Genomic DNA, 57,671 nt, shown 5'->3' with positions numbered 1-57,671 from the left:
GCCGACATCGCCGAGCAGCTCGCCGTGCTGCCCGTGGTGGGCGCGGGCGCGCTGCTCTACCCCGAGCACTTCCCGGACGCGCGCGGCCCCGAGCACCAGTCGGCCGGCGCCCTGGCCGCCCTGGCCGCGGAGCGGCTCGCGGCGGGGGCGGAGTTCCTCCCGCCGACCCCGCTGTACCTGCGCCGCCCCGACGCCCAGGTGCCCAAGAACTACAAGGTGGTCACGCCCCAGTGACGGCCCCGACCGCGCCGCCCGCCCCGGCCGTCCTGCTGCGCGAGATGCGCTGGTGGGACATCGGGTCCGTGCTGGAGCTGGAGCACGAGCTCTTCCCCGACGACGCCTGGTCCGCGGGGATGTTCTGGTCCGAGCTGGCGCACGCCCGCGGGCCGCTGGCCACCCGCCGCTACGTGGTCGCCGAGGAGGCGGACGGCGGCCGCCTGGTCGGCTACGCCGGGCTCGCCGCCGTCGGCGACCTGGGCGACGTACAGACCATCGCGGCGGCCCGCGATCAGTGGGGGACCGGGCTCGGCGCCCGGCTGCTCACCGATCTGCTCGCCGCCGCCACCGCCTTCGAATGCGCCGAAGTGCTGCTGGAGGTGCGGGTGGACAACACCCGCGCCCAGCGGCTCTACGAGCGCTTCGGCTTCGAGCCGATCGGCTTCCGGCGCGGCTACTACCAGCCCGGCAACATCGACGCGCTCGTGATGCGACTCTCCGATCCCGCACGCTCCGTCCCCGCGGACGGACCAGTTCAAGGTGAATCCCATGGCTGACGAACCGCTCGTCCTCGGCATCGAGACGTCCTGCGACGAAACCGGCGTCGGCGTGGTGCGCGGCACCACGCTCCTCGCCGACGCGATCGCCTCCAGCGTGGACGAGCACGCGCGCTTCGGCGGGGTCGTGCCCGAGGTGGCCTCGCGCGCACACCTGGAAGCGATGGTCCCGACCATCGAGCGCGCCCTCAAGGAGGCCGGGGTCAGCGCCCGCGACCTCGACGGCATCGCCGTGACCGCGGGCCCCGGTCTGGCCGGGGCGCTGCTGGTCGGCGTATCGGCGGCGAAGGCCTACGCCTACGCGCTCGGCAAGCCGCTCTACGGCGTGAACCACCTGGCCTCCCACATCTGCGTGGACCAGCTGGAGCACGGGCCGCTGCCGGAGCCCACGATGGCCCTGCTGGTCTCCGGCGGGCACTCCTCGCTGCTGCTGGCCCCGGACATCACCAGCGACGTACGGCCGCTGGGCCAGACCATCGACGACGCGGCGGGCGAGGCCTTCGACAAGATCGCGCGGGTGCTCCAGCTGGGCTTCCCGGGCGGCCCGGTCATCGACCGGCTCGCGCGCGAGGGCGACCCGAAGGCGATCAACTTCCCGCGCGGGCTGACGGGGCCGCGCGACGCGGCGTACGACTTCTCCTTCTCCGGGCTCAAGACCGCCGTGGCGCGCTGGATCGAGGCGAAGCGCAAGGCGGGGGAGGACGTGCCGGTGCGCGACGTGGCCGCGTCCTTCCAGGAGGCCGTGGTGGACGTGCTGACGCGCAAGGCGATCCGCGCCTGCAAGGACGAGGGCGTCGACCACCTGATGATCGGCGGCGGCGTGGCGGCCAACTCGCGGCTGCGCTCGCTGGCGCAGGAGCGCTGCGACGACGCCGGGATCGTGCTGCGGGTGCCGCGGCCGAAGCTGTGCACGGACAACGGCGCGATGGTGGCGGCGCTGGGCGCGGAAATGGTCAAGCGGAACCGGCCGGCCTCGGACTGGGACCTCTCGGCGGACTCCTCGCTGCCGGTGACCGACCCGCACGTGCCCGGTACGTCGCACGAGCACGGTGACGGGGACGGGCACGGCCACGCACACGCGCACGGGCACACCCACGACCACGATCACGTGCACGAGCTGAGCAAGGACAACCTGTACTCATGAGCACCACCGTGGCCGTGATGTGGGAGGCCCGGGCCGCCGACGGCCGGGGCAACGAGCTGCTGGAATGGGCCCGTTCGCAGGTGCTGGCCCGCGAACCGGTGCGCCGCGAGGTGTTCCGGGCGCCGCAGGACCGGGTCCTGGTCATCACCTGGTGGGAGGCGGGCACCGGTGCGGGCGACGGCGCGGACGCGCTGCCCGAACTGCCCGAACCGGCCGCCGACCTGATCGCGCGGCCGGTCCACCGGTGGCGCTTCGAGTCCGTGGAGCGGACCGGCGGCTGACCGGTGGCCGGACCGCACCCGGCCCCGGCCCGGACCGCTCCGCGGTGCCGCTATCGTCATGCGCATGCCCCGCAGTGACCTGCCGCCACCACCACCGCCCGCGCACCTGCGCGCGTGGCTGGACCCCCACGCCGTCCGGGCCGACCGGGCCCGCTACCTGGGGGAGTTGGAGCGGCTGAGCCTGGGCACGGGGCGGCTGCTGCTGCTCTGGGCGGTCAGCGCCGTCTTCGCCCTCGGCTGGTCCTTCGTGGGCATGGCGCTGATGGCCTTCGAAGAGGGCGGTCTGACCGAGCAGTTCGTCGGCGTCGTCTTCCTGGTCCTGGGCGCGGGGGTCCTCGTACCGGCCGGCTTCTGGTTCGTGTGGGGCGCCAAGCGGGACCGCCGGGTGCGCCAACTGCTCTGCGCGTGGGCCGCGTCGGATCGCGATCCGGTCCATGACGCCCGCCTGCGGATGCCCGGGCGGAGCCTGGCGTGGCTGCTGTCCTCGCTGGCCCTGTGCGCGCTCGGGCTGTGGGTGACCTTCGGGAGCGCGAGCGCCGCCCGGCCCGGCTCGGACACCTACGGCGAGGTGGCCTCCCTGATGGGCCTCGGGATGATCCTGTGGATCACCGGGCTGTTGGGTGCGGGCAAGGCGGCCGCGCACTACCGGTGGGCCCTGCGGGCCTTCCCGCTCGCGCACCCGCCGACCGCGCCGCCCGCGCAGGGCCCGCCCGGGAGCGCCGCCGACGTCACCCCTGCCGCGTCGGTACCGGGGCAGGAGCGCCGATCAGCATCGAAGGAGCGCCCGCCACTCGGGTCAGGATGACCGTCGCGGAGTTCGGCCCCTGCGGCTTGACCTTGCGGCGCAGCTCTTCCGGTTCGATCGCGGAGCCGCGCTTCTTGACGGTCAGGACGCCCACCCCGCGCTCGCGCAGCAGGGCCTTGAGCTTCTTGAGGCCGAAGGGCAGCACGTCGGTGATCTCGTAGGCGGTGGCGTACGGCGTCGCGCGCAGCTCGTCGGCGGTGATGTAGGCGATGGTCGGGTCGATCAACCGCCCGCCGAGCTGCTCGGCGACCTCGGCGACCAGGTGGGCCCGGATGACCGCGCCGTCCGGTTCGTAGAGGTAGCGGCCCACCGGTCCGGCCTCCGGGTCGGGCAGCGGGTCCTCGGTGCGCAGCGTGCGCGGTCCCGGGAGCAGGGTCGCGCGGATGGCGCCGGGCGAGGTCCCGAACCAGAGCACGGCCTCCTTCACGTCCCCCGCGTCGGAGATCCACTCGGCCTCGGCCTCGGCCGGGACGGCCTCGTGCGGGATCCCGGGGGCGATCTTGATGGCGGCGAACTTCGCCGCGCGGGCGGTCTCGACGGCCCAGGACAGCGGCGGCGAGTACCCCTCGGGGTCGAAGATCCGCCCGCGTCCGCCGCGCCGGGCCGGGTCGAGGAAGACGGCGTCGTAGCCGGCGGTGTCGACCTCGGTGACATCGGCCTCCACGACCTCGATCAGGTCGGCCAGCCCCAGCGCCCGCGCGTTCGCGCGGGCGACGGCGACGGTCAGCGGGTCCCGGTCCACGGCGAGCACCCGGATCCCGGCGCGGGCCAGCGCCAGCGCGTCCCCGCCGATGCCGCAGCACAGGTCGGCGACCGACCGTACGCCGAGCGCGGCGATCCGCTCGGCGCGGTACGTCGCCACGGCCGCCCGGGTGGCCATCTCGCCGCCGCCGGGCGTGAAGTACATCCGGTACGCGTCCTCGGCCCCGAACTTCACCACCGCGCGCTGGCGCAGCCGGGCCTGTCCGAGGGCGGCGGAGACCAGCTCGGCGGGGTGTTCGCGGCGCAGCCGGGTGGCCACGGCCAGCTCCTGGGCCGGGTCGTAGTCGCGCAGCGAGTCGAGCAGGGCGCGGCCCTCGGGGGCGAGCAGGGCGGCGAAGTCTTCGGGGTTCACCGCTTCATTGTCGGACAGTTTGGGCCACTCGATGGATCGTCCGCCGCCGGTCGCGGTGTCGTCGCGGGAGCGCGGGGGTCGGGTGTCAGGATGCGCAGCTATGCAGCTAGTAGGAAAAAACGGAAATAACGCGCGTATGGGTCACCGAGTCGCGGGCACGCGCGGCCGGTACGGGGTGGCGCTGGCCGCGCTGCTGGTCGCCGCCCTCGGGACGGCCTGCGGCTCGACCGGGTCCGCCCCCGCGGTGAAGGACAAGAAGGCGGAGACCGGCCGCAGCGGCGCCCAGGGCGGCCCCGCGGTCAGCGCCCAGCAGCTCCAGCAGGCACGGGTGCTCGCCGCCAAGAAGTGGGGGCTGGCCCAGGCGCCGCTCGCCGCGCCCGCGGCGCCGAAGACCAAGCCGGAGATCACCTTCCGCAAGGGCTTCGAGGTGGAGGACGGCGACGAGCTCCCGCCGGTCTTCACGACCGTGCCCACCGAGGACAAGGTCGTCTTCCTGACGATCGACGACGGGGCCGAGAAGGACCCCGAGTTCCTCAAGATGATGCAGGAACTGAAGCTCCCGTACACGGCGTTCCTCAGCGACTACCTGGTGCGCGACAACTACGCGTACTTCAAGCAGATGCAGTCCGAGGGCGTCTCCCTCAACAACCACACGCTCAACCACCGCTACCTGCCCGGCCTCTCCTACGAGAAGCAGCGCCAGGAGATCTGCGGCATGCAGGACACCATCCAGAAGGAGTTCGGCAAGCGCCCGACGCTCTTCCGCCCGCCGTACGGCAACTACAACCAGGACACGCTGCGCGCGGCCAAGTCGTGCGGAGTGAAGGCCGTTCCGATCTGGAACGCGGAGGCGTTCACGGACAGAATGGACTACCGGGAAGAGGACAAGGACCTGCACCCCGGCGACATCATCCTCACGCACTTCCGGGGGCGGGAGGACTGGAAGGGCACGATGCCTGACATGATCCGCCAGGTGATGAAGACCGTCACGGCGAAGGGATACGCCGTGGCCCGCTTGGAGGATTACTTGTGAGCATCGCGCGCCGGTTGACGGCCGGAACGCTGGCGGCCGGCGCGCTCGCGCTGTCCCTGTCGGGGTGCGGGAACAGCGTGGACCCCATCGAGCGGCTCGGCCGCAAGACGGCGCAGGCGTCGCAGGGAACCGCGACGGACGGCACGGGCCCGGGAGGCGGCAGCGGCAAGCCGTCTCCCGCGCCCTCCGCGAGCGCCTCCGCGAACGACGCCCACAAGCGCTGGGGCCTCGCCAAGCCGCTGGAATTCGCGGCGAAGCCCGCGCAGAAGCCGCAGATCCCGAAGGCCGCGCCGGGCAAGATACCCGTGGTGAACCGCATACCCGTGCCCGCCGGGGAGAAGACCGTCTTCCTGACCTTCGACGACGGCGCGGAGAAGAACCCCGAGTTCCTGAAGATGGCGGCCGACCTCAAGCTGCCGATCAGCATGTTCCTGACGGACAACATCGCCTCGTCGGACTACGGGCACTTCCAGTCGCTCCGCGACAACGGCTCGCGCAGCACGATAAACAACCACACGCTGACCCACCCGAACCTGCGCACGCTGTCCTTCGCGGCGCAGAAGAAGGAGATATGCGGCCAGCAGGAACGCCTGGAGAAGCGCTTCGGCGCCAAGCCGCCCCTCTTCCGCCCGCCGTACGGCAACTACAACGACGACACCCTGCGCGCCGCCTCCGAGTGCGGGATCTCGTACGTGGTCCTGTGGCAGGCGTCGATGCAGATCAACAACTTCCAGTACGCCGAGGGCGACGCCCTCAAGCCCGGTGACATCGTCCTGGCCCACTTCCGCGGCCCGGCCGAGCTGAAGGGCGCGACGGAGATCGAGATGACGACCCGGATGCTCCAGCGCATACAGGAGCAGGGCTACAAGATCGGGCGCCTGGAGGACTACCTCTGATCCCCGCCCCCGCGCCGCGGCCGGCGGCCGAAAAGGGCGGGCGGGCGCGGGCGGGCGCTGGTTAGGGTGCGTTCATGAGCGGACCCGTACCCGAAACGCAGCAGATCACGGCCTTCATGTCCGGCTTCGCCCGCAGGCAGGCGGAGCGCACGGTCGACCTGGTCGGCGGCTTCGCGGCGCTCGACGACACCTTCCACCACTCCCGGGCCGACAACCAGGTCGTCATCGACGACCCCGCCGCCCTGGACCCCGAGACGCTCCCCGCCCTCGCCGACGGGGCGCTCGGGCACCTGCCCTTCCGGCTGGTCAGCGTCCTGGACGAGACGTTCGGAGCCGCCGCGGCCCCGTCCATGGTCCGGGCCGGCTACACGCACCTGAGTCTGGTCGTCCTGCGGCACACCGGACCGGTACCGGCCCCCGGCGCCGGGATCCCCGCCGCCGGTGAGGTGGACCTGGCCGCCTTCCGCGAGCCGCTCGCCCGCCGCTGGCGCGGATTCCTCCCCGAGGCCGACGCGGCGGAGCTGGACCAGCTCGTGGCCCGCCGCCGCGCCAGGCTGCGGGGCGCCGCCGACGTGCGCTTCCTGGGCGCCCGTACCGCCGAGGGGGACGTCGCCGCCTGGTGCGACCTCTACCTCGACCCGGCCTCGGGCACCGCGCAGATCGAGGACCTGATGACCGACGGGGCGCTGCTGGGCCGCGGCCACGGCGACGCCGTCCTCGGCGCGGCCCTGCGCGCGGCCGCCGACGCCGGCTGCGGCACGCGCTTCCTCACCGCCGACGAGGCCGACTGGCCCCGGCACTGGTACGCGCGCCGGGGCTTCGTCCCGGTGGGCCGGGTGCACGTCTTCGACCGCGGCTGAACCGCGGCCTGGGCCGACGGAGCAGCGCTACGCCGCCAGCGTGGCCGGGGGCTCCGACATCGGTCGGGAGTCCGCCTCCCGCTGCCGCTCCGCGCTGTCGCTGATCCGGATCAGCAACCCGATCATGATCCAGTTGGCCAGGAGCGACGAGCCGCCGCTCGCCAGGAACGGCAGCGCCTTTCCACTGAGCGGGATCAGCCCGGTCACCCCGCCCGCGACCACGAAGACCTGGAGCGCCAGCGCCGACGCCAGGCCGACCGACAGCAGCTTGCCGAAGGGGTCGCGGGCGCCGAGCGCCATCCGCAGTCCCCGCTGGACCAGCAGCGCGTAGATGATCAGCACCGCCATCACCCCGGCCAGGCCCAGCTCCTCGCCGACCGTGGTCAGGATGAAGTCGCTGCGTCCCGCGAAGCCGAGCAGCTCGGGGTGGCCCATGCCGAGGCCGGTGCCCGAGACCCCGCCGGTGCCGAAGCTGAACAGCGCCTGCGCCGACTGGTCGGAGGTGATGCCCGCCGGGCGCGGGGTCTGGTAGTACGACAGCGGGTCCAGCCAGGCGGCGACGCGGCCCTTCACGTGCGGCTGGGTCGAGCCCACGACGAAGGCGCCGAGGGCGGCCATGAGACCGCCGCAGATGATCCAGCTGGTCCGCTCGGTGGCGACGTAGAGCATCACCACGAAGACGCCGAAGAAGATCAGCGAGGTGCCGAGGTCGCGCTCGAAGACGAGCACCAGCAGCGAGACGAGCCACACGGTGATGATCGGGCCGAGCTGGCGCATCGGCGGCAGCCGCATGCCCAGGAACTTGCGCCCGGCCAGGGCCAGCGCGTCGCGGTGCAGCACCAGGTAGCCCGCGAAGAACACCGCGATCATGATCTTCACGAACTCGCCGGGCTGGAGCGACATCCCGAAGAGGATGATCCAGCGCTTCGCGCCGTACTTGTCCGCGCCGAAGAAGGCGGGCGCGATCAGGAGCACCAGCGAGACGACCATCGTGATGTAGATGAAGCGCTGGAGCAGCCGGTGGTCGCGCAGCAGCGCCACCACGCCCAGGCAGGCCGCCACGCCGATCACCGCCCAGATCAGCTGCCCCTGCGCGACCGCCGGGGCGTTGTACCGCTCGATGTACGACTGGTCCAGCCGGTGCAGCAGCACCAGCCCCAGCCCGGTGAGCAGCATCGCCAGCGGCAGGATCAGCGGATCGGCGTAGGCGGCGAACCGGCGCACGCCGAGGTGCCCCACCAGCGCGAGCAGCGTCATGCTGACCGCGAAGCCGGTGAGGTTGGCGGGCAGCTGGTCGTTCATGGCCAGGCTCGCGCTCACGTGTCCGAAGACGGTGATGGCGACGACCAGGACCAGCAGCAGGGCTTCCGTACGACGGCGGGCGCCCGCCGTCGTGCTCCGGTTCAGTCCACGCACGGGATGCCGCCGCCGTCGATGGCGGGCTTCCTCTCGTCCGCGGTCGGCGGGGGCGCGACCGGCGGGGTCGAACCGGCGGCTCCGGCACCCGGTGACGGGGCAGCGCCACCCGGTGCACTCGGGCTCGCGGTCGCCCTGGGCCCTATCTGCTCGGCAATGAGGCGCTTTATCTTCATATCGTCTACGACGTTGATGTCGGTCCCATGGTTGCTTCCGAACCGCTCGATGGGCAGTGTCGTGAATTCCACATTGCCACCGGAGAGGTTCTTCGCCTGCTTGACGAAGGACATCAGGTCCCATCCCTCGTCCGTCACCACGTCCTGCTTGGCCGTGTTGATCAGCTTGAGCAGTTTCACCGGATCCGTAAAGGTCCCCGCGTCGTTCAGTTTCTTCGTCGCCCCGGCGAGGAAGGCCTGCTGGCGCCGCGTCCGGTCCAGGTCGCCCCCGTCCAGACCCATCCGCTGGCGCACGAAGGCCAGGGACTGCTGCCCGTTCAGGGTCTGCCGCCCGGCCGGGAAGTCCGCGCCGGAGTTCTTGTCCTTGACCGCCTTGTTCAGGCACACCGGTACGCCGCCCAGCGCGTCCGCCACGTGGTAGAAACCGGCCAGGTTCAGCTCGGCGAAGTGGTCGATCGGCACGCCCAGGAAGGCCCGCACCGTGTCGAGCGAGGCCTTGCGCCCCGCCTCGCGCCCCTCGCGCTCCAGCTCCCGGCCGTCCTTGACCCCCTGGCCGGACAGCTGCTCCTCGCGCTTCGCCTTCGCCCGCCCGTAGGCCTCCTTGATCTTCTGCTTGCCCGTGTCCCCGGGCACCCCGTGCATCGTCACGAAGTCGTCGCGCGGGATGGAGAAGGCCTTCGCCCTGCCGCCGTCGGCGGGCACGTGCAGCAGGATCAGGGTGTTGGTGTTGTAGCCGCCGATGTCGGAACTCCCGGCGTGCAGCTTGTCGAGGACCGAGTCCGGCAGCGGCTCGCCGTTCTGGTCCCGACGGCTGTCCAACCCCATCAACAGGATGTTCAGGTCCCCGGCCTGCGACTTCTCGGCGCCCTCCAAGGCCTTGGAGCTGCCGATGCTGCCCGCCAGGTCGTCGTAGAGGTACCAGCCCGTGGCCCCCGCCAGCACGGCCAGCGCGCAGCCGGTGACCAGCAGCGCGCGCCCGATCCGCCGGTGCGGCCCGCGTGCCCCCCGGGTGCCCTGACCCGTCTTCCTGCGATGCGCACTCATGCCATCCGATGCTGGGGGCCGGTCGCTGAAGGAAACCTGAGGTTCCTGAAGACCCTTTCAGGACCCGGCCGGCAGCCGCAGCACCAGGCGCGCCCCGCCGCCGTCCGCCGGGGCCACCGCGCTCACCTCGCCGCCGTGCGAGCGGGCGATCTCCCGGGCGATGGCCAGGCCCAGCCCGGTGCCGCCGCTGGCCCGGCCCCGGTCCGGATCCAGCCGCACGAACCGCTCGAAGACCCGGTCCCGGTCCGCCTCCGGGATCCCCGGACCGTCGTCGGTGACCTCCAGCACCTTCCAGCCACCGCGCGCGTACGCCCGTACGACCACCTCGCCACGGGCGTGCCGCAGCGCGTTGTCCACCAGGTTGGCCAGCGCCCGCTCCAGCCGCGCCGGATCCCCGACCGCCGGTACGGGCGCCCCCGCCACCACCCGCAGCCGCACCCGCGGCGCGCGCCGCCGGGCCGCGTCCTCCGCGGCCAGCAGCGCCAGGTCCACCGGCTCGGTGCGCGGCGCCGGCCGCCCGTCGAGCCGGGCCAGCAGCAGCAGGTCGGCCGCGATCCGCTGGAGCCGCTCGGTGTCGGCCAGGGCGGCCGCGACCGACTCCCGGTCGGGCTCCTCCAGCGCCACCTCCAGCCGGGACCGCACGGCGGCCAGCGGATTGCGCAGCTCGTGCGAGGCGTCGGCGGTGAACTGGCGCTGGCGCGCGTCCGAGCGCTCCAGCCGGTCCAGGGTGTCGTTCACGGTCCGGGCGAGGCGCGCGATCTCGTCCGCCCCGCCCGGGTCGGGCACCCGCCGGTCCAGCTCGCTCGCGGTCACCGAGGCCAGCGCGTCGCCGATCGCGGTGACCGGGCGCAGCGCCAGCCCCGCGACCCACCAGGCGAGCGCGGCCGCGAAGGCGATCAGCGGGGGCGCGCCGCCCAGCATCCCGTAGGCGACGGAACGGGTGGCGCCGTCCACGTCCCCGAGGACGGTCATCGCGTAGACGTAGTGCGGCGCCCCGGCGGCTCCGGGCGGCCCGGGGGAGCGGACCACGACCACCGCGCGCCGCTCCCCGCTCCCGGGGGCGGGCGGCGGCAGGACGGCCGCGCGCGAATCCGCCCCGGCGGCCGGCCGCAGCCCCGCCAGCTCGGCGGGCAGCCGCCCCGGATCCCCGCTGGCGGCGGTCACCGCGCCCGCGGAGTCCAGGACGAGCACCAGGTCCACTCCGCTCTCGGGGGCCGGCAGCCGCCCCGCGGGCAGGGTCCGGGTGTCGAGCTGGGCCGCCACCTTGCGGGCGGCCAGTTCGGTGCGGCCGTTGGTGTTGTCCAGCAGGTTGGCCCGCAGCAGGGCGTAGAGCCAGATCCCGCCGACGGCCAGGACGGCCGCCATCGCGAGCGCGGCGGCGAGGGCCGCGCGGGCCCGGACGCTGCTAACCACCGTCGGGGGCCATCCGGTAGCCGGTGCCGTGGACGGTGCGGATGGAGCGGCGCCCGAAGGGGGCGTCGATCTTCTTGCGCAGCGAGGAGACGTACACCTCGACGATGTTCGGGTCGATGCCCGCGGAGCCGCCGGGGGAGCGCCAGACCTCGTCGAGGATCTCCTGCTTGGCCACGGCCCGTCCCGGGTTCTCCATCAGGCAGGCCAGCACGCCCAGCTCGCGGGCGGTCAGCTCGATGTCCCGGGTGCCCCGGCGGCAGCGGCGGGCCTCGGGGTCGAGGAAGAGGTCGCCGGCCTGGAGGGTGGGGGAGCGCCCGGGCGCCCCGGCCCGCCGGGCCAGCGCCCGGACGCGGGCGCCCAGGACGACGAAGGAGAACGGCTTGGTCAGGTAGTCGTCGGCGCCGGAGTCCAGGCCCTCGGCCTCGTCGTACTCGCCGTCCTTGGCGGTGAGCATCAGCACCGGGGTCGCGTCGCCGTGGGCGCGCATCCGCGTGCAGATCTCGTACCCGCTGAGCCCGGGCAGCATCAGGTCCAGCAGGACCACGTCGTAGGGGCCGCCGCTGAGCGCCAGCTCCAGGCCGCGGTGGCCGTCGTGCGCGACCTCGACCCAGTGGCCCTCGGCGGACAGGCCGCGCCGCAGGGACTCGGCCAGTCCCTCTTCGTCTTCGACCACGAGAATGCGCACGTCCCAAGCGTCACACACCGGGCGGGGACAACACCGGACGCGAGAAATTGGCACTCCGCTTGACCGAGTGCTAATCGCCGGAATAGTCTCGGGCCTGGCACTCGCCACTGGTGAGTGCCAACACAGCGACAGGCAGGTCCGGCACCCGCGACGACGGAACCACCTGGTCGCCACCCCAAAAACAGTTAACCCCGTGAGATCTCCGAAGGGGGAGACCGGATCGTGACGACCACCAGCTCCAAGGTTGCCATCAAGCCGCTTGAGGACCGCATCGTGGTCCAGCCGCTCGACGCCGAGCAGACCACGGCTTCCGGCCTGGTCATCCCGGACACCGCGAAGGAGAAGCCCCAGGAGGGCGTCGTCCTCGCCGTGGGTCCGGGTCGCTTCGAGGACGGCCAGCGTCTTCCGCTGGACGTCACCGTCGGCGACGTCGTCCTGTACAGCAAGTACGGCGGCACCGAAGTGAAGTACAACGGCGAGGAGTACCTCGTCCTCTCGGCCCGCGACGTGCTCGCGATCGTCGAGAAGTAAGTCACTTCTCCAGTTTTGCTTTGAGCTACGCCCCTGGTCACCCCTGCTGATGCCGGGCGGCGAGGGGCGTAGTTCGTTCAAGGCGGTCGCGGTGAGCGGCCGGGGATCGCAACGAGAGGGCTGAACCGCTCCCATGCCGAAGATTCTTAAGTTTGACGAGGACGCCCGTCGCGCTCTGGAGCGCGGCGTCAACAAGCTTGCCGACACGGTCAAGGTGACGATCGGCCCCAAGGGCCGCAACGTCGTCATCGACAAGAAGTTCGGCGCTCCCACCATCACCAACGACGGTGTCACCATCGCGCGCGAGGTCGAGCTCGACGACCCGTACGAGAACCTCGGTGCCCAGCTCGTGAAGGAGGTGGCGACCAAGACCAACGACATCGCGGGTGACGGCACCACCACCGCCACCGTGCTGGCCCAGGCGCTGGTCCGCGAGGGTCTGCGCAACGTCGCCGCCGGCGCCTCCCCGGCCGCCCTGAAGAAGGGCATCGACGCGGCGGTCAAGGCCGTCTCCGCGGACCTGCTGGAGACCGCCCGCCCGATCGAGGACAAGTCCGACATCGCCGCCGTGGCCGCGCTCTCCGCGCAGGACACCCAGGTCGGCGAGCTCATCGCCGAGGCGATGGACAAGGTCGGCAAGGACGGTGTCATCACCGTCGAGGAGTCCAACACCTTCGGCCTGGAGCTGGAGTTCACCGAGGGCATGGCCTTCGACAAGGGCTACCTCTCCCCGTACATGGTGTCCGACCAGGAGCGTATGGAGGCCGTCCTCGAGGACCCCTACATCCTGATCAACCAGGGCAAGATCTCGTCCATCCAGGACCTGCTGCCGCTGCTGGAGAAGGTCATCCAGGCGGGCGCCTCCAAGCCGCTGCTGATCATCGCCGAGGACGTCGAGGGCGAGGCGCTCTCCACCCTCGTCGTCAACAAGATCCGTGGCACCTTCAACGCCGTGGCCGTCAAGGCCCCCGGCTTCGGTGACCGCCGCAAGGCGATGCTCCAGGACATGGCCGCCCTCACCGGCGCCACCGTCATCGCCGAAGAGGTCGGCCTCAAGCTCGACCAGGCCGGTCTGGACGTCCTCGGTACCGCGCGCCGCGTGACCATCTCCAAGGACGACACGGTCATCGTCGACGGTGGCGGCAGCAGCGACGACGTGCTCGGTCGCGTCAACCAGATCAAGGCCGAGATCGAGTCCACGGACTCGGACTGGGACCGCGAGAAGCTGCAGGAGCGCCTGGCGAAGCTCGCCGGTGGCGTCTGCGTCATCAAGGTCGGCGCCGCCACCGAGGTGGAGCTCAAGGAGAAGAAGCACCGTCTCGAGGACGCCATCTCGGCGACCCGCGCCGCGGTCGAGGAGGGCATCGTCTCCGGCGGTGGCTCCGCGCTCGTCCACGCCGTCAAGGTCCTGGAGGGCAACCTCGGCCTGACCGGCGACGAGGCCACCGGTGTCTCGGTCGTCCGTCGCGCCGCCGTCGAGCCGCTGCGCTGGATCGCGGAGAACGCGGGCCTCGAGGGCTACGTCATCACCTCGAAGGTCGCCGAGCTCGACAAGGGCCAGGGCTTCAACGCCGCCACCGGCGAGTACGGCGACCTGGTCAAGGCCGGCGTCATCGACCCGGTCAAGGTCACGCGCTCCGCCCTGGAGAACGCCGCCTCCATCGCCTCCCTGCTGCTCACGACCGAGACCCTGGTCGTCGAGAAGCCGGCTGACGAAGAGGCCGACGCCGGTCACGGCGGCCACGGCCACAGCCACTGACCCGGTCGTAGCGCGCCGGCCCGCCGGCGCGCCCGCCCACGGGCACATGGGAAAGCCCCGTTCCTCCGGAACGGGGCTTTCTCCGTCTCACATGCCCAGCTGGCGCATCAGTCCCGGTGCGTCGTAGTACCACCAGTCCTCCGCGATCTGGCCGTTCTCCATCCGGATCGTCGTACAACCCGACATCGTGACTTCCTTGCCGGTCGGTGCGACCCCCATGAACTCGCCGCGGTGGGTGCCGCGCCAGTCCCACAGGGTGGTGACGCAGTCGCCCTCGGCGATCTGGCGCGTCCTGTCGAAGGTGAAGTCGAAGGCGTCGCGCCACATGCCGATCGTGCGCCGCATGCCGTCCCGGCCGTTGCCCAGTCCCTCGGTGTCCATCATGTCGTGGCTGATGTAACCGACCGCCACGCACTCGTCGATGACGTCGAAGTCGCCCTTGACGGCGACGTCCTCGAAGATCCGGTTCGCGACGAGCTTGTTGAGGTACTCGTCGCGCACCACGTCGAGGTTCATGAACTTGGGCATGCCGTCGCAGAGGGCCACCATCTCCTGGAACATCCGGTCCGTCTCCGGGAGTTGAGAGTTCCTCATGGCCTCCTCGTAGGAGGGGAATTCGACCAGGTCCACGTAGTGGGTGCCCGAGTCGCGGTCCCTGCCGATCAGGGTGTGGGTGACCGTGCGCCTGCCGGCGGTCTGTTCCGCGTAGCGGTCGATGAGGGCGTTCATCTCGTCGAACCGCTTGGTCTCGTAATCGATTACCTGTACGAATGTCATCGCGTCGCCTCCCAGCGGGAACGGGACACGTCCAGTTTAAGGAGAATCGCGCCAATTGGGTGGTTTACCCGCAAGTCACTGGGGGCCGTACTTGCGGCCCGTGCGCGAGGACACCCCGCCCAGCAGCCCGCGCGGGGCCAGCTTCACCACGCTCATCAGCGCCTTGTAGCGGGGGTCCGGGATCGACACCGTCCGCCCGCGCGCCAGGTCGGCCAGCGCCTCGGCGACCAGCTTGTCCGCGTCCAGCCACATCCAGTTGGGGATGTTGTCGGTGCCCATCCCGGCCCGCTCGTGGAACTCCGTACGGACGAAGCCGGGGCACAGGGCCATCAGCCGGACCCCGGAGTCCGCCAGGTCCTTCGCCGCGCCCTGGGTGAACTGCACGACCCAGGCCTTGCTCGCCCCATAGGTCCCGCGCGGCAGGAAGGCGGCCACCGAGGCCACGTTCACCACGCCGCCGCGGCCGCGCGTGCGCATCGACCCGGTCGCCGCCGAGGTCAGCCGCAGGACGGCCTCGATGTGCACCTTGATCATGGTCAGCTCGTCGGCCATCGGCACCTCCAGGTACCGGCCCTTGTTGCCGAAGCCCGCGTTGTTGACCAGCAGGTCCACCGGGTGCTTGAGGTCGGCCAGGCGCTGCTCGACCGCCGTGATGCCCTCCTCCGTGGAGAGGTCGGCGCTCAGCACCTCGGCCTCGATGCCGTGCCGGTCGTGCAGCTCGGTCGCCTGCTCGCCGAGCCGCTTGGTGTCGCGCGCGACCAGCACCAGGTTGTGCCCCTGGGCGGCGAGCTTGCGTGCGAAGGCGGCGCCGATGCCCGCCGTGGATCCTGTGATCAACGCAGTCGTCATAGGCGCAACCTAGTGCGCCGACCGCGAATGTCCACCGGGTGGCGGCGCCGCTGCCCGTCGCGGGCCGTCAGTCCCGCGCGCCACCGCCCCCGGCGCCGTGCTTCGCCACGTACGCGCGGATCGTGTCGCGTGCCTGGGGCTCCAGCGCGTCGCCCGCCGCCAGTGCCCGCGGGAGCAGTGCGCGCTCGGTGGTGAAGGCGCGGAACCAGAAGCCGACGCTCACCTCGTGCTCCGGCCGGTGGACGACCTCGATCGGGTCGCCCGGGGAGACGGAGCCCTCCTCGATCACCCGCAGGTACGCGCCCGGGCGGACCTCCCGGGTGAAGCGCTTGACCCAGCTCTCCTCCTCCAGGAACCCCTGGAAGGTCCGGCACGGGATCCGGGCGGAGGCCACTTCGAGGACCAGGTCCGCGCCGACCCGCCACCGCTCGCCCACCCGCGCACCGGTGACGTCGAGCCCCGCGGTGGTGAAGTTCTCGCCGAAGATCCCGCCGGGCAGCGTCCGGCCCAGCTCGCCCTCCCACCAGTCCAGGTCCTCGCGCGCGTACGCGTAGACCGCCTGGTGGTCGCCGCCGTGGTGGCGCAGGTCGCAGACGGCGTCGCCCTCGACGCCGCTGGCGCCGGAGCCCTTGGGGCCGGGCGCGAAGACGCGCAGCGGTCCGGCCACCGGTCGCTTGTCGCTGCCGGTCAGGCCGCCCTCGGCGTCGGTGTAGTCGACGACCGCCGCGCGGCCCACGTTGAGGGATATCAGCTCCATGGGGGCACGCTAACCGAGCACCCTCAAAGCCGTCCATGATTATTGGCGGCTTCTCCAAAGAAAGGCTTATGCTCGACAGGTGATCGAGGCACGTCATCTCCGAGTCCTGCGCGCCGTGGCCGGTACGGGTTCCTTCTCCGCCGCCGCCCGCGAACTGGGCTGTACCCAGCCCGCCGTCTCCCAGCAGATGAAGGCGCTGGAGCAGTCCGCGGGCACCCCCCTGCTCGTCCGGGCCGGCCGCGAGATGCGGCTGACCCAGGCGGGGGAGGCGCTGGTGCGCCACGCGGCGGGCATCCTCGCCGGGCTGACCGCGGCCGAGGAGGAGGTCGCGGCCATCGCCGGTCTGCGCGCGGGCCGGGTCCGGCTGGTCTCCTTCCCCAGCGGCAGCTCCACGCTGGTGCCGACCGCGCTGGCCGCGATGCGCGCCGAGCACCCCGGTACCCGGATCTCGCTGGTCGAGGCGGAGCCGCCGCGCTCGGTGGAGATGCTGCGCGAGGGCGACTGCGACGTGGCGCTGGCCTTCCGCTACGCGGGCGCCGGGCCGGACGGGACGGCGGCCGAGTGGGACGACCTGGTGGTCCGCCCGCTGCTCACGGACCGGCTGGTCGGCCTGGTGCCCGAGCGGCACCGGCTGGCGGGCGCGGCCCGGGTGGGGATGGCGGAACTGGCCGAGGAGCCCTGGATCGCGGGCTGCCCGCGCTGCCGCCGCCATCTGGTCGACGTCTGCGAGGCCGCGGGATTCACCCCGCGGATCGACTTCGCGACCGACGACTACCCGGCCGTGGTCGGCCTGGTGGGCGCGGGGCTGGGCGTGGCGGTCCTGCCCGAGCTGGCGGTGGAGTCCGTACGGGCCAAGGGCGTGGCCGCGCTGGTGCTGGAGCCGGCCGTGGAGCGGGAGGTCGTGGCGCTCACGCTGGCGGACCTGGCCCGGGTCCCCGCGGTGGCGGCGACCCTGGACCAGTTGGAGCGGGCCGCCACCCGCTGACGGTCGTACGGTCGTACGGCCGGACGGGTGACGGCCCGGTGATGGCGGTCGTGCCGACGGCGGTCGGCAGGCCCCCGGGGGGTCGGTGGCGGTGGCGGCGATCGGTGGTGGGGGTCGGTGGAGCCGGCGCCCTCCCCGTGGAGTCCACGAGGGTCACGGAATCCACGAAATCGAAGAAACGTTCCTTCGGGCGTTTCGTCCTGTCGGGGTGGACCGGGGTGGGCCGCAGGGGTGACTCAGTGCCTGACGGTCGGCCCGGACACGGCGGCCCCCGTCACGCTGGTGGCCGGGATGAGCCGGTGTCGGGCCCGTCCCATCAGCTCTTCGCGTTCGTCCTCGGTCAGGCCGCCCCACACCCCGTAGGGCTCGCGGACGGCGAGTGCGTGCGCTGCGCATTCCGAACGCACCGGGCATCGCATGCAGACCTCTTTAGCCGAGGTCTCGCGCGCGCTCCTGGCCGCGCCCCGCTCGCCTTCCGGGTGGAAGAAGAGGGAGCTGTCGACCCCGCGGCAGGCGGCGAGCAGCTGCCAGTCCCACAGGTCGGCGTTCGGTCCGGGGAGGCGGGAGAAATCTGCCATGGGTAGTCCTCTTGGTGCCGGTACTGAGGCGGATGTGTTCCAGGTCGCCAGATCTACTGTCTGAGTAGATGTAAATATGACTCATTGGGAATCTAGCCTCAGACACATGCCAAACGGAAGGAAAGCCGCCAAATAGGGCATAGCTCCAGATGGAGGACATGAGGCTCGTGGCGCCCGCGCCGTGTTCGGTACCTCACGTAGAGTGCCGAAGGTGTCCGTCCGACCCGTAACTCTTTCGAGTGACCGTCGTTGAGAGTGTGAAGGCGGTTGAACCAAGAAGTTCTCGGACAGGTGTCCGGGAGCATCGACCGCAACGGTGACGATACGTACCAGCCTGGAGGCTCAAGGTGACGCGCATCAGCAGCTGCGGAGGGCGGTCATGACATCCGTCCTCGTCTGCGACGACTCCCCGCTTGCCCGAGAGGCGCTCCGTCGCGCGGTTGCCACCGTGCCCGGCGTCGAGCGTGTGACGACGGCTGCCAACGGCGAGGAAGTCCTCCGCCGCTGGGGTGCCGACCGCTCCGATCTGATTCTGATGGATGTACGGATGCCGGGGCTGGGCGGTGTCGAGACCGTCCGACGGCTGCTCTCGGCCGACCCGGGCGCCCGCATCATCATGCTGACGGTCGCCGAGGACCTGGACGGGGTGGCCCTCGCGGTCGCCGCCGGTGCCCGGGGCTATCTGCACAAGGACGCCTCGCGCGCCGAACTGCGGGCCACGGTCACCCAGGCGCTCGCCGACCCGACCTGGCGGCTCGCCCCCCGGCGGCTGCGCTCGGCCGAGATGGGCGCCGCGCCCACGCTCACCGCGCGCGAGATCCAGGTCCTGGAGGGCATGAGCCACGGCCGGTCCAACGCGGAGATCGGGCGCGAGCTCTTCCTCTCCGAGGACACGGTCAAGACCCACGCCCGCAGGCTGTTCAAGAAGCTCGGCGCCTCGGACCGCGCGCACGCCGTGGCGCTCGGCTTCCGCTGGGGCCTGGTCCGCTAGCAGCGGTCCGCTGGCAGTAGTCCGCTGGTGGCAGTCCGCCAGTAGCAGTCCTCCGGCCCGGTACGTCCCCGGCCGCGCCCCGCCCGTCAGCACGGGCGGGGCGTCGCACCGATCGGGGGTCGCGCGATCGGGTCGAGTCGCATGCGGTGCGGACCCGGGATTCGCGAGGCACAATCCGGGGGACGTGTCGCTTCGGGCGCGATGCCGCATCCTTGATGGTGTGGCCGCACTTTCGGAGCTGTGGCCTCGGGGACCGGGACCATTCGGCCGAGCGGGAGGGGAGGGCACGGGCAATGACTTCAGGTGCACCCGCTCATAACGCTTCGATGCACAACACGGGCCGTGGCGGCGCGAATGCTCCGGCGCCAAGGCACCATGGATTGATGCGCGACGACGAGGCCGAGGGGTCCACCGCGGCCACGAGCCCGACCGGCACCGCCAATGGCGGCAGCGCCGGGGCCGTCGGCGCGCTCGTGCGCCGTGCCGTCGAGGGCGACGGCCAGGCCACCCACGACCTGCTCGCCTTCGTGCACCCCCTCGCCATCCGCTACTGCCGCACCCGGCTCTCGCGGCTGCCCGGTGACGCCCGCCACTTCGTCGAGGACCTGGCGCAGGAGGTCTGCGTCGCCGTCCTGATGGCGCTGCCGCGCTACCGCGACACCGGCCGGCCCTTCGAGGCGTTCGTCTTCGCCATCGCCGCCCACAAGGTCGCCGACCTGCAGCGGGCCGCCATGCGGCACCCCGGCAGCACGGCCGTGCCCTCCGACGAGATGCCGGAGCGGCCGGACGACTCGCTCGGCCCCGAGGAGCGGGCGCTGCTCAGCAGCGACGCGGCCTGGGCCAAGAAGCTGCTGGCCAATCTGCCCGAGAACCAGCGCGAACTGCTGGTGCTGCGGGTGGCCGTCGGGCTCACGGCGGAGGAAACCGGCCAGATGCTCGGGATGTCCCCGGGCGCGGTCCGCGTCGCCCAGCACCGCGCGCTCAGCCGGCTGCGCGCCCTCGCCGAGCAGTAGGGCGCCGGGCGCCGCGCGCGTCGTTCCCGTAGACCGCCGCGGCGCACCGCCCTAAGCTCGACGGAAAGTCCGTAGGAAGCTACGAATCTTTCTGTCGATCTTGGTCGTGGAATGAGACGCCCCGGGATCCCGTTAGCATGGACATCCGCGCTGAGCAAGACCATCTGGGAAGGTGTCATGACTGTCAACGCCGATGGAGTGCCCGACAAATTCGCCACGCTGGGGCTCACTTACGACGATGTGCTGCTCCTGCCGGGCGTGTCGGACATGGCGCCTGACCAGATCGACACCTCCTCCCGGATTTCCCGGAACGTGCGGGTCAACGTCCCGCTGCTGTCCGCCGCGATGGACAAGGTCACCGAGTCCCGCATGGCCATCGCCATGGCCCGCCAGGGCGGCGTCGGCGTGCTGCACCGCAACCTCTCCATCGCCGACCAGGCCAACCAGGTGGACCTGGTCAAGCGCTCCGAGTCCGGCATGGTCACCGACCCGATCACGGTGCACCCCGACGCGACCCTGCGCGAGGCCGACGAGCTGTGCGCGAAGTTCCGCATCAGCGGCGTGCCGGTCACGGACCCGGCGGGCAAGCTGCTCGGCATCGTCACCAACCGCGACATGGCCTTCGAGTCGGACCGCGCCCGCCAGGTGCGCGAGGTCATGACCCCGATGCCGCTGGTCACCGGCAAGGTCGGCATCTCCGGCGTCGACGCCATGGAGCTGCTGCGCCGCCACAAGATCGAGAAGCTTCCGCTGGTCGACGAGGCGGGCATCCTCAAGGGCCTCATCACGGTCAAGGACTTCGTCAAGGCCGAGAAGTACCCGAACGCCGCCAAGGACAAGGACGGCCGCCTGCTGGTCGGCGCGGCCGTCGGCGTCGCGGGCGACGCGTACGAGCGCGCCCAGGCCCTGATCGAGGCGGGCGCCGACTTCATCGTCGTCGACACCGCCCACGGCCACTCCCGCCTCGTCGGCGACATGGTCTCCAAGATCAAGTCGAACTCGACGGTCGACGTCATCGGCGGCAACATCGCCACCCGCGACGGCGCCCAGGCGCTCATCGACGCCGGCTGCGACGGCATCAAGGTCGGCGTCGGCCCCGGCTCGATCTGCACCACCCGCGTGGTCGCCGGCATCGGCGTCCCGCAGGTCACCGCGATCTACGAGGCCTCCCTCGCCGCCAAGGCCGCGGGCGTCCCGGTCATCGGCGACGGCGGCCTGCAGTACTCCGGCGACATCGCGAAGGCCCTGGTCGCGGGCGCCGACACGGTGATGCTCGGTTCGCTGCTCGCCGGCTGCGAGGAGTCCCCGGGCGAGCTGCTCTTCATCAACGGCAAGCAGTTCAAGTCGTACCGCGGCATGGGCTCGCTCGGCGCGATGCAGTCGCGCGGCGACCGCAAGTCCTTCTCCAAGGACCGCTACTTCCAGGAGGGCGTCGGCGGCGACGACAAGCTGATCCCCGAGGGCATCGAGGGTCAGGTGCCCTACCGCGGCCCGCTCTCCGCCGTCGTGCACCAGCTGGTCGGCGGCCTGCGCCAGTCGATGTTCTACGTCGGCGGCCGCACGGTGCCGGAGCTCCAGGACCGGGGCCGGTTCGTCCGGATCACCTCGGCGGGGCTCAAGGAGAGCCACCCGCACGACATCCAGATGACGGTGGAAGCGCCGAACTACTCCCGCAAGGGCTGAGCGGGGCGACAGCGCGCAGGGGGCGGGTCCGCACGGCGGACCCGCCCCCTTCCCGTGCGCCCGCGCAGCGACCCGTCCGCCGTCCGTACAGCGGTCACCGAAACGCGGCCCGCCGCCGGTCGGGGATACTGGACGGGCAGACCCAGAGGAAAGGCCACCACACGTGACTGAGATCGAGATCGGGCGCGGCAAGCGCGGCCGCAGGGCGTACGCGTTCGATGACATCGCCATCGTCCCCAGCCGCCGTACGCGAGACCCGAAGGAGGTCTCGATCGCCTGGCAGATCGACGCCTACCGCTTCGAGCTTCCGTTCCTGGCCGCTCCGATGGACTCGGTGGTCTCCCCGCAGACCGCCATCCGCATCGGCGAGCTGGGCGGCCTGGGTGTGCTGAACCTCGAGGGTCTGTGGACCCGGTACGAGGACCCGCAGCCGCTGCTCGACGAGATCGCCGCGCTGGACGAGGAGTCGGCCACCCGCCGCCTCCAGGAGATCTACCAGGCGCCGATCCAGGCCGAGCTGATCAAGCAGCGCATCAAGGAGGTGCGCGACTCCGGTGTGGTCACCGCCGCCGCGCTCTCCCCGCAGCGCACCGCCGAGTTCTCCAAGGCGGTCGTGGACGCGGGCGTCGACATCTTCGTGATCCGCGGCACCACGGTCTCCGCCGAGCACGTCTCGGGCGCCGCCGAACCGCTGAACCTGAAGCAGTTCATCTACGAGCTGGACGTCCCGGTGATCGTCGGCGGCTGCGCCACCTACACCGCGGCCCTGCACCTGATGCGCACCGGCGCGGCCGGCGTGCTGGTGGGCTTCGGCGGCGGCGCCGCGCACACCACCCGCAACGTGCTGGGCATCCAGGTCCCGATGGCGACCGCCGTCGCCGACGTGGCCGCGGCCCGCCGCGACTACATGGACGAGTCCGGCGGCCGCTACGTGCACGTCATCGCCGACGGCGGCGTGGGCTGGTCCGGCGACATCCCGAAGGCCGTCGCCTGCGGCGCCGACGCGGTCATGATGGGCTCCCCGCTCGCCCGCGCCACGGACGCGCCCGGCAAGGGCAACCACTGGGGCATGGAGGCCGTCCACGAGGACGTGCCGCGCGGCAAGAAGGTCGACCTGGGCACCGTCGGCACCACCGAGGAGATCCTCACCGGCCCGTCGCACTCCCCGGACGGTTCGATGAACATCTTCGGCGCCCTGCGCCGCTCGATGGCCACCACCGGCTACAGCGAGCTGAAGGAATTCCAGCGCGTCGAGGTCACCGTCGCGGACTCCCAGCACCGCCGCTGACACCGCGGACCGAACGCCGCGGGGCCGGGGCCGGTCAGTAGCGGCCCTTCGAACGGCGGCGCAGCATGACCGCCCACGGCGCCAGGAAGACCGCCGCGAAGAGCCAGAAGATCCCGGCGGCGGCCCAGTCGGAGCCGCTCAGCCGCTCCGCGTCGTGGAACACGACGTAGGTGCCCAGTACGGCGAGGACGCCGAGCGCCACGGCGGGCACGCCGAGCACCCACAGCACGACCGTCACCCAGGTGAGTCGGGGCCCGGCGGGCGCGGGCGCGGCCCCGGCGGCCGGGGCCGGGCCCTGCGGCCGCGGGATCCGCGACGGGTCGCGCGGCGGCATCGAGACGACCGCCGAGGGGTGCACCCCGGCGTCCAGCGGGGCCAGCTGGGCGGCGCCGATGCCGTAGAGGGTGGGCTCGACGGTGAGCGTGAAACCGTCCTGGCCCACCAGGTAGCGGGCGCCGTCCGGGTAGGAGTTCAGCAGCACGCACTCGGCGTAGCGGACGGTCACCTGGTTGTCGGGCGCCACCAGGCTGATGCCGTCGCCGCCGACGATCAGCGTCGCCTTCTGCTCGCCCAGGAGGGCGTAGCGCCGACCGGTGACCACCTCGGCGGACTGCTGCGGGGCCTCCGCCAGGCCCGCCCAGTCCACGCCCCGGCCGCCGGGCACCTGCATCAGGGCGCCCGCCCACACCTCGCGCGCGATCCGGTGCAGCCCCTCGACGGTGACGGCCTCGATCTCGGCCACGGCCTCGGCCGTGGTGAGGTTGCGGTGGCCCAGGAGCAGGTTCATGGCGTGCCCGGGGAGCTTGTGCGCGGCCAGCTCCGGCACCTCGAAGCGGGCGAGCGCGGTGGTGCGCACGGACTCCAGGTCGGCCTGCTCGATCCGGCCCGCCCGGAGCTTCGCGAGCACGTCGAGGAAGGCCCCGACCATCGCGTCCCGCTTCTCGGGCAGCGCGTCGGCGAAGGCCACGACGGTCGCGCTGTCGCGGTCGCGCGGCTGGTAGTCGGCCTCGGCGGTGTAGGAGTAGCCGCCCTTCTGGCGCAGCTCGCGGAACAGCTCCTTGCCCAGCACCTCCGCGAACAGCGCGGCCTCGGTGGAGCGCGGGACGACGGCGGTCAGCACGGCCCCGCCCTCCTCGCCGTGGTAGTACGCGGGGGTGGCCGGGAGCGCGGAGGTGATCTCCGGCAGCTCCTGCCGGGCACCGGCCGGCAGCGTCAGGTCCAGGCCCTCGGGAACGGTGTCGCTGGTGATCCACAGGACCGCGTTCTCGGTGGTGAAGCGGGTCCGGGCCCATTCGCGGACGGCGTGCGCGGTGAGCCGCGGCAGGCCCGCCTCCGCGTAGCTGAGCAGGCCGTGGCCGCGGGCGCCGTAGCGCCACAGCGGCATGCCGTGGCCGGGGCCGCGGGAGCGCCCGGCGGCCTCGGTGCGCAGGATCTCCTTCTCGGTCTCCAGCCGCTCCGTCGGCAGGTCGCGCAGCGCGGCGCAGACACCGTTGAGGTACTCGACGACGTCGGCCGGGGTGCCGGAGACGTGGAAGTGGGTGTAGACCGCGGCGGTGGCGCCGTTGTAGTGCAGGTCGCCCAGGCCGTGCCGGTGCAGCGCGAGGTGCTCGACGAGGTGGGTGATGCCGCTGGTGGCGAGGGTCTCGTCGGCGCGGCCGACCCGGAAGAGCAGCCCGGCGGTGACCGGGCCGGAGCGCGGGGCGAGGACCGTGCGGATGCCGCCCACGGTGGTGTGGCGGATGCCGTCGACGACGTGGTCGGCGGTGGAGTCGGTGTCGCTGTTCATGGATGGCCCCTAGCCCTTTGCCAGGGCGAGCTTGCGGTGACGGACGAACGCGGCCTCGTGGCCGCCCTTGACGTAGCCCCAGGGGAACTCGTGGGCCTGGTCGCCCAGGGCGCGGAAGTGCGGGGCGGCCTCGGCGTGGCGGCCCGCCACGGAGTGCACGGCCGCGAAGGCGTTGTGCGCGCCGACGGCCAGCGGGTCGTCGGCGCGGGCGTCCGGGTGCAGGACGGACCGGGCGGCGGCGTCCCGCAGCCGCTGCTGCCGGGCGGGTTCGCGCAGGTACGCCTGGCGGGCCGCGTCGCCGTCCAGCTCCAGCCACTGCTCCATCTGCGCGACGGCGACCAGGGCGCCGTTGGGGCTGCCCGCCGGTGCGTTCACGGTGGCCTCCCAGGCGAAGCCGTGCGCGGCCTCCCAGCTGCCGCCCCACTTCGGGCAGAGCTTCTGGAGCAGCTGCGACTGCCCCGAGTAGTGGTGCGGGTGGTGCTCGCTGAGCCGGTCGTAGCGGCGGCGGGCCTCGCTCTGGCCCAGCTCCAGGCCGCGCGCGGTGAGCACCCGCAGGTACCAGGCGAGGCCGAAGGCGGGGTACTCGGCGCACACGTCGATGAGCAGGACCTCGGCGCGCCGCAGGTAGGCGTGGAAGTCGCGGAACTGGTCCTTCGAGACGTGCTCGGCCCCGTACCCGCTGCGGATCTTCCAGCCGATCTGGACGAACCGGTCGGCCAGCAGCGTGCGGGCCAGCGGGTCGCCGGGCCGCTGCGCCACGATCCGGCCGAGGAACTCCTCGGCCCCCTCGGTATCGGCGACGACCCGGCAGGCCGCCGGGCGGTCCTGCTCGCGGGGCAGGGCGTCGAAGGCGGCGGCGACGGCGGCCCAGTCCTGGCGCCGTACGGCGCTGCGGAGGGCGGCGAGGGCCGGTATGCGGTCGACGGGTTCGAATACGGGCCGACCGAGCGGCGGATGAGCGGACACGGCCGGATCATATGACCGGGGCATGTGACCACACCAGTGGTTTCATCGCCCGGTGATCCGGTCGTGTGTCCGGTCGTGCCTGCTCAGGGCCGTGCAGGTGGTCTGCGACGGGGTTACGCGGCGGTCTTGCGGGCCGTGGTGAAGCCGGCGAAGGCGCCGAGCGCGAGGAAGAGGTACTCCATGAGGTCCGCGCCCTTGCTCCAGAACTCGGCCAGGCCGTCGATGCCGGGGGTGTCGAGCACGTCGGCCACGCCCACGTGCTGGAGGCGCGCGTAGACGAGCGCGAGGTAGAACAGCTGACCGGCGTACACGGCGCCGACGGAGAGCGCCCCGGCGAGGACCGGGAGCAGCGGGTTGCGGCCGCCGAGCTTGCCGGCGGCGATGCCGACGAGGGCGCCGACGCCGACGGCGGCGTAACCGAACTCGCGGTCGATCGCGTTCATGATCCCGCCGTACGCCGCCGCCGCGACCAGGGCCGCGACCACGGCCGCGACGATGCCGAGGGCGACGTTGCCCTTGGGCGCGGGCGGGGCCGGGTAGCCGGGGGCCGGGGTGACGGAGTCGGGCGCGGGCGGCTGGAACTGCTGGCTCATGAGAGATCCCCCCCAGGGATACGGGCGCACGGGTGCCCCAGGGGATGACCATGGGGACGTAAGTGCGAAATAAGAACGCCGCAGGCTAACAGGCGCCGACGACAGCCGCAGGGGGGATTTCGCGGGCGCGTCAGAGCCGGTGCGCGGCCCCCACCGGGCTCGCGCCCCGGGTGTCCAGCAGCAACTGGGCCTTCACCGCGAGTCCTTGCAGGTCGTAGGTGCGGTGGTGCTGGAGCAGGATCGTCAGGTCGGCGTTGGCCGCGGCCTCGTACAACGATTCGGCACGCGGTACGGGCTGGTCCCGCACCCGCCATCCCGCGATGTACGGATCGTGGTAGCTGATCAGCGCGCCGAGGTCGAGGAGCCGGCTCGCGATCTCGCGGGCCGGGGAGCCCTCCTGGTCGGCCAGGTCCGGCTTGTAGGTGACCCCCAGCAGCAGCACCCGCGCCCCGCGCGCGGACTTGCCGTGCTCGTTGAGCAGGGTGGCGCTGCGCTGGATGACGTACTGCGGCATCCGGTCGTTGATCTCCTGCGCCAGGCCGACCATGCGCAGCGGGTGGCCGGGGGTGCGGGTGGTGTGCGGGAGGTAGTTGGGGTCCAGGGGGATGCCGTGGCCGCCGACGCCCGGGCCGGGCCGGAAGGCCTGGTAGCCGTACGGCTTGGTCTCGGCGCAGCGGATCACGTCCCACAGGTCCACGCCGAGGTCGTGGCAGAGGACCGCCATCTCGTTCATGAGCGCGATGTTGACGTGCCGGTAGTTGGTCTCCAGGAGCTGGACGGTCTCCGCCTCGCGCAGTCCGCGGGCGCGGACCACCTTCTCCGTCAGGCGCGCGTAGAAGGCCGCGGCGGATTCGGTGCAGGCCGGGGTCAGGCCGCCGATCACCTTGGGGGTGTTGGCGATGCCGTGCGTCCGGTTGCCGGGGTCGTGGCGGCTGGGGGAGTAGGCGAGGTGGAAGTCGCGGCCCGCGCGCAGACCCGAGCCCGCTTCGAGGACGGGGCGCAAGTATTCCTCGGTGACGCCCGGGTGGGCGGCGGATTCGAGGATGACGGTGGTGTGCGGGCGCAGTCGGGCGGCCAGGGCGCGGCCGGCCTCGCCGACGGCGGACAGGTCGAGGGCGCGGTCCGCGCCGAGCCGGGTGGGCGCGCAGATCACGGCCGTGCGGACCCGGCCGAGTTCGGCGGGATTGGTGGTGACGCGGAAGCCCGCCGCCGACATCCGGCGGATCTCGGCGGCCGTGAGGGTGGAGTCGGTGGCGGGTCCGCTGTCGTATCCGACGGTCTCGATTCCGGCGGAAACGGCGGCCTGTGCGAGCGGGAGGCCGAGGTGGCCGAGTCCGATGACGGCGAGGTCAGCGGGCATGGGGTTTGCCGTCCTTCCTCCCCTGACATGAGGGGGCTGAACGCGCAAGTCCTGTGGACAGCTGGAGCTGGCGCTATGTCAGACTAGGCGTATATATGACCGATCTGCGGCATTGTGGGGTGGTCGCCACCGCTGTGTTGTCCACAGGCGGTGGCCGATGTGGGTGTGCCACGGTCAGAATCGTGACCAAGGGGGACATGAGCGGGAACACCCGCACCAACGGGAGGCAGCCGTGAGGACAGCGACACTGGGGCCAGCGCAGCGCGCCGAGGCGCTCGCGCGGATGGCCGAGCGAGAACTCGACGTGCTCGTGGTGGGCGCGGGAGTGGTGGGGGCCGGCACCGCGCTCGACGCCGTGACCCGAGGCCTCTCCACCGGCCTGGTGGAAGCCCGAGACTGGGCCTCGGGGACCTCCAGCCGCTCCAGCAAACTGATCCACGGCGGACTCAGGTACCTGGAGATGCTCGACTTCGCGCTCGTCCGCGAGGCACTCAAGGAGCGCGGCCTGCTGCTGGAGCGGCTCGCGCCGCACCTGGTCAAGCCGGTCCCGTTCCTCTACCCGCTCCAGCACAAGGGCTGGGAGCGGCTGTACGCGGGCTCCGGCGTGGCCCTGTACGACGCGATGTCCATCTCCAGCGGACACGGCCGCGGCCTGCCGGTGCACCGCCACCTCTCGCGCCGGCGCGCCCTGCGGATCGCCCCCGCGCTGCGCAAGGACGCCCTGGTCGGGGCGCTCCAGTACTACGACGCCCAGATGGACGACGCGCGCTACGTCGCCACGCTGGTGCGCACCGCCGCGGCGTACGGGGCGCCCTGCGCCAACCGGGCGCGGGTCGTCGGCTTCCTGCGCGAGGGCGAACGGGTGGTCGGCGCGCGCGTCCAGGACGTCGAGGGCGGGGGCGAGTACGAGATCCGCGCCAAGCAGATCGTGAACGCGACCGGGGTGTGGACGGACGACACGCAGGCCCTGATCGGCGAGCGCGGCCAGTTCCACGTCCGGGCCTCCAAGGGCATCCACCTGGTGGTGCCGAAGGACCGGATCCACTCGGCGACGGGGCTGATCCTGCGGACCGAGAAGTCCGTCCTGTTCGTCATCCCGTGGGGCCGGCACTGGATCGTGGGCACCACGGACACCGACTGGGACCTCGACAAGGCCCATCCGGCGGCGTCCAGCGCGGACATCGACTACCTGTTGGAGCACGTGAACTCCGTGCTCGCGGTGCCGCTCACCCGGGACGACGTGCAGGGCGTGTACGCGGGCCTGCGGCCGCTGCTGGCGGGGGAGTCGGACGCGACGAGCAAGCTCTCGCGCGAGCACACGGTCGCGCATCCGGTGCCGGGGCTGGTCGTGGTGGCGGGCGGCAAGTACACGACGTACCGGGTCATGGCCAAGGACGCGGTCGACGAGGCGGTGCACGGGCTGGACCAGCGGGTCGCCGAGTGCGTGACGGAGGACGTCCCGCTGGTGGGGGCGGAGGGCTACCGGGCGCTGTGGAACGCGCGGGCCCGGATCGCCGCCCGGACGGGCCTCCATGTGGTGCGGGTGGAACACCTGTTGAACCGGTACGGCTCGCTGACGGAGGAACTGCTGGACCTCATCGCGGCGGATCCGGGGCTGGCGGAGCCGGTGGCGGGCGCGGACGACTACCTGCGGGCCGAGATCGTCTACGCCGCTTCGCACGAGGGGGCGCGGCACTTGGACGACGTGCTGACGCGCCGGACCCGGATCTCGATCGAGACCTTCGACCGCGGGACACGGTCGGCGCGGGAGTGCGCGGAGCTGATGGCGCCGGTGCTGGGCTGGGACGAGGAGCAGATCGCCAAGGAGGTGGAGCACTACGAGAAGCGGGTCCAGGCGGAGCGGGAGTCGCAGCGTCAACCGGACGACCAGACGGCGGACGCGGCCCGATTGGGGGCTCCGGACATCGTTCCGCTCTGAGCCGGACCCGCCCTGCTCCCGCCCGTTTCCCGGCCCGGATGCACGGTCCGACCCGCCGCTCCGGTCCCGGTTCCGCTTCCGGCTCCGCTCCGGGTCGTGCTCCGTACCGGGGGGCGGGCGGACGGCGTACGGTGGCCCGGGGGAACCGCGGACCCGGAACACCCGTCCGTTGCGGAGTGAGGAACAATGAGGTTTCGGCCGGGGCGGGTTACGTCGGGCCCAGCGGGATGACGGGCCGGCCGGAGAAGGCGGCACGATCGCAGAGGGGACGCATGTCGAAGCCGGAGCACAAGCGCAAGCCGGAGTCCCCTGCGGAAACCGCCGACGCGGTCGCGGAGTCGGCCGTCGCGGGAGGCCCTGACCGGGTGTCGGACCAGCCTTCCGACGCGGCCGTCACGGACGTTCGGGACACCACCGCGATACCGGAGGCGGCTGGCGCCGAGGCCGAGGGTGCCGCGCCGGACGCCGCTGCGGAGCCGAAGGCCGCGGAGCCCGCGGCCGTCGAGCCGGAGGATGCCCGGTCCAAGTCGTCCGGGCCCGCGGCCGTCGAGCCGAAGGGCGCGGGGCCCGAGGCCGTCGCGCGGCGGGGCGGCGCTGTGAAGGTCGGGCTGTTGAAGGACGCCGTGTCCGCGGACGCCGCGGCGCAGGGCGATGCTCCCGAGGCGGCGTCGCCGAAGGGTGCCGCGGCGAAGGTTGGTGCTCCGGCGGTGGCGTTGTCGAAGGGTGCGGGCTCCGAGGCGGCCGCGGCGAAGGACGCCGCTCCTGAGGTCGCGCTGTCCAAGGGCGCTGCTCCGAAGGATGCCGGGTCCGAAGCCGTAGCGCCGCAGGACGCCGAGCCGCAGGATGCCGCCCCCAAGGTCGCTGCGTCCAAGGTCGCCACGTCCAAGGTCGCCGAGCCGCAGGATGCCGAGCCCAAGGGCTCTGCGCTCAAGGCCGCCGTGTCCAAGGACGTCGAGCCGCAGGACTCCGAGCCCAAGGGCTCTGCGCTCAAGGCCGCCGTGTCCAAGGACGTCGAGCCGCAGGACTCCGAGCCCAAGGCCGCCACGCCCAAGACCGCCACGCCCAAGGACGTCGAGCCGCAGGATGCCGCGCCCAAGACCGCCACGTCCAAGGTCGCCGAGCCGCAAGACTCCGCGCCCAAGGACGCCGAGCCCAAGGGCTCCGCGCTCAAGGACGCCGCGCCCAAGGACGCCGCGCCGCAGGATGCCGCGCCGCAGGGTTCCGCGCCCAAGGGCTCCGGGCCCGAGGACGAGGTGTTGGAGGTGCCCGGGATCGTGCGGACGCGGTCCGCTTCGGTGTCTTCGGGGGACGCGGACTCCGCGTCGTCGCGCGCCGGGCGCAAGCCGGTCGCGGGCGGCGCCCCGGTGCCGCCGACCGGCACCACCGACGAGGGGCGCCTGCTCGCCCGCCGCTACCGCCTCGGCGGAGTGCTCGGCAAGGGCGGCATGGGCACCGTGTGGCGGGCCAAGGACATCACCCTCGGCCGCACCGTCGCCGTCAAGGAACTCCGCTTCGGCCACGGCGTGGACGAGGACGAGAAGCGCCGCCTGGTCACCCGTACCCTGCGCGAGGCCAAGGCCATCGCCCGGATCCGCAGCGCCGGCGCCGTGACGGTGTACGACGTCGTCGACGAGGACGACCGCCCCTGGATCGTGATGGAGCTGATCGAGGGCCCCTCCCTCGCCGAGTTCATCCGCGAGCGCGGCCCGCTCACCCCCCGCCGCGCCGCCGAGGTCGGCCTCGCCGTGCTCGACGTGCTCAAGGCCGCGCACGGCGAAGGCATCCTGCACCGGGACGTGAAGCCGTCCAACGTGCTCATCGCCGAGAGCGGCCGCGTCGTCCTCACCGACTTCGGCATCGCCCAGGTCGAGGGCGACCCCTCCGTCACCTCCACCGGCATGCTCGTCGGCGCCCCCTCCTACATCTCGCCCGAGCGCGCCCGCGGCTACAAGCCGGGCCCGCCCGCCGACATGTGGTCGCTCGGCGGGCTGATCTACGCCTCCGTCGAGGGCACGCCCCCGTACGACAAGGGGTCCGCGCTCGCCACGCTCACCGCCGTGATGACCGAGCCCGTCGACCCGCCGAAGAACGCGGGCCCGCTGACCGAGGTCATCTACGGCCTGCTCGCCAAGGACCCGGCGCACCGGCTCGACGACGCCGGTGCCCGCGCCCTGTTGAACGCCGTCCTCGACGCCCCGGAGGAGCCGCCCGCGCCGCTCGTCCCGGCCGTGGAGGAGACCCGCCAGATATCGCTCGCGGAAGCCCAGCAGGCGGCCGCGGACAAGGTCGCGGAGAAGGCCGCCGAACGCGCCGCCGAGAAGGCGGAGAAGGCGGAGCAGAAGGAACGCGACCGCGAGCAGCGCGAACGTGCCCGCGCCGCGCTGAAGTCGGCGCGCAAGGCCGCCGCGGCGGCCGCGGCCGAACAGAAGGCGGCAGCGGCGGCGAGCACGGCCTCCGCGGCCGACGCCCCGGCCACCCCGGCCCGCATGCCGCGCCCGGTCTTCGTCCCGGCCCCGCTCACCGACGTCATGTCGCGCCGCACGATCGCCCTGGCGATCACCGGCCTGATCGTCGTCCTGGCGGTCATCGGCTCGCTCATCGTCTACGCCTTCAGCGGTGACGACGACCCCGGCACCAAGGACACGGGCAAGGGCGTCGGCGGCAGCGGTACCTCGGCCAGCCCGAACACCGGTGCGAACGGCGACGGCAAGGGGACCGGCAACGCCAGCACCACCGGCGCCACCTCGCCCAGCCCCGACGGCAGCACCGGACAGCAGACCCAGGGCCAGTCCTCGCAGGGCCAGGGCCAGGCGCAGACCCCCGGCCAGAACACGGGCCAGCTCCCGGGCCAGGGCACGGGGAACGGCGTACCGGCGGGCTACGCCCCGGTGACGAGCGAGAAGTTCCACTTCTCCATGACGATGCCGCAGGGCTTCCACCAGACCGGCGTCGCGGGCAAGGACTCCGGCGGCATCTTCAGCCGTGACGGCGGCTTCCCCCGGATCCAGGTCGACTACACCGACAGCCCCGGCGGCGACGCGCGGCTCGCCTGGGCCAAGGCGGCTCCGGGCGTGGCGAGTGACAGCAAGGACTACAAGCTGCTCGGGCTGCGCGTCGTGGAGTACCGCGGCTACCCGACCGTCGCCGACTGGGAGTTCGAGCGCACCCAGAACGGGATGAAGGTCCGCGTCCTGAACCGCGGCTTCAAGATGGACGCCACGCACGGCTACGCGATCATGCTCAGCTGCGCGTCGGACCAGTGGGACGGAGCCGAGTGCACGCAGATGCGGAACACGGCCTTCGACACCTTCCAGCCGGTCGGCTGACCCCCTGAGGGAGTTCCCCGCGCCGCACTGAATGTCGCGGCGGCGTCACGGGCCTGGGAAGGCCCGGGACGCGGGCGCCCCGGGCGACGTATCGTGTCAGCGGGGCCACGGGAGCGCACACCGCGCAGACCCGGGGCGCCCGCTCACCAACGCGCTCGGGGGAGGCGACATGGAGGAGTACGCGGGCCGGATCCTGGCCGAGCGGTACCGCCTTCCGCTGCCCCCGCCGGATGCGCCGGACGAGTACGAACTGGTCGAAACCCGGGCCTTCGACACGCGCAGCGGGCAGGAAGTGCTGGTGCGGCAGGTGCCGTTACCGGAGATCGTCGACGCGGAGATGCTCGACGGCCACCGCGCTCCCGCGGCCGGACGGCGTCCCGTGCACGAACTTCCGGCGGTGCGGCGCGCGATCGCCGCGGCGCAGGCGGCGGCGAGGGTGCCGGACCATCCGCGGCTCGACCAGGTCTTCGACGTCTTCGCCGAGGGCAACTCGCTGTGGATCGTGAGCGAGCTGGTGCCCGCGCGGTCGCTGGCCGCGCTGATAGCGGACGAGCCGCTGAGCCCGTACCGGGCGGCGGAGGTGGCCGCGGACGTGCTGACGGCGCTGCGGGTGCTGCACGCGCACGGCTGGACCCACCGGAACATCACCGCCCGGACGGTGCTCGTCTGCGAGGACGGGCGCGTCGTGCTGACCGGGCTGGCGGCCGGGGCGGCGGAGGAAGCCCTGTGCGGCTACGACCCCGTGCCGGCGGCCGATCCGGCGGAGTCCCCGGTGGATCCGGGTGGCGCCGAGGGCGCGCGCCAGGACGCGGCGTGGGCGCGGGGCGTACCGGTGCCGCGGCAGCAGCCGCCGGGGGCGGTGCGGTCCGGGCCGACCGGGCAGCCCTACGGGGCCTCGGAGTTCGGCGGTCCCGACCTGGGCGCCCCGAGCTTCGGCGGACGGGGCCGGACCCCCTCCGACGCACCCGGGCCGGGCGACCACTACGGCTACGAGGCCCCCCTCGGCGGACCCGGAACGGGACCCGGAGGGGACGGGGACCGGGACGGCGACCAGGGCCCGGGGCTCGGGCGTTTCGCCTCCGACGACCCTGATGCAGAGCACGGCCCGGAGCACGGTCCGGAGTACGGCCCGGACTCGGAGCGCGAGGGTGTGCCCGGCTCGGACGCCGGTCGGGGCGAGGCGCCGCCGTACGCGCCGCTGGTGGCGCCCGGCTACGACACGGCGCCGCTGTCGGCCCTGCCGGGGGCCCGGAGCGGGCCGACGTACAGCGATCACATCACTCCCGACGCGACGGCCGCGCGCCCCGACCTCAAGGCCGCCGCGCGCGCCGGGTCCGTCGCGGCCTACCGGGCCGGGGCGCAGGCCGCCGCGCGGCTGACGGAGGAACGGCGGGGCGGGGCGGCCCCGGAGGAGAACCGGCCCGAGGGCTCCAACCTCCCGCAGGGGTACTCGTACCCGTACGGCGGCCCCGGTGCCACCTGGCACGGCGCCACCCCCCGCCGCACCACCACCCCGGCGGCCCTCCCCGCGGCCCCGGACCCCGAGGGGAACCCGCCCGCACCCCCCACCGCCGCCCCGGCCCCCGAACCGGCCCCCGCACCGACCCCCGACCCGTACCTCCGCGCCGGGGCCGAGGGGTTCCCGGACCGCTCCCCGGAGCCGGAGGTGCTGTGGTCGCCGTACGCCGGTGACGAGGTGTCCGTCGCGCCGGACGGCGGCCTGGGCGCGGCTGCCGCGGCGCAGCCGTCCCCGGACCGGGACCCGGCCCGGGACCGGGCCCCCGGCCCGGAGTTCGGCGCGCCGGAGCCCCCGAGCGCGCCGGAGCCCCCGAGCGCGGTGGACCCCGACCACGGCTGGACCCCGCTCCCCGCCCGGCCCCGCACGGTCGACGACGATGACGGGCCGCGCTACGGGGCCGGGGCCGGTCCGCAGTACGGGCCCCCGCAGGGCCCCGGCCAGGGCGGCCCCCAAGCACCCGGGCTGCCCGGCCGGTTGGCGTTGCCGCAGGGGTTCCAGGAGGCCGACGCGCCCTCGCCGGTGGAGCGGGCGCTGCCCGTCGCCGCCGGTGGTTGGGCCGCGGCCGTGGCCGCGGGGCCCGTCACCGCGCTCGACGCCGAGCGCGCCCGGCTCACCCGCATGGCCGTCGTCGGGGCCGTCACCGAGCGCTGGGCGCCCGAACAGGCCGGCCCCGTCCACGACAACTGGCAGCTGGCCGCGCCCATCGGGCCCGCCACCGATCTGTGGGCCCTGGGCGCCCTCCTGTACCGGGCGGTCCAGGGGCACGCCCCCTACCCCGAGGACAGCGCCGCCGAGCTCGTCGAGATGGTGTGCGCCGAGCCGCCCGCCTTCGCGGAGGAGTGCGGTCCGCTGCGTCCGATCGTCGAGTCGCTGCTGCGCCAGGACCCGACCGAGCGGCCCGACTTCGAGGAGCTGCGCGGCTGGCTGCGCTCGCTCGTGCGGTCGGCTCCCGAACCGGACGGCGTCGGCGGCTTCGCCTTCCCGCTGCCCGACCCGGACCCGGCCCGGCTGCCCGTCGTGCGGCGCAAGGGCGACGTCTCGCACGGCCGCCACCGCGGCACCCAGCACGCCACCTCCCGTACCCGCGGCGGGCGTTCCCTCGGCCGGACCCTGCTGCTGCTCGTCCTGGTGGCGCTGGCGGGCGGGGTCGCGTACGCCATGGTCTTCCTGCCCAAGGCGACGAGCGGGGACGGGGACGGCGCCCAGGCCCGAGGCGGCGGCAAGCCGACCGCCACCGCCTCCGCACCGGCGCCGGGCGGGGCCAACACCCCCACCGGCACCCCGCAGTCCAAGCCGGCCCCGCAGAGCGGCAGTCCCCAGTCCCCTACGGCCCCGCCCGCGAGCGCGCCCGCCGGCTACACCGCCGAGCAGGACCCGGAGGGCTTCCAGGTCCTCGTGCCCAGCGGTTGGGAGCGCCACGGGGTCAATGACATGAGTCAGGTCCGCTACACCAACGGCGACTTCGTCCTCATCGTGACCCCCGGCCGGGACGCCGTGGACGGCAACCCGGACCCGCTCAGCTACCAGCGCGACAAGGAGCGCGAGCTGGAGCCCTTCCGCACCTCGACCTGGGCGACCTCGACCGGGGTGAAGCAGACCAAGGTCGGTCAGCAGCTGATGGCGGAGGGCCAGTACACCTGGACCGACGGCGGCGGGCGTTCCGTCTACGTCCGCAACCGCGTCGTCGCCCTCGGCGGCCGCTACCACGTGGTGATGGTCATCGGCCCGCAGGACGCCCAGGACAAGGTGACCGAAGTCTTCGAGAAGGCCACGGGGAGTTACCGGCCGGGTTCCTGAGGCCCCGCTGACAGGTGATCAGTACGGCGATTGCGTCACAGTGCTGTCTCACGGGCCCCGCGCGGTTCCGGCAGCGCCCGCGCGCTCCGTAATCTGGCCGTAGGCAGAGAGCGGCGGGGTTGAGTGGAACACAGGACAGGCGCGGGCGCGGTACTCGCGGGCCGGTACCGGCTCGGCGAGCCGATCGGCAGCGGCGGCATGGGCAAGGTGTGGCGCGCGCACGATGAACTCCTCAGCAGGACGGTCGCCGTCAAGGAACTGACGGCGGGTCTGTACGTCGCCGAGGCCGACCGTGCGGTGCTGCACGCCCGGACGAAGAAGGAGGCCCGGGCCGCGGCCCGGATCGCCCACCCGGCGGTCGTCACCGTCCACGACGTGTTCGAGCACGACGACCGGCCGTGGATCGTCATGGAGTACATCGACGGGCCCTCCCTCGCCGAGGCGGCCAAGGCGGCCGGGCGGATCGAGCCCCGCGAGGCGGCCCGGATCGGGCTGCACGTGCTGGGCGCGCTGCGCGCCGCGCACGCGGTCGGCGTGCTGCACCGGGACGTCAAGCCCGGCAACGTCCTGCTGGCCAAGGACGGCCGGGTGCTGCTCACGGACTTCGGGATCGCGGCGATCGAGGGGGACACCTCGATCACCCGGACCGGTGAACTCGTCGGCTCCATCGACTACCTGGCTCCCGAGCGGGTCACCGGCGGGGCGCCGGACCCGGCCTCCGACCTGTGGTCGCTGGGCGCCACCCTCTACACGGCGGTGGAGGCGCGCTCGCCCTTCCGCCGCACCTCGCCCATCTCCAGCCTGCAGGCCGTGGTCAACGACGAACCGCCCGCCCTGCGCCAGGCGGGCGCGCTGGGCGCGGTCATCACGGCGCTGCTGCGCAAGGACCCGGCGCAGCGCCCGTCGGCCGCCGAGGCCGAACGGATGCTGCTCCAGGCGATGGAGGGGCGCGAGCCGAAGTCGGCGCACGCGTACGTGCCCACGCGCGGCCTGACCCCGGAGGAGCTGGCCACCCCCGCGCCCGGCCCCACCCCGGCCGCCGAGCCGGAGCCCGCGGCGCACGCCGCCGGACCGGCGCGGTTCCGTACGGAGGCGCCGACCGCGCCCTCCGCGCACCCCGAACCCCGCACGACCCCGGATCCGGGTCCGCGCACGGCGCCGCGCCCCACCGGCGGCCGGATCCGGCGCGCCGCGGTGGTGGCCGTGGTGGCGGCCCTGCTGGGCGGGGCCGGGGCCTTCGGGATCCTCAAGTACACGGAGTCGCAGGACGGCGCGGACGGCAAGGGCGGCGGCTCGGGCCAGGGCGGCCGGTCCCAGGCCCAGTCGCAGGTGCCCGTCCCGGACGGCTGGCAGCGGGTGAAGGACCCGACGGGCTTCACCCTGCTGGTGCCCGACGGCTGGACGCGCCAGATGAACGGCGACCAGATCGACTACACCCCGGACAACGGCAAGCACTTCATCCGGATCGCCGTCGACAGCTCCCCGGACTACGTCAACCCGTACGCGCACCTGCTCGACCTGGAGAAGCAGGTGCGCCAGCGGACGGACTACAAGCGCCAGCTGCTGAACCAGAACACCTTCCGCAACAGCACGCGCGCGGCCCTGTGGGACTTCACCTGGACCGAGAAGGGCACGCACGCCGGGCCGCGCCGGGCCATCGAGCAGATGTACATCGCCCCGAACGAGACCGAGTACGCCGTCTACATGTCGGGGCCGGTCGAGGGCTGGGCCACGCTGCGCCAGCAGTTCGACGTCGTGCTCACCGGCTGGGAGCCGCCGGGCGCGAAGGGCTGAGCGGGGCGGTCCGGCCCCCGGCGGGCCGGGCGCGGGCGCGGCGATCACGCCAATCGGGACGATCCTGCCAGCGATCACTGGCGGAAATGGCAAAATCCGGTTACCCACGGGTACCCAAAGCCCTCCCGGCGCAATACGCTCACCGCCATGACGGACTCGCAGGCCCCCGCCCCCCTCCGCGCCGCTCCGGCCCCCACCAATCCGGTGGCCCCCGCCCCGCCCGGCGCCCGGACCGCCACCGACGTCGTGACCCCGGACCTGGTGGCCCGGCTCACCCGGGGGGTGCTCGGCTCCGGCCGCACCGCCAACCACACGCCCTTCACCGGTGACCGGCTGGCGGAGCTGCCCGAGGCCACCCCCGAGGACGTCGCCGAGGCCTTCGCGCGGGCCCGCGCCGCGCAGGCCGCCTGGGCCGCCGTGCCGGTGCGCCGCCGCGCCGCCGTCCTGCTGCGCTTCCACGACCTGGTGCTCGACCGGCAGGCCGAGGTCCTCGACCTGATCCAGCTGGAGACCGGCAAGGCGCGCCTGCACGCGGCCGAGGAGGTGCAGGCCGTCGCCATCGCGGCCCGCCACTACGGTCGCCAGGCCCCCTCCTACCTGCGGCCCAAGAGCCACACCGGCGCCGTGCCGGTCCTGACCAAGGTCGTCGAGCTGCGCCAGCCGCGCGGGGTCGTGGGCCAGATCGCCCCCTGGAACTACCCGCTCGAACTCTCCGTCGGCGACGCGCTGCCCGCCTTCGTCGCCGGCAACGCCGTCGTGATGAAGCCGGACACCGAGACCGCGCTGACCGCCCTGTGGGCGCGCGACCTGCTCATCGAGGCGGGGCTGCCCGCGGCCGTCTTCCAGATCGTGCTCGGCGAGGGCCCGGTCGTCGGCCCCGAGGTGGTCCGCCACGCCGACTACGTCTCCTTCACCGGCTCCACCCGTACCGGCCGCGAGGTCGCCCGGGGGGCCGCCGCCCGCCTGGTCGGGGTCTCCCTCGAACTCGGCGGCAAGAACGCCATGCTGGTGCTGCACGACGCCGACGTGGAGAAGGCCGCCGCGGGCGCCGTCCGCGCCTGCTTCTCCTCCGCGGGCCAGCTGTGCATCTCCATCGAGCGGCTCTACGTCCACGAGTCGATCGCCGACGCCTTCGTCGAGCGGTTCGCCGCCCGCACCAAGGCCATGCGGCTCGGCCGTTCCCTCGCCTACGGCGCGGACATGGGCTCGCTGGTGGGCGAGCGCCAGCTGGAGACCGTACAGCGGCACGTCGACGAGGCCGTCGCCAAGGGCGCGACCCTGGTCGCGGGCGGCACCGCCCGCCCCGACATCGGTCCGCTCTTCTACGAGCCCACCATCCTCGACGGCGTCGAGGCGCCGATGGCGGTGTGCGCCGAGGAGACCTTCGGCCCGGTCGTCTCGATCTACCGCTTCGGCGACGAGGACACGGCCGTCGACCAGGCGAACGCCACCGCCTACGGGCTCAACGCCAGCGTGTGGACCAAGGACGCCCGCCGCGGCCTGGCGGTCGCCGCCCGCCTGCGCACCGGCACGGTCAACATCAACGAGGGCTACGCGCCCGCCTACGGCAGCGCGCAGGCCCCCATGGGCGGCATGAAGGACTCCGGCCTCGGCCGCCGGCACGGCTCCGAGGGCATCCTCAAGTACACCGAGGCCCAGACCGTCGCCCACCAGCGACTGCTCCCCATGGCGCCCTCGCTGGGCATGGACGACGCGGCGTACGCGGCGTTCATGACCCGCAGCCTCAAGGTCATGAAGGCTCTCCGACTGCGCTAGGAGCACGGCTGTGCCGCAGGACAACGACGTGTACGACGGGCAGGACGACCTGCCCGGAGCGCGGGACGAAGCGCAGGGCGACGCGCGGGACGACGCGTACGACTACGACGTGATCGTCATCGGTTCGGGTTTCGGCGGCGCGGTCTCCGCGCTGCGGCTCACGGAGAAGGGGTACCGGGTCGGCGTCCTGGAGGCCGGGCGCCGCTTCACCCGGGAGGGCCTGCCCAGGAACAGCTGGGACCTGCGCAACTACCTGTGGGCCCCGGCCCTCGGGCTGTACGGGATCCAGCGCATCCACCTGCTCGGCAACGTGATGGTGCTCGCCGGCGCCGGAGTGGGCGGCGGCTCGCTCAACTACGCCAACACGCTGTACGTGCCGCCCACCGCCTTCTTCGAGGACCGGCAATGGGCGGCCATCACCGACTGGCAGGACGAACTGGCGCCCTACTACGACCAGGCCAAGCGGATGCTGGGGGTCCGGCTCAATCCGACGATGACCCCCTCCGACGTGCACCTGTTGGCCGCGGCCGACCGGATGGGCGTCGCGGACTCCTTCCACATGGCGCCCGTCGGGGTCTTCTTCGGCGACGGATCCGACGCCGAGGGGCAGCGCGGGGTCCGGCCCGGCGAGGAGGTCGCCGACCCCTACTTCGGCGGCGCGGGCCCCTCCCGCAAGGCCTGCACGGAGTGCGGCGAGTGCATGACCGGCTGCCGCCACGGGGCCAAGAACACCCTCAACGAGAACTACCTGCACCTCGCCGAGCGCGCGGGCGCCGTCATCCACCCGATGACCACCGTCACCGCCGTCGCCGAACACCCGGACGGCGGCCACCGCGTCCGTACGGTCCCCACCGACGGCCGCCGCAGGAGCGGCCGGGCGAAGGTCCTGCGGGCCCGCTACGTCGTCGTCGCGGCGGGCACCTACGGCACCCAGACGCTGCTGCACACCATGAAGGACCGCGGCGAGCTGCCCCGGCTCTCCGACCGGCTCGGCGACCTGACCCGGACCAACTCCGAGGGCCTGGTCGGCGCGCAGACCGACGACCGCCGCTACCGCCGGCGCCACGGCAAGGACGCCCGCGCCGACTTCACCCACGGCGTGGCCATCACCTCCTCGGTGCACCCCAACGCCGACACCCACATCGAACCGGTGCGCTACGGCAAGGGCTCCAACGCGATGGGGTTCATGACCATCCTGCAAGTGCCCCACTCCCCGCACCGGGTGCGCGCCTGGTTCGCCCGCACCGCCAAGCACCCGCTGCAGCTCCTCCGCTCGCTCTCCAACCGCCGCTGGTCCGAGCGGACCATCATCGGCCTGGTCATGCAGTCGCTGGACAACTCGCTGACGACGTACCGCAAGCCCGGCGGCATCGGCAAGGGCCTGCTCACCGCCCGGCAGGGCCACGGCGCGCCCAACCCGGTCCAGATCGCGGAGGCCACGCGGGCCGCCACCCTGCTGGCCGAGGAGATCAACGGCTTCCCCGGCAGCAACATCGGCGAGCTGATGGGGACCCCGCTGACCGCGCACTTCCTCGGCGGCTGTCCCATCGGCGCCTCCCCCGAGGAGGGCGTGGTGGACCCGTACCACCGGCTCCACGGGCACCCCGGCATCTCGGTGGTGGACGGCTCGGCGGTCTCCGCGAACCTCGGCGTGAACCCGTCGCTGACGATCACCGCCCAGGCCGAGCGGGCCATGTCGTACTGGCCCAACAAGGGCGAGCGCGACCCCCGCCCCGACCAGGGCGCGGCCTACGAGCGCCTGACGGCGGTGGAACCGGTCCGTCCGGCGGTCCCCAAGGAGGCTTTCGCGGCGCTCCGCTTGCCGTTCCTCGCGGTCCCGCCGGTCCCGCCGAAGAAGCGGAACGACTGAGTCTGTGGGCATGGCGGCGGGCGGTACCGCAGGCAGGACCCGGGGCATGACAACGGGGTCTGCCCTCCCCCTCCGAGGGCAGACCCCGTACACAAGTGACACCCGACGCCTCCGGATGGTTGCGAGTGATGCCTGTCACAGGGGGAACCAGGCAACTGCCACAGACGTTCGGCAGTCTCGATGGTCATGAGAAAGCGCATCTCCCTACTGGCCGTGGCCGGTTCGGTGGCCCTGGGGCTGACCACCCCGGCCGCCGCCGCGGACCCTGTCTTTCCGCTCGTCGGTCCGTCCGCCGTCGGCCTCCGGCTCCACCCGGGGACCCCGGCGGGCGTGGCGAAGGAATCCCGCCTCGTCTTCACCCTGCCCGAACCGGCGGCGGGGGACGCGGCCCAGCTCCCCCGGGGCGAGGTCACCTTCACCGTCGACCTCGGCAAGCTCGCCGGGATCGCCGACGTCCGGGAGAACCCGGCCGTCACCCACCCCGAGTGCGTGCGCGCCGCCACCACCCTCGTGTGCAAGGACCCCGGTACCGCGGGCGCGCGCCCCGGTATCGACCTGCTGATCGGCGCGGCCAAGGGCAGCGCGGACGGCGCCGCCGCCGACCTCGCCGTGAGCGCGACCCTCCAGGGCGCCACCATCCGGCCCGTCACCACCAAGGTGAGCGTCGGCGGCCCCGACCTGGTGATGGAGAAGCTCCCGCTCAAGGCCGACCTGGTGCCCGGGCAGAAGCAGCCCGTGGCGCTCGCCTTCGCCAACACCGGCAACCGCGCCGCCCACGGCGTGGTCCTCGAACTCGCCGCCACCCGCGGCATGGAGTTCGTGGAGAGCTACGACAACTGCGTCACCCGCGCCGGCGGCCGCACGGCCGTCACCGTCTGCTCCTTCGAGGGCGACTTCGCCCCCGGCGAGGCCTGGGAACTGGCCGACCCGCTGACCATCAGGGCCACCGAGCGGGCGTACGAGGACCAGCTCGGCTACGGCATCTACGAGACGGGCAGCCGCCCCGACGCGGCCTCCGCCCTCTCGGTCCCGCCCGGCAAGGGCACGGGCCGGACCCTGGCCGTCAAGAAGCACGGGGCCGTGACGAGCGGCAAGACCGCCACCGACCTCGAACCGGGCGACAACCGGCGCGAGTTCGCCTTCCGGACCGCCAACACCGCGGACTTCGTCGCCACCGGCGCCACCGTCCCGGCCAAGGCGGGCCAGACCGTCACGGCCGAGCTGGGCTTCCGCAACCAGGGCCCGGCCTGGATCAACCGCGCGCGCGTCGGCGAGGCGCCGGTCGCCGTGGCCCGCACCGACGTCCGCGTCCCGGCCGGTACCTCCGTCACCAAGAAGCCGGAGGCCTGCCGCGCGGTGAACGCCGACGGCGGCGAGCGCACGGCGCAGCAGCAGCTCGGCGCGCCCCGCTACTTCTGCGAGAGCGCGGCGACCGTGCTGGAGAACGGCAAGGAGGGCTACGCCTTCGAGCTGCGCGTGGACAAGGTCGTCGAGGGGGCCGCGGGCAAGGGTTCCGTCTCCGTCGGCGAGGCGGGCCCGCAGGGGGTCACCCCGCACCGCTTCGACCCGAGGACGGGCAACAACACCGCCGAGATCGTCCTGGACGCCAAGGGCGGGGCCAGCCCGGCCCCGTCGGGTTCGCCGAGCGGCAGCCCGAGCCCGTCCGGCTCGCCCAGCCCGTCGACCTCGGTCTCGGCCGGCCCCTCGCACAACGCCTCGACCGGTGGCGCCGCGGGCGCCCAGGGCGGGAGCGGTCCGCTGGCCTCCACCGGTAGCTCCGCCGCGCCGCTCGCGCTGGGCGCGGCCATGCTGATGGCGGCCGGTGGCGCGCTGTACGTGGGATTCCGGCGTCGCGCCGGCCGCGGTCGCGCGTAGCCGCGCGGTCGGGGGAACGAAGAACGGCCGGCCCGGGGCGTCCCCTGGGCCGGCCGTCCTTTTCTGTGACCGGGCTGCTGTCCCCTGCCGTCCGGTCATACGAAGGAGCGAGGTCCCACGACGCGCGCTCCACGGGGCGGGCGTCTCCATCGCTCCAGCGGAGCCACGCGTGGTTCTTGCGGGCCCGCGCCTGGCTGGCACGGACAATCCACTCAACGCGGCGGGGCGGGGGCCGGTCACGGCCCGGACGAGTGACGAACAGGCGCGTCACACCCGGCCGCGGGACAACTCCAGCAGGGTCAGGGCCAGCGCGGTGCCCGACTTGCCGAGAGCGCTGCTCCAGTGCGAGAGCACCTCGTTCTCCCGTGACAGGTGCACCCGGCGCCCGCCCGAGGCGATCCGCGCGTCCTGGATGACGGCCGAGACGGCCATCCGCTCCTGGATCAGCCCGATGATCCGGTCGTCGAGGGCGTCGATCCGCTCGCGGGAGTCGGCGATCAGCTGCGCGGGGGTGGTGGTGACGGACATGGTTTCCTCCGGTGGGGTGGGGGCCCGCAGGTCCGGAGAACGCCAGAGCGCCCCGGTCCTGTCGGACCGGGGCGCTCTGGGAAGTCAGCGGCTCAAGCGAGCATCACGATGACCCATGGCGACCGGACCGGCCGGTGCCATAGGTAAACAGGAAGCTCAGCTGCTTGCGCATGGGAGGGATTATTACCCTCTGTCCGGCTCCGTGCCAAGCGCATTCGGATACTGAGACGCCCCGCCGCGCGCACGACCCGTGCGGGGCGCGCGGCTCGACCGGCTGTCGGGGGCGATCGGGGGTGCGCGGCGGGCGCTCGGGCGGTGACGTGTGCCTCGGATGGTGCGACAAATCAGGGGCCCGCGCCACCGGTAGAATCGACAAAACAGCCACCCTCTCCCGCCGGAAGGCCGCCCCGTGCCAGAAGCACCCTCCGCCGCCCACGACAGCGCCCCGGACACGGTTCTCGTCGTCGACTTCGGCGCCCAGTACGCCCAGCTCATCGCCCGCCGCGTCCGTGAGGCCCGGGTCTACAGCGAGATCGTGCCCAGCACGATGCCCGTGGGGGAGATGCTGGCCAAGAACCCCAAGGCGATCATCCTCTCCGGCGGCCCGTCCTCCGTGTACGAGGAGGGCGCACCGCGCCTGGACGACGCCCGCGCCCTGTTCGAGGCCGGGATCCCGGTCTTCGGCATGTGCTACGGCTTCCAGCTGATGGCGACCACCCTCGGCGGCACCGTCGACAACAGCGGCGCCCGCGAGTACGGCCGCACCGCGCTGGCCGTCTCCAAGTCCGGCTCCACGCTCTTCGAGGGCACCCCGGTCGAGCAGTCGGTGTGGATGTCGCACGGCGACGCCTGCTCCGCGGCTCCCGAGGGCTTCACCGTCACCGCCTCCACCGAGGTCGTCCCGGTCGCCGCCTTCGAGAACGACGCGCAGCGGCTGTACGGGGTCCAGTACCACCCCGAGGTCATGCACTCCACGCACGGCCAGCAGATCCTGGAGCACTTCCTCTACCGCGGCGCGGGCCTGGCCCCCACCTGGACCACCGGCAACATCGTCGAGGAGCAGATCGCGCTCATCCGCGCGCAGGTCGGCGACAAGCGCGCCATCTGCGGCCTCTCCGGCGGCGTGGACTCCGCGGTCGCCGCGGCCCTCGTCCAGAAGGCCATCGGCTCGCAGCTCACCTGCGTGTACGTCGACCACGGTCTGATGCGCAAGGGCGAGACCGAGCAGGTCGAGAAGGACTTCGTCGCCGCCACCGGCGTGCAGCTGAAGGTCGTCGACGCGCAGGAGCGCTTCCTGACCGCGCTCGCCGGCGTCTCGGACCCGGAGACCAAGCGGAAGATCATCGGCCGCGAGTTCATCCGCGTCTTCGAGCAGGCCCAGCTGGAGATCCTCCAGGAGGACGGCCCCGCGGTCGCCTTCCTCGTGCAGGGCACCCTGTACCCGGACGTCGTCGAGTCCGGCGGCGGCACCGGCACCGCCAACATCAAGTCCCACCACAACGTGGGCGGGCTCCCCGACGACATCGAGTTCGAGCTCGTCGAGCCGCTGCGCCAGCTGTTCAAGGACGAGGTCCGGATGGTCGGCCAGGAGCTCGGCCTGCCGGACGAGATCGTCCAGCGCCAGCCCTTCCCGGGCCCGGGCCTGGGCATCCGCATCGTCGGCGAGGTCACCAAGGAGCGCCTGGACCTGCTCCGCGAGGCCGACGCCATCGCCCGCCACGAGCTGACCGCCGCCGGTCTGGACCGGGAGATCTGGCAGTGCCCGGTCGTCCTGCTCGCGGACGTCCGCAGCGTCGGCGTCCAGGGCGACGGCCGCACCTACGGCCACCCGATCGTGCTGCGCCCCGTCTCCTCCGAGGACGCGATGACCGCGGACTGGACGCGCATGCCCTACGAGGTGCTGGCCAAGATCTCGACCCGCATCACCAACGAGGTGCCGGACGTGAACCGCGTGGTCCTGGACTGCACGAGCAAGCCCCCGGGCACCATCGAGTGGGAGTAGGACTCCCCGTTCGAGCGACCGGAGCCGCCGTCCCCCCGGGGACGGCGGCTCCGCCGTTTCTCTGGCCACTTCGACCGGCCCCCGGTACCTTGCGCCGCGACCTCGAAGGACGCGACCGTGAAGGAGGGGCCATGGCCGAGGGCCACGTACGGACGCCCGCACCCGCACCCGTGCCCGTGGAGCGGCTGGGCTTCGAGCTGCCGCCGGTCTTCGCCACCGCCGAGGAGAGCCGCGCGCACCGCAAGCGGCGGCTGGCGGGCGCGCTGCGGCTGCTCGGGCGGCTCGGGTACGAGGACGGGGTCGGCGGGCACGTCACCGCCCGCGACCCGGAGCACGACGACTGCTACTGGGTGAACCCCTTCGGCCGGGCCTTCGCGGGCATCGGCCCCGAGGACCTGCTGCTGGTCGACGGGGAGGGCCGGGTGGTCCGAGGGGAGCGCCGGGTCAACCAACTGGCCTTCGCCGTCCACGCCGCCGTGCACCGGGCCCGGCCCGAGGTGGTGTCCGTGGTCCGCGCGCAGGCCCCGTACGGCAGGGCGCTCGCGGCGCTGGGCGAGCTGCTGGCCCCGATCACCGACGAGGCCTGCGCCTTCTACGAGGACCACGCGCTCCTGGACGAGTACGCGGGCGCCGGGGCGGACCCCGGGCGGATCGGGCGCGCGCTGGGCCCGTACAAGGCGCTGGTGCTGCGCAACATCGGGGTCCTGACCGTCGGGGACTCGGTGGACGCGGCGCTGTGGTGGTTCGTCGCGGCCGAGCGGGCCGCGCAGGTGCAACTGATCGCACGGGCGGCCGGGAAGCCGGTGCTCATCGACCACCACGGCGCGACCCTGACCCGGCAGCGGTTCGGCACCGACCTGGCGGCGTGGGTGAACTGCCAGCCGCTGTGGGAGCAGGTGGAGCGGGCGGAACGGGAGGCGTGACCCCCCGCTCCGCCGAGGGTGGCGTCAACATCATGAACGGTTAATCACCTGCTCTGACATCGTGCGCAATCCGGAACACTGCCGCAGTGGTGCACAATTCGCTGGCATTCCCCGGTAGTTGCGCGAAAGTAGTCAGAGAGGCGGCACGCACGTGGCTGTCCAAGAGATGCACAGAAGTACCCACGGCGGCGGCTGCACGTGTGACGACTGCCCGCACGGCGCCCGGGAAGGCCACCGCCGCGCGGTCGAAGCCTTCCTGGAGCAGCGTGACGGGCTCGCCGCCGGGCAGGGCCTGCCCGCCGCCGTCGCCCGCTCGGCCGGGGCCTCCCGCCAGTGGGTGTCCGACGAACTGACGCTGTCCGCCCGGACGGTGGCCGCCCGCGGCCGGGAGGCCGGGCACTCCTGGCTCTACCTGCTCTCGCGCCGCGCGGTCCTCGGCGTGTGGATCGCCGCCGGGGTGCTGCTGCTCGTCCAGGTCGGCACCGCCGTCGGCAACGGGTGGAGCGCGGCGCGCACCGCCGGACTGCTGGCCGCGCTGGTGCTCGCGGGGCTGTTGACCGTGGCCGCCCGCGCCCAGACCGTGCGGGGCGGGCTGCTGGCCCCGATGGTCGGCGAGGACAACCGGCTGTCCACCTCCAAGACGGTGGCGTGCGCCTGGATCGTGCTCACCGCCTTCGCGGCGCTGCTGCCCGCGCTGCGGCTGGCCGCCTCGACGCCCGGGGCGGAGCGGGTCGCGCTCTACTCCGGGCTCGGGCTGTGGCGCGCGCTGCCGCTGCTGGCGGTCGTGGCGCTGACCGCGGGGGTGGCCGTACTGGTCCGCCGCGTGGTCGCCGTACGGATCATGGGCCAGCGGCTGCAGAAGCTGCCCGCGGACCGGCCGCGCGGGGCGGACCTGCTCACCGACGACGCGGGGCGCGGGAGCTTCCCCGACGCCCAGTACGCGCTGGTGTCCACGGTGGTGCTGGCCTTCGCGGCGGTGACGCTGGCCCGCTTCCCCGACCGGCTGCCGCGACTGCCGTGGGCGCTGGCCCTGCTGGTCGCGCTGTCGGCGGCGGTGTACCTGGCGGCCAAGTACGCGGAGGGCAGCCGCCCCCTGGTGCTGTCGGTGGTGCGGACCCGGGAGCCGGGGGACATCGACGCCTCCGTGCGGCCGGGGGACGACATCGAGATCCGGGGCGTGGGCTTCGTACCGCCCGGGGCGCAGACGCCCGAGATGCTGGCGCGGCTGGTGGTGCGGATCGGGACGGTGCACGTCCACGTGCCGCTGGTGCCCGTCGCGGGCGGTTTCACCACCCCGTCCGACACGGTGCTGACCGTGCCGGTCCCGGCGGAGGTGGAACCGGGGCGGGTCGACGTCCAGGTGGTGACGGCGGCCGGGGTGGAATCCAACCGGTGCAGCATCGACGTCGCGGAATGAGCGCGGTGGGCGGAGCGGGGCGCGCGGGGAGGCACTGGGTGGATCGGGCGAAGGTGTCCTCCCGCCCGGGTACGCCCGGCGCGCACGCGGTACACAATGAGGCGTGAGCCGAACTGATGAGGTCGCCGACCGCCTGTCCCAGCTGCGCGCAGCCGGAGTGCGCCACGCGCTGCTGCCCCTGCGGATCTTCCTCGGCGTCACCTTCGTCTACGCCGGTCTGGACAAGCTGACCGACTCCGCGTTCCTCTCGGCCTCGGGCGACGGCTCCATCGGCGACCTGATGCGCGGGGTGCGCGACACCTCCGCGATCCCCGCCCTGGTGGACCTGGCCCTCAAGGCGCCCGTCGGCTTCGCGGTGTTCCTGGCCATCGGGGAGCTGCTGGTCGGCCTGGCCGTGCTGGCCGGACTGCTGACCCGGCTCGCGGCGGCCGGGGGCGCCCTGATCTCGCTCAGCCTGTGGCTGACGGTCTCCTGGACGGCGACCCCGTACTACTACGGCAACGACCTCGTGTACCTGATGGCCTGGCTGCCGCTGGTCCTGGCCGGGGCGCCCTACCTCTCGCTGGACTCCCGGATCCGGTCCCTGCGGTCGCGCCGCACCGCGTAGGTCGTCACGCCCACCAGCGCCGCCAGGGTCAGCCCGCCGAAGGCCAGCGGGAGGATCAGGAACCACGGGACGTCCCGCTCGCCCGCGGCGTCGAGCAGGTACAGCACGCCCCCGGTCAGCAGGACCAGGCCCGCCAGCAGCCGTCCCGGCTGGAACTCATGACGCGGCACGGGCCACCTCCACCTGTCCGACACCCGTCTCCAGGTGCAGCTCGATCGTCCCGCCGGCCTCGGTGCCGGGAGCGGGCGCCACGGTCGCCGTCCGCGCCGCGGGATGCTGGATGCGCAGGTAGTCGCGCGTGTCCCCGGGCAGGCGCACCTCGCCCCAGGAGAGGCGGACGTCGGTCTTCGCGGTGACCTCGCGCGGCAGGATCACCTTCAGCCGCCCCGCGTCGAGCGAGGCGCCGACGCGCAGCGTGGTCCCCTTGGGCACGTCCAGCCGACTCAGGTCCAGCGTGGCCAACCCGGTGCCCGCCGCGTAGGCGGGCCGTACGTCCGCCACCGCCGCCGGACGCCATTCGACCCGGCGCCAGTCGGTGCCGATCTCCCGCGGCATCACGGTGGCCCCGGCCAGCAGCACCGCGGTGATCAGGCCCAGCAGCACCGTGCCGAAACCGGTCCGGCCCCGGACCGAACTCACCGCGAGGCCCAGGCCGAAGACGGCCAGCGCGCACGCGAAGCCGATCTCCAGGGCGTGCCCCAGCGGCCCGGTGCGCCATTCGCTCGCGGTCCCCGCGATCGCGGCCAGCAGCGCCAGGACGAAGACCCGGCCGCCGATGCCGCCGCGCGGGACGCGCGGGGCGGCATCGCGCGGCGCCGGGGCTCCGACCGCCCCGCGCGGCGGGACCGGGCCCTGCGCCGGGGCGCCCGCGTCGGCGGGCCCCCACAGGTAGCCGGTGGACCCGACCGGTCCGGTCGTACCGTCCTTGACCAGGGGGTCGCGCCACCAGGACGGGCCGCCGGGCGCGGGCGGGGCCTGCGTCTCCGGCGGCACCGGCCGGTGCGCCGGGCGCTGCGCGGCGCGCGCCGCCGCGGGGCCCTGCGGCTCGGGCGCGTCCGCTTCCGGTGCCTGGAGGTGGCGGCGGCGCTGGGACCAGTACGAGGCCCCGGCCAGCGCGAGCACGACCAGGACCGAGAAGACCGCCATCGCGCCGTTGTCCGCCATGGTCAGGAACAGCGCGCAGCCCACCAGCGCGGCGAACACCGCCGCCAGCGTCGCGCCCTCGACCCGTCCGGTCAGCAGCTTCTTCGCCTCGCTGTCCTCCTCGCCCTCCTGGGGCAGCAGCAGCCAGGCGAAGCCGTAGAAGATCAGGCCGACGCCGCCGGTGACGGCGAGGACGCCCAGCACCACCCGGAAGACCACCGGGTCGAGGTCGAAGTGCCGGCCGAGGCCCCCGCACACGCCCGCCAGGACCTTGTCGCGCCTGCTGCGGCGCAGCGGCGGACGGTCGGCGGGATCCGTCGCCGGGGGCGGAGGGGAGTCGTGCACGTCGGTCATGGGTCCATGGTGCCGGGCGGTCCGGCCGAGCGGCACCGGGCCCGACCCTGGCGCAACCCTGATATCCCCCCGACGGAACTGGGGGGCTGCCCTGATGTCCCGGACCCCTCGCGCGTGTGACCATCGGTGACATGCCCGCACCAGCCGCCCCCCGCACACCGCACGCCCACGCCTCCGCCGAGACCACCGACGCCCCGCCGCGCAAGCTCTACCGCAGCGCCGACGGACGGATGCTCGGCGGCGTCGCCCGCGGGCTCGCCGGGCACCTCGGGCTGCCCGTGCTCTGGGTCCGGCTCGCCTTCCTCGGCACCTTCCTGTTCGGTGACGGCCTCGGGGTGCTGCTCTACGCCGCCTTCTGGGTGTTCGTACCGCTCGGCGTCGGCGGCCGCACCGGGCACCGGTCCTTCTTCGAGACCCTGGCCGACGGCAGCCGGCGGCTGCGCAAGCCCGACCGGGGGCAGGTCACCGCACTGATCGCGCTCTTCGTCGGCGCGGGCATCTTCATCTCGAAGCTCCAGGCCGGCGACCAGAAGGCCGACCGCTACATCTGGCCGACCCTGCTGGTCGGCGCCGGTGTGGTGCTGGTGTGGCGGCAGGCCGACAACGCCCGCCGCGCCCACTGGAACTCCGCGGACGGCCGGCACGGCCGACTGCTGCAGATCGCCCGCGCGCTCGCCGGGGTCGTCCTGGTCGGCGTCGGCCTCACCGTCTTCATCGTCGTCCGGGGCTCCGCCGCCCAGCTGGGCAACGTCCTCACCGCGACCCTCGCCGTCCTGGTCGGCGTGGCCCTGCTGGCCGGCCCCTGGCTGATCCGGATGACCCAGGACCTCTCCGAGGAGCGCCTCATGCGCATCCGCGCCCAGGAGCGGGCCGAGGTCGCCGCCCACGTCCACGACTCGGTGCTGCACACCCTGACCCTGATCCAGCGCAATGCCGAGGACGTCGGCGAGGTCCGGCGCCTGGCCCGCGCCCAGGAGCGCGAGCTGCGCAACTGGCTGTACAAGCCCGAGGGCACCGGCAAGGACGAGGACGAGGAGCCCGACACCCTCGCCGAGGCCGTCAAGAAGACCGCCGCGGACGTCGAGGACCACCACGGCGTGCCCATCGAGGTCGTCGTGGTCGGCGACTGCCCGCTCGACGAGAAGCTGGTCGCGCAGGTCCAGGCCGCGCGCGAAGCGATGGTCAACGCCGCCAAGTACGGTGGCGAGGGCGGGCCCGTCCAGGTCTACGCCGAGGTCGAGGGACGGACGGTGTTCGTGTCCGTACGGGACCGGGGCCCCGGCTTCGACATGGACGCGGTACCCGACGACCGCATGGGCGTACGAGAATCGATCATCGGCCGGATGCAGCGCAACGGCGGGACCGCACGGCTGCGGTCCGCGCCCGACGGCGGCACGGAAGTCGAACTGGAGATGGAGAGGGCGGCGATGCCGGCATGACCGAGGACAACGCGAGCACCGGCGGCGAGACCAGGCGGGTCAAGGTGGTGCTCGTCGACGACCACCGGATGTTCCGCACCGGGGTGCAGGCGGAGATCGGCGAGACGCGGCGCACGGGCGTCGAGGTCGTCGGCGAGGCCGCCGACGTCGACCAGGCCGTCACCGTCATCACCGCCACCCGGCCCGAGGTGGTGCTCCTCGACGTGCACCTCCCCGGCGGCGGCGGGGTCGAGGTGCTGCGGCGCTGCGCCCCGCTGATGACGGCGGCCGAGAACCCGGTGCGCTTCCTGGCGCTGTCCGTCTCGGACGCGGCCGAGGACGTCATCGGGGTCATCCGGGGCGGCGCGCGCGGCTACGTCACCAAGACCATCACCGGCACCGACCTGGTCGACTCGGTCTTCCGGGTGCAGGACGGCGACGCCGTCTTCTCGCCCCGGCTGGCGGGCTTCGTCCTCGACGCCTTCGCCTCGACGGACGCGCCGCCGGTCGACGAGGACCTGGACCGGCTGACCCAGCGCGAGCGCGAGGTGCTGCGGCTGATCGCGCGCGGGTACGCCTACAAGGAGATCGCCAAGCAGCTCTTCATCTCGGTCAAGACGGTCGAGTCGCACGTCTCGGCGGTGCTGCGCAAGCTCCAGCTCTCCAACCGGCACGAGCTGACCCGCTGGGCCACGGCCCGCCGCCTGGTCTGACGCGGCCCGCCCGGGGCCTCACGCCGGGCGGGAGGCCCCGGCCCAGGGCATCGAGGAGATCGGTGCGATGCGGACCGGGGCGCCGGGGTGCGGGGCGTGGATCATCTGGCCGTTGCCGATGTACAGGCCGACGTGACTGATCCCGGAGTAGAAGAACACCAGGTCACCGGGGGCGAGCTGGTCGCGGGAGACCCGGTGGCCGGCATTGATCTGGGTGTAGGTGGTGCGCGGCAGGGAGACCCCGGCCGCCTTCCAGGCCGCCTGGGTCAGCCCCGAGCAGTCGAAGGAGCCGGGCCCGGTGGCCCCCCAGACGTACGGCTTGCCGAGCGCCCCGTAGGCGAAGGCCACCGCCTTGGCCGCGCGCGAACCGTCGCCGGGCGGCGCGGCCACCGAGGTCGCGGCGGAGCCCGCGCCGGTGGCGGGTCCCGCGCCCTGGGCCTCGTACCGCGCGCGCTCCTCGGCCGTGAGCCTGGCCAGCAGCTGCTTCGCGGCGTCGAGCTTGCCCTCGATGACGGACTTGCGGCCGGAGAGTTCGGCCTCGCGGGCGCGCAGCTCCGAGAGCCGGCCCGCCGCCTTCTCGCGCAGCCGCCCGACCTCGTCGAGCTGGCGGCGTACGGAGGCCACCTCCGAGGCGGTGCGGTCCCCGGCCCGCGTGATGAAGGCGGCCCGGTCGAGGTAGTCCTGCGGGTCGTCGGCGAGCGCGAGCTGGACGGCGGTGCCCAGGCTCCCGCTGCGGTACTGCGAGGCGGCGAGCGATCCGAGGGCGCTGCGCGCGCTGTTCAAGCGGTCGGTCTTGCGGGCCGTCTCGTCGCGCAGTTCGGTCAGCGACTTCTGCGCGGCCTCCGCCTTCTCCTTCGCCCCGTTGTACTGCTCCGTCGCCGCCTCGGCCTCCTCGTAGAGCCGGTCCACCTGGGCCTTGACCTGGTCCGGGGTGAGCTGGGGGTCGGCCTGCGAGGTGCCTTCGTAGGCGGTGGCGGTGGCAGCGCCCGCCAGGGCGAGGGTGGCGGCGGTGCGGAGGGTGCCGCCGGAGAGGAGCGGGCGCTGCCTGGGCTTTCGATGACTGGCCACGGGGGCCTCACGTCCTTCCCTGCTGATCCGTCGTGCGGGTCTTGGGGGAGGACGCTAAACCTGGAGGTAACGGGAAGATGTCGAGATGATCCGAACTGCCCGGAGCTGATCCACACTGGTTCTCTTTGTCGTCCGACGACCGTTCGTGGACGCCGTTTTGACGACGGGCCCGACACGCCCTAGCCGGGACGGACGCTCCCGTACATCGGCTGGTAGTGGATCGAGTCCTCGCGGACGTACGCTCCCGGGCGCGGGGCGTGGATCATCCGGCCGCCGCCGACGTACAGCCCGACGTGGCTGATGTCGTCGTAGAAGAAGACCAGGTCACCGGGGCGCAGGTCGGCCGTCGCGATCCGCGGGCCCGCCTTGACCTGGTCCCACGTGGTGCGCGGCAGGTCGATGCCCGCCGCACGCCAGGCGGCCTGGGTCAGCCCCGAGCAGTCGTAGGAGCCGGGTCCGGTGGCCCCCCACACGTACGGCTTGCCCAGCTGGGCCCGCGCGAAGGCGACCGCCCGCGCGCCGTGCGCCGAGGCCGGTGCGTCCGCGGGCGCCGGGCCGCCCGGGGCCTCGGCCCCCGCGCCCGCCTCCAGCTCCGCGAGCCGACTCCGCTCGGCCCGGGTCAGCCCCGTGAGCAGGGCGTTCGCCTCGGCCAGCCGGTCCTGGACCGCCTGCTTGCGCCGCCGCAGCTCCGCCTGCGAGGACTCCACTTCGCTCAGCGCCCCGGCCGCTTCCGCCCTTCGCTTCGAGGTGTTCAGCCGTTGCTGCCGCGCGTCCGCCAGGAGGTGCTCGCCGCGGTCCCCGAGCCGGGACATCAGGTGTTCCTGGGTGAAGAAGCCCTGCGGATCGGTGCCGAGCAGCAGCGTGGCGGCGCCGCCCAGGGGACCGGCGCCCCGGTACTGGGCCGCCGCCAGGCTGCCCAGCAGGCGCCGGGTCTCGTTCAGCCGCTGCGTGTCGCGGGCGACCTGGTCCATCAGCGCGACCAGCTTCGCCCGCTGTACGGCCACCCGCTCGGCGGCCGCGTCGTACTCCTGGGTGGCGGTCCCGGCCTGCCGCTGGAGCGCGTCCACCCGGGAGCGCACCTCCTCCACGGAGGGCCGCGGGGCCGGGACGGCCGGGGCGGCCAGGACCGGCTGCTGGGGGAGCAGCCCCAGCGCGGCGACGGCTGCGGTGGTGACGGCGCCCAGTCGGCCCGCGGTGGCCGCCGGGGTGCTCGGGTGCGCTCGGGTGCGCGGCTTGCGGTGGGGGGAGGGAGCGGGGTGGGACACGGGCCGGCACCTCCTTCCGGTTGGCGCTGGACGCTAGCGCCGCCGCGCGGGGCTGGGAAGGGTCCGGGAGCATATGCGGCACCGAATTTCCGGGGCCGGAACCGGCTGTCGGTCCCGGGCCCTAGACTCGGAAGGCGATGAGCAGCCTCTTTGACGACAGTTTCCTGGCGGACCTCACCCCCTCCCACGAGGAGCCTCCGCCGCCGCCCGAGGACCACGCCCCCGAGCCGGGCGCCGACGACCTCTTCGGGGGTCGCTTCGACGCGCCCCCGAGCGGGGACGCGTACTACCGGGGCGGGTCCCCCCGGACGGTCATCGACCCGGAGGCGCTGCTCGTCGGCCTCAATGACGAACAGCGCGCCGCCGTCGTGCACGCGGACTCCCCGCTGCTGATCGTGGCGGGCGCCGGTTCCGGCAAGACCCGGGTGCTGACCCACCGCATCGGCCACCTGCTGGGCGCCCGCGGGGTCCACCCCGGCCAGATCCTGGCGATCACCTTCACCAACAAGGCCGCCGGAGAGATGAAGGAGCGCGTCGGGGAGCTGGTCGGCCCGCGCGCGAACGCGATGTGGGTGATGACCTTCCACAGCGCGTGCGTGCGCATCCTGCGCCGCGAGTCCAAGCTCCTCGGCTTCACCTCGTCCTTCTCGATCTACGACGCGGCGGACTCGAAACGGCTGATGGCGCTCGTCTGCCGGGACCTCGACCTGGACCCCAAGCGCTTCCCGCCGAAGTCGTTCAGCGCGAAGGTCTCCAACCTGAAGAACGAGCTGATCGACGCCGACGCCTTCGCCGTACAGGCGGTGGACGGCTTCGAGAAGACCGTCGCCCAGGCGTACGCGATGTACCAGGCGCGGCTGCGCGAGGCCAACGCCCTCGACTTCGACGACATCATCATGACCACGGTGCACCTGCTCCAGGCGTTCCCGGACGTCGCCGAGCACTACCGGCGCCGCTTCCGCCACGTCCTGGTCGACGAGTACCAGGACACCAACCACGCGCAGTACACGCTCGTGCGCGAGCTGGTCGGCACCGGGTACCCGGACCTGGCGCCCGCCGAGCTGTGCGTCGTGGGTGACGCGGACCAGTCGATCTACGCCTTCCGCGGCGCGACCATCCGCAACATCCTCCAGTTCGAGGAGGACTACCCGAACGCGACGACGATCCTGCTGGAGCAGAACTACCGCTCCACCCAGACGATCCTGTCCGCCGCCAACGCGGTCATCGAGCGCAACGAGAACCGCCGCCCCAAGAACCTGTGGACGCAGGCCGGGTCGGGCGCCGGGATCACCGGCTACGTCGCGGACACCGAGCACGACGAGGCGCAGTTCGTCGCCGACGAGATCGACCGGCTGACGGACGCGGGCGACGCGAAGGCGGGCGACGTCGCCGTCTTCTACCGCACCAACGCCCAGTCCCGCGTGTTCGAGGAGATCTTCATCCGGGTCGGCCTGCCCTACAAGGTCGTCGGCGGAGTGCGGTTCTACGAGCGCAAGGAGGTCCGGGACGTCCTGGCCTACCTGCGGGTGCTCTCGAACCCCGAGGACGCGGTGCCGCTGCGCCGGATCCTGAACGTGCCCAAGCGCGGCATCGGCGACCGCGCCGAGGCGATGATCGACGCGCTGTCGCTGCGCGAGAAGATCACCTTCCCGCAGGCGTTGAAGCGCGTGGACGAGGCGTACGGCATGGCCGCGCGCTCGACCAACGCGGTGAAGCGGTTCAACGTGCTCATGGAGGAACTGCGCACGATCGTCGACTCGGGCGCGGGCCCGGCCGTGGTGCTGGAAGCGGTCCTGGAGCGCACGGGCTACCTCGCCGAGCTCCAGGCCTCGACCGACCCGCAGGACGAGACGCGGATCGAGAACCTCCAGGAACTCGCGGCCGTGGCGCTGGAGTTCGAGCAGGCGCGGGCGGCCGCCGCGGACGCGGCCCCGGCGGCGCCCGAGGCCGACGCAGAGGCCGGGCAGGCGGCGGTCGACGCGGGCGCGGACGCCGATCCGGACGCGGGCGCCCCGCCCGCGGCGCCGGGACCGGGCACGCTCGCGGAGTTCCTGGAGCAGGTCGCGCTGGTGGCCGACTCCGACCAGATCCCCGACGAGGACACCGAGGGCACGGGCGTCATCACCCTGATGACCCTGCACACCGCCAAGGGCCTGGAGTTCCCGGTGGTCTTCGTGACCGGCATGGAGGACGGGGTCTTCCCGCACATGCGGGCGCTCGGCCAGACCAAGGAGCTGGAGGAGGAGCGGCGCCTCGCCTACGTCGGGATCACCCGGGCGCGCGAGCGGCTGTACCTGACCCGCTCCTCGATGCGCAGCGCCTGGGGCACGCCCTCCTACAACCCGCCCTCGCGGTTCCTGGAGGAGATCCCGGACCAGTACCTCCAGTGGAAGCGGACGGGGGCGCAGAAGCCCGCGGGCCCGATGCGCGGTTCCACCGGCTCCCGCTCGGGCGGTGGCGGCGGGGCCTCCTTCGGCACCTCGCCCGAGTCGTTCCTGTCGTCCTCGCGGTCCAAGTCGGGCCCCTCGGGCTTCGCGACGCGCCGGACCTCGGACAAGCCGGTCATCACGCTGCTGGTGGGGGACCGGGTCACGCACGACCAGTTCGGGCTGGGCACGGTGATGGAGGTCAAGGGGACCGGCGCGGACGCGCAGGCCACCATCGACTTCGGGGACGAGAAGCCGAAGCGGCTGCTGCTGCGGTACGCGCCCGTCCAGAAGCTGTAGGCCGCCGGCCGTACGCACGAGAAGGGGGCGGGGCCCGGGGAGTTCACCCCGGGCC

General features: G+C 73.2%; 47 protein-coding genes (1 of these 47 running past the window's edge). 29 read left to right on the top strand and 18 right to left on the bottom strand.

Annotation, left to right across the window (positions count from 1 at the left end):
- From tsaB to ACFWAR_RS16960, 5 genes are all read left to right on the top strand, one after another.
- Positions 1-234 carry the final stretch of a tRNA (adenosine(37)-N6)-threonylcarbamoyltransferase complex dimerization subunit type 1 TsaB gene (gene tsaB, locus ACFWAR_RS16980; RefSeq protein WP_385777802.1) on the top strand. It extends 429 nt beyond the left edge of the window, so the window shows 234 of its 663 coding nt (coding positions 430-663); its start codon lies beyond the left edge, outside the window; it ends in the stop codon at positions 232-234.
- A gap of 44 nt (positions 235-278) precedes the next feature.
- Positions 279-773 (top strand): ribosomal protein S18-alanine N-acetyltransferase, encoded by a 495-nt coding sequence (gene rimI, locus ACFWAR_RS16975; RefSeq protein WP_385777871.1) that lies wholly within the window; start codon positions 279-281, stop codon positions 771-773.
- On the top strand, positions 766-1,917 hold the full coding sequence (tsaD, locus tag ACFWAR_RS16970) for a tRNA (adenosine(37)-N6)-threonylcarbamoyltransferase complex transferase subunit TsaD (protein WP_385777799.1): 1,152 nt from the start codon (positions 766-768) through the stop codon (positions 1,915-1,917). Before rimI ends, tsaD begins: the two co-directional genes overlap by 8 nt.
- Positions 1,914-2,198 carry a hypothetical protein gene (locus tag ACFWAR_RS16965; RefSeq protein WP_385777796.1) on the top strand — a complete coding sequence of 95 codons (285 nt, stop codon included), beginning with the start codon at positions 1,914-1,916 and terminating at the stop codon, positions 2,196-2,198. The genes tsaD and ACFWAR_RS16965 overlap by 4 nt, the downstream gene beginning before the upstream one ends.
- A 64-nt stretch (positions 2,199-2,262) precedes the next feature.
- Positions 2,263-3,003, top strand: a complete 741-nt coding sequence (locus ACFWAR_RS16960) for a hypothetical protein (protein ID WP_385777795.1) — start codon at positions 2,263-2,265, stop codon at positions 3,001-3,003.
- On the opposite strand, the gene ACFWAR_RS16955 is transcribed toward ACFWAR_RS16960, so the two are convergent.
- Entirely contained in the window at positions 2,927-4,117 is a 1,191-nt protein-coding gene (locus ACFWAR_RS16955; protein WP_385777794.1) for a methyltransferase domain-containing protein, read from the bottom strand. The two genes, ACFWAR_RS16960 and ACFWAR_RS16955, sit on opposite strands and share 77 nt — an antisense overlap.
- A gap of 136 nt (positions 4,118-4,253) precedes the next feature.
- Here ACFWAR_RS16955 and ACFWAR_RS16950 point away from each other — a divergent pair, with 136 nt between their 5' ends.
- The 3 genes from ACFWAR_RS16950 to ACFWAR_RS16940 all read left to right on the top strand — a co-directional run bounded on the left by ACFWAR_RS16950 (position 4,254) and on the right by ACFWAR_RS16940 (position 6,906).
- Positions 4,254-5,150 carry a polysaccharide deacetylase family protein gene (locus ACFWAR_RS16950; protein WP_385777793.1) on the top strand — a complete coding sequence of 299 codons (897 nt, stop codon included), beginning with the start codon at positions 4,254-4,256 and terminating at the stop codon, positions 5,148-5,150.
- The gene (locus ACFWAR_RS16945) at positions 5,147-6,046 is read left to right on the top strand and encodes a polysaccharide deacetylase family protein (RefSeq protein ID WP_385777791.1); all 900 of its coding nucleotides are present in this window, start codon (positions 5,147-5,149) and stop codon (positions 6,044-6,046) included. Before ACFWAR_RS16950 ends, ACFWAR_RS16945 begins: the two co-directional genes overlap by 4 nt.
- 74 nt (positions 6,047-6,120) lie before the next feature.
- Entirely contained in the window at positions 6,121-6,906 is a 786-nt protein-coding gene (locus ACFWAR_RS16940; RefSeq protein WP_385777789.1) for a GNAT family N-acetyltransferase, read from the top strand.
- 27 nt (positions 6,907-6,933) lie between these two features.
- Here the strand turns inward: ACFWAR_RS16940 and ACFWAR_RS16935 are convergent, their stop codons facing one another.
- Genes ACFWAR_RS16935 through ACFWAR_RS16920 form a run of 4 tightly spaced genes read right to left on the bottom strand, consistent with a single transcriptional unit; the run spans position 6,934 to position 11,640 of the window.
- Complete coding sequence (locus ACFWAR_RS16935; RefSeq protein WP_385777787.1) at positions 6,934-8,322, bottom strand: FtsW/RodA/SpoVE family cell cycle protein; 1,389 nt, start codon at positions 8,320-8,322, stop codon at positions 6,934-6,936.
- Positions 8,310-9,542, bottom strand: coding sequence for an LCP family protein (locus tag ACFWAR_RS16930; RefSeq protein WP_385777784.1), 1,233 nt, complete (start codon positions 9,540-9,542; stop codon positions 8,310-8,312). The genes ACFWAR_RS16935 and ACFWAR_RS16930 overlap by 13 nt, the downstream gene beginning before the upstream one ends.
- Positions 9,543-9,599: 57 nt before the next feature.
- Entirely contained in the window at positions 9,600-10,955 is a 1,356-nt protein-coding gene (locus tag ACFWAR_RS16925) for a sensor histidine kinase (RefSeq protein WP_385777781.1), read from the bottom strand.
- Entirely contained in the window at positions 10,948-11,640 is a 693-nt protein-coding gene (locus ACFWAR_RS16920) for a response regulator transcription factor (RefSeq protein ID WP_385777778.1), read from the bottom strand. The genes ACFWAR_RS16925 and ACFWAR_RS16920 overlap by 8 nt, the downstream gene beginning before the upstream one ends.
- Before the next feature lie 222 nt (positions 11,641-11,862).
- On the opposite strand from ACFWAR_RS16920, the gene groES reads away from it, so the two are divergent.
- Together groES and groL are read left to right on the top strand one after the other, a co-directional pair.
- Complete coding sequence (gene groES / locus ACFWAR_RS16915) at positions 11,863-12,171, top strand: co-chaperone GroES (RefSeq protein ID WP_008739621.1); 309 nt, start codon at positions 11,863-11,865, stop codon at positions 12,169-12,171.
- 133 nt (positions 12,172-12,304) lie between these two features.
- Entirely contained in the window at positions 12,305-13,930 is a 1,626-nt protein-coding gene (groL, locus tag ACFWAR_RS16910) for a chaperonin GroEL (protein WP_385777775.1), read from the top strand.
- An 87-nt stretch (positions 13,931-14,017) separates the two neighbouring features.
- Here the strand turns inward: groL and ACFWAR_RS16905 are convergent, their stop codons facing one another.
- The 3 genes from ACFWAR_RS16905 to ACFWAR_RS16895 all read right to left on the bottom strand — a co-directional run bounded on the left by ACFWAR_RS16905 (position 14,018) and on the right by ACFWAR_RS16895 (position 16,313).
- Positions 14,018-14,707, bottom strand: coding sequence for an ester cyclase (locus ACFWAR_RS16905; protein ID WP_385777772.1), 690 nt, complete (start codon positions 14,705-14,707; stop codon positions 14,018-14,020).
- Between the two features lie 75 nt (positions 14,708-14,782).
- The gene (locus tag ACFWAR_RS16900) at positions 14,783-15,556 is read right to left on the bottom strand and encodes an SDR family oxidoreductase (protein WP_354383038.1); all 774 of its coding nucleotides are present in this window, start codon (positions 15,554-15,556) and stop codon (positions 14,783-14,785) included.
- A gap of 67 nt (positions 15,557-15,623) precedes the next feature.
- Entirely contained in the window at positions 15,624-16,313 is a 690-nt protein-coding gene (locus tag ACFWAR_RS16895) for an MOSC domain-containing protein (protein ID WP_385777768.1), read from the bottom strand.
- A gap of 79 nt (positions 16,314-16,392) precedes the next feature.
- Here ACFWAR_RS16895 and ACFWAR_RS16890 point away from each other — a divergent pair, with 79 nt between their 5' ends.
- The gene (locus tag ACFWAR_RS16890; RefSeq protein ID WP_385777765.1) at positions 16,393-17,298 is read left to right on the top strand and encodes a LysR family transcriptional regulator; all 906 of its coding nucleotides are present in this window, start codon (positions 16,393-16,395) and stop codon (positions 17,296-17,298) included.
- A 236-nt stretch (positions 17,299-17,534) separates the two neighbouring features.
- Here the strand turns inward: ACFWAR_RS16890 and ACFWAR_RS16885 are convergent, their stop codons facing one another.
- Entirely contained in the window at positions 17,535-17,876 is a 342-nt protein-coding gene (locus ACFWAR_RS16885) for a WhiB family transcriptional regulator (RefSeq protein ID WP_385777762.1), read from the bottom strand.
- A gap of 379 nt (positions 17,877-18,255) precedes the next feature.
- On the opposite strand from ACFWAR_RS16885, the gene ACFWAR_RS16880 reads away from it, so the two are divergent.
- From ACFWAR_RS16880 to ACFWAR_RS16865, 4 genes are all read left to right on the top strand, one after another.
- Positions 18,256-18,867: a response regulator transcription factor gene (locus ACFWAR_RS16880; protein ID WP_003948568.1), complete on the top strand. Its 612-nt coding sequence runs from the start codon at positions 18,256-18,258 to the stop codon at positions 18,865-18,867.
- A 383-nt stretch (positions 18,868-19,250) separates the two neighbouring features.
- Positions 19,251-19,880, top strand: coding sequence for a sigma-70 family RNA polymerase sigma factor (locus tag ACFWAR_RS16875; protein WP_385777759.1), 630 nt, complete (start codon positions 19,251-19,253; stop codon positions 19,878-19,880).
- A 177-nt stretch (positions 19,881-20,057) separates the two neighbouring features.
- Positions 20,058-21,563, top strand: coding sequence for an IMP dehydrogenase (gene guaB / locus ACFWAR_RS16870; protein ID WP_385777756.1), 1,506 nt, complete (start codon positions 20,058-20,060; stop codon positions 21,561-21,563).
- 163 nt (positions 21,564-21,726) lie between these two features.
- Positions 21,727-22,851, top strand: coding sequence for a GuaB3 family IMP dehydrogenase-related protein (locus ACFWAR_RS16865; RefSeq protein WP_385777754.1), 1,125 nt, complete (start codon positions 21,727-21,729; stop codon positions 22,849-22,851).
- A gap of 34 nt (positions 22,852-22,885) precedes the next feature.
- Here ACFWAR_RS16865 and ACFWAR_RS16860 read toward each other — a convergent pair whose 3' ends face one another.
- The 4 genes from ACFWAR_RS16860 to ACFWAR_RS16845 form a co-directional block, all read right to left on the bottom strand.
- On the bottom strand, positions 22,886-24,637 hold the full coding sequence (locus tag ACFWAR_RS16860; protein WP_385777751.1) for a M16 family metallopeptidase: 1,752 nt from the start codon (positions 24,635-24,637) through the stop codon (positions 22,886-22,888).
- A 9-nt stretch (positions 24,638-24,646) separates the two neighbouring features.
- Complete coding sequence (locus tag ACFWAR_RS16855) at positions 24,647-25,603, bottom strand: hypothetical protein (protein ID WP_385777749.1); 957 nt, start codon at positions 25,601-25,603, stop codon at positions 24,647-24,649.
- Positions 25,604-25,716: 113 nt separating this feature from the next.
- The gene (locus ACFWAR_RS16850) at positions 25,717-26,196 is read right to left on the bottom strand and encodes a hypothetical protein (protein WP_385777746.1); all 480 of its coding nucleotides are present in this window, start codon (positions 26,194-26,196) and stop codon (positions 25,717-25,719) included.
- Between the two features lie 130 nt (positions 26,197-26,326).
- On the bottom strand, positions 26,327-27,556 hold the full coding sequence (locus ACFWAR_RS16845; RefSeq protein ID WP_385777743.1) for a nucleotide sugar dehydrogenase: 1,230 nt from the start codon (positions 27,554-27,556) through the stop codon (positions 26,327-26,329).
- A 232-nt stretch (positions 27,557-27,788) separates the two neighbouring features.
- On the opposite strand from ACFWAR_RS16845, the gene ACFWAR_RS16840 reads away from it, so the two are divergent.
- The 7 genes from ACFWAR_RS16840 to ACFWAR_RS16810 all read left to right on the top strand — a co-directional run bounded on the left by ACFWAR_RS16840 (position 27,789) and on the right by ACFWAR_RS16810 (position 43,452).
- On the top strand, positions 27,789-29,495 hold the full coding sequence (locus ACFWAR_RS16840; protein WP_385777740.1) for a glycerol-3-phosphate dehydrogenase/oxidase: 1,707 nt from the start codon (positions 27,789-27,791) through the stop codon (positions 29,493-29,495).
- Between the two features lie 272 nt (positions 29,496-29,767).
- Complete coding sequence (locus ACFWAR_RS16835) at positions 29,768-32,821, top strand: protein kinase (RefSeq protein WP_385777737.1); 3,054 nt, start codon at positions 29,768-29,770, stop codon at positions 32,819-32,821.
- Between the two features lie 169 nt (positions 32,822-32,990).
- Positions 32,991-36,137: a protein kinase gene (locus ACFWAR_RS16830; RefSeq protein ID WP_385777734.1), complete on the top strand. Its 3,147-nt coding sequence runs from the start codon at positions 32,991-32,993 to the stop codon at positions 36,135-36,137.
- 123 nt (positions 36,138-36,260) lie between these two features.
- Complete coding sequence (locus ACFWAR_RS16825) at positions 36,261-37,931, top strand: protein kinase (RefSeq protein ID WP_385777731.1); 1,671 nt, start codon at positions 36,261-36,263, stop codon at positions 37,929-37,931.
- 147 nt (positions 37,932-38,078) lie between these two features.
- Positions 38,079-39,707, top strand: a complete 1,629-nt coding sequence (locus tag ACFWAR_RS16820) for a succinic semialdehyde dehydrogenase (RefSeq protein ID WP_385777728.1) — start codon at positions 38,079-38,081, stop codon at positions 39,705-39,707.
- A gap of 49 nt (positions 39,708-39,756) precedes the next feature.
- A complete protein-coding gene (locus ACFWAR_RS16815; protein ID WP_385777869.1) occupies positions 39,757-41,577 on the top strand; it encodes a GMC oxidoreductase in 1,821 nt (606 codons plus the stop codon).
- Positions 41,578-41,763: 186 nt separating this feature from the next.
- On the top strand, positions 41,764-43,452 hold the full coding sequence (locus ACFWAR_RS16810; protein WP_385777725.1) for a peptidase: 1,689 nt from the start codon (positions 41,764-41,766) through the stop codon (positions 43,450-43,452).
- 267 nt (positions 43,453-43,719) lie between these two features.
- Here ACFWAR_RS16810 and ACFWAR_RS16805 read toward each other — a convergent pair whose 3' ends face one another.
- A complete protein-coding gene (locus ACFWAR_RS16805) occupies positions 43,720-43,980 on the bottom strand; it encodes a chorismate mutase (RefSeq protein ID WP_385777722.1) in 261 nt (86 codons plus the stop codon).
- 409 nt (positions 43,981-44,389) lie between these two features.
- On the opposite strand from ACFWAR_RS16805, the gene guaA reads away from it, so the two are divergent.
- The 4 genes from guaA (at position 44,390) to ACFWAR_RS16785 (ending at position 48,929) form a co-directional block, all read left to right on the top strand.
- Positions 44,390-45,982, top strand: coding sequence for a glutamine-hydrolyzing GMP synthase (gene guaA, locus ACFWAR_RS16800; protein WP_354383057.1), 1,593 nt, complete (start codon positions 44,390-44,392; stop codon positions 45,980-45,982).
- 131 nt (positions 45,983-46,113) lie between these two features.
- Positions 46,114-46,905 carry a class II aldolase/adducin family protein gene (locus tag ACFWAR_RS16795; protein ID WP_385777719.1) on the top strand — a complete coding sequence of 264 codons (792 nt, stop codon included), beginning with the start codon at positions 46,114-46,116 and terminating at the stop codon, positions 46,903-46,905.
- A gap of 166 nt (positions 46,906-47,071) precedes the next feature.
- Positions 47,072-48,322, top strand: a complete 1,251-nt coding sequence (locus ACFWAR_RS16790) for a hypothetical protein (protein WP_385777716.1) — start codon at positions 47,072-47,074, stop codon at positions 48,320-48,322.
- Between the two features lie 103 nt (positions 48,323-48,425).
- Entirely contained in the window at positions 48,426-48,929 is a 504-nt protein-coding gene (locus ACFWAR_RS16785; protein ID WP_385777713.1) for a DoxX family protein, read from the top strand.
- Here ACFWAR_RS16785 and ACFWAR_RS16780 read toward each other — a convergent pair.
- Positions 48,875-49,099, bottom strand: coding sequence for a hypothetical protein (locus ACFWAR_RS16780; RefSeq protein WP_385777710.1), 225 nt, complete (start codon positions 49,097-49,099; stop codon positions 48,875-48,877). The two genes, ACFWAR_RS16785 and ACFWAR_RS16780, sit on opposite strands and share 55 nt — an antisense overlap.
- Entirely contained in the window at positions 49,086-50,426 is a 1,341-nt protein-coding gene (locus tag ACFWAR_RS16775) for a PspC domain-containing protein (protein WP_385777708.1), read from the bottom strand. Before ACFWAR_RS16775 ends, ACFWAR_RS16780 begins: the two co-directional genes overlap by 14 nt.
- Positions 50,427-50,557: 131 nt before the next feature.
- On the opposite strand from ACFWAR_RS16775, the gene ACFWAR_RS16770 reads away from it, so the two are divergent.
- A complete protein-coding gene (locus ACFWAR_RS16770) occupies positions 50,558-51,865 on the top strand; it encodes a PspC domain-containing protein (protein ID WP_385777705.1) in 1,308 nt (435 codons plus the stop codon).
- Positions 51,862-52,557, top strand: coding sequence for a LuxR C-terminal-related transcriptional regulator (locus ACFWAR_RS16765; RefSeq protein WP_385777702.1), 696 nt, complete (start codon positions 51,862-51,864; stop codon positions 52,555-52,557). The genes ACFWAR_RS16770 and ACFWAR_RS16765 overlap by 4 nt, the downstream gene beginning before the upstream one ends.
- Before the next feature lie 18 nt (positions 52,558-52,575).
- Here ACFWAR_RS16765 and ACFWAR_RS16760 read toward each other — a convergent pair whose 3' ends face one another.
- Both ACFWAR_RS16760 and ACFWAR_RS16755 read right to left on the bottom strand, forming a co-directional pair.
- On the bottom strand, positions 52,576-53,625 hold the full coding sequence (locus ACFWAR_RS16760; RefSeq protein WP_385777699.1) for an NlpC/P60 family protein: 1,050 nt from the start codon (positions 53,623-53,625) through the stop codon (positions 52,576-52,578).
- A 179-nt stretch (positions 53,626-53,804) separates the two neighbouring features.
- Entirely contained in the window at positions 53,805-54,890 is a 1,086-nt protein-coding gene (locus tag ACFWAR_RS16755) for an NlpC/P60 family protein (protein ID WP_385777697.1), read from the bottom strand.
- A 137-nt stretch (positions 54,891-55,027) separates the two neighbouring features.
- On the opposite strand from ACFWAR_RS16755, the gene ACFWAR_RS16750 reads away from it, so the two are divergent.
- Complete coding sequence (locus ACFWAR_RS16750; protein WP_385777694.1) at positions 55,028-57,616, top strand: ATP-dependent DNA helicase; 2,589 nt, start codon at positions 55,028-55,030, stop codon at positions 57,614-57,616.
- Positions 57,617-57,671: the final 55 nt, after the last annotated feature.

The sequence above is a fragment of the Streptomyces sp. NPDC059917 genome (genome assembly GCF_042730635.1).
Taxonomy (GTDB): domain Bacteria; phylum Actinomycetota; class Actinomycetes; order Streptomycetales; family Streptomycetaceae; genus Streptomyces.
The sequence above is the reverse complement of the archived record's forward strand: the minus strand, read 5'-3'. Positions and strand labels throughout refer to the sequence as shown.

Excerpts from the sequence above, each read along its gene's own strand:
- groL (WP_385777775.1), top strand. The coding sequence starts at position 12,305 with ATGCCGAAGATTCTTAAGTTTGACGAGGACGCCCGTCGCGCTCTGGAG.
- ACFWAR_RS16835 (WP_385777737.1), top strand. The coding sequence starts at position 29,768 with ATGTCGAAGCCGGAGCACAAGCGCAAGCCGGAGTCCCCTGCGGAAACC.
- ACFWAR_RS16860 (WP_385777751.1), bottom strand. The coding sequence starts at position 24,637 with ATGAACAGCGACACCGACTCCACCGCCGACCACGTCGTCGACGGCATC.
- ACFWAR_RS16765 (WP_385777702.1), top strand. The coding sequence starts at position 51,862 with ATGACCGAGGACAACGCGAGCACCGGCGGCGAGACCAGGCGGGTCAAG.
- ACFWAR_RS16750 (WP_385777694.1), top strand. The coding sequence starts at position 55,028 with ATGAGCAGCCTCTTTGACGACAGTTTCCTGGCGGACCTCACCCCCTCC.
- guaB (WP_385777756.1), top strand. The coding sequence starts at position 20,058 with ATGACTGTCAACGCCGATGGAGTGCCCGACAAATTCGCCACGCTGGGG.
- rimI (WP_385777871.1), top strand. The coding sequence starts at position 279 with ATGCGCTGGTGGGACATCGGGTCCGTGCTGGAGCTGGAGCACGAGCTC.
- ACFWAR_RS16795 (WP_385777719.1), top strand. The coding sequence starts at position 46,114 with ATGGCCGAGGGCCACGTACGGACGCCCGCACCCGCACCCGTGCCCGTG.
- ACFWAR_RS16960 (WP_385777795.1), top strand. The coding sequence starts at position 2,263 with ATGCCCCGCAGTGACCTGCCGCCACCACCACCGCCCGCGCACCTGCGC.
- ACFWAR_RS16805 (WP_385777722.1), bottom strand. The coding sequence starts at position 43,980 with ATGTCCGTCACCACCACCCCCGCGCAGCTGATCGCCGACTCCCGCGAG.
- ACFWAR_RS16940 (WP_385777789.1), top strand. The coding sequence starts at position 6,121 with ATGAGCGGACCCGTACCCGAAACGCAGCAGATCACGGCCTTCATGTCC.
- ACFWAR_RS16775 (WP_385777708.1), bottom strand. The coding sequence starts at position 50,426 with ATGACCGACGTGCACGACTCCCCTCCGCCCCCGGCGACGGATCCCGCC.
- tsaD (WP_385777799.1), top strand. The coding sequence starts at position 766 with ATGGCTGACGAACCGCTCGTCCTCGGCATCGAGACGTCCTGCGACGAA.
- ACFWAR_RS16965 (WP_385777796.1), top strand. The coding sequence starts at position 1,914 with ATGAGCACCACCGTGGCCGTGATGTGGGAGGCCCGGGCCGCCGACGGC.
- ACFWAR_RS16845 (WP_385777743.1), bottom strand. The coding sequence starts at position 27,556 with ATGCCCGCTGACCTCGCCGTCATCGGACTCGGCCACCTCGGCCTCCCG.
- ACFWAR_RS16930 (WP_385777784.1), bottom strand. The coding sequence starts at position 9,542 with ATGAGTGCGCATCGCAGGAAGACGGGTCAGGGCACCCGGGGGGCACGC.
- ACFWAR_RS16770 (WP_385777705.1), top strand. The coding sequence starts at position 50,558 with ATGCCCGCACCAGCCGCCCCCCGCACACCGCACGCCCACGCCTCCGCC.
- ACFWAR_RS16905 (WP_385777772.1), bottom strand. The coding sequence starts at position 14,707 with ATGACATTCGTACAGGTAATCGATTACGAGACCAAGCGGTTCGACGAG.
- ACFWAR_RS16830 (WP_385777734.1), top strand. The coding sequence starts at position 32,991 with ATGGAGGAGTACGCGGGCCGGATCCTGGCCGAGCGGTACCGCCTTCCG.
- ACFWAR_RS16950 (WP_385777793.1), top strand. The coding sequence starts at position 4,254 with ATGGGTCACCGAGTCGCGGGCACGCGCGGCCGGTACGGGGTGGCGCTG.
- ACFWAR_RS16820 (WP_385777728.1), top strand. The coding sequence starts at position 38,079 with ATGACGGACTCGCAGGCCCCCGCCCCCCTCCGCGCCGCTCCGGCCCCC.
- ACFWAR_RS16850 (WP_385777746.1), bottom strand. The coding sequence starts at position 26,196 with ATGAGCCAGCAGTTCCAGCCGCCCGCGCCCGACTCCGTCACCCCGGCC.
- ACFWAR_RS16810 (WP_385777725.1), top strand. The coding sequence starts at position 41,764 with ATGAGAAAGCGCATCTCCCTACTGGCCGTGGCCGGTTCGGTGGCCCTG.
- ACFWAR_RS16880 (WP_003948568.1), top strand. The coding sequence starts at position 18,256 with ATGACATCCGTCCTCGTCTGCGACGACTCCCCGCTTGCCCGAGAGGCG.
- ACFWAR_RS16895 (WP_385777768.1), bottom strand. The coding sequence starts at position 16,313 with ATGGAGCTGATATCCCTCAACGTGGGCCGCGCGGCGGTCGTCGACTAC.
- ACFWAR_RS16790 (WP_385777716.1), top strand. The coding sequence starts at position 47,072 with ATGCACAGAAGTACCCACGGCGGCGGCTGCACGTGTGACGACTGCCCG.
- ACFWAR_RS16875 (WP_385777759.1), top strand. The coding sequence starts at position 19,251 with ATGCGCGACGACGAGGCCGAGGGGTCCACCGCGGCCACGAGCCCGACC.
- ACFWAR_RS16900 (WP_354383038.1), bottom strand. The coding sequence starts at position 15,556 with ATGACGACTGCGTTGATCACAGGATCCACGGCGGGCATCGGCGCCGCC.
- ACFWAR_RS16885 (WP_385777762.1), bottom strand. The coding sequence starts at position 17,876 with ATGGCAGATTTCTCCCGCCTCCCCGGACCGAACGCCGACCTGTGGGAC.